The following is a 49,008-nucleotide window of genomic DNA, read 5'->3' as shown; positions in this document are numbered from 1 at the left end:
CAAATAAACATAAGGTTCATGTCCACTATCGTTATGGGTATAGACAATTCCCTTATGGGATCTTGAAAAAGCCAATCCACTTGCCTCGTTAATCTTTTTATTGGCCAATTGACCAATAGCTTTTGGTCCTGAAAAAACTTCATCCTGATAATGCGGGATAATGGGTAAATTTTTGGATTGCGGGATTTTTTCCGAAACCAAATAAGGAACTGTCGCCAGAACAAAAATCACCTTTATCAAATAGTATTTCATAAAATTCATATTTCACTATCCATACAATATGCTTTCCAATTTTGGGGCTTTAACGTTAAGAAAGTTTAAAATATTCATTTGGCCAATCTTCCGAGAAAAGGATGCAGAGCATCAGGATGCGATGATTCAAATCCATTCAACCCTCTTCTTTCAAGTAATATTCGCTGTTGAAACCGTTATTTGCATTATCAATTCTACCCTAGCCTGAAATCACCTAATTATCAGTTGGATGTTCCCTGTTTTTGATCTGACCCTATTGAACCATACATTACTTCCCAAATAGACTGATTTTCTTGCCTTTACAACCCCATCAACAAGCCTCAAAATGCAAGTGGGTCCGGGGAACTGGAAAAGCTGGATGTATACTTCAACCCGTTTTATGCATTACGAACTCAATTCAATAGTATATTTAACTGATGTTCAATTAGTTGTTTATTCTTTTTGACTTCATCCTATTGGTGTCAGGAATTAGTCTGATAACAGTCTGATTTTCTTGCAGTTTCGATCTCATGTGAAAACCTAATGCATATTTCGGGTTCAATCAAGATCCCAAAAGGATAAAAAAAAAGCGGTCCAAATTGGACCGCTCCTTCAATAAAATTCTAAATCTATTCTGCTTTTTCTTTCTTATTGACAGTCAGAACCAGTTCTTCACCTTCTCCAGGGTAGTCCGCGACGATTACATCCCCTTCGGACAATTCTCCTTTCAGGATTTCTTCGGCCAAGGCATCTTCCAAATATTTCTGGATTGCCCTGTTTAGAGGTCTAGCACCATATTGTTGATCATACCCTTTCTCTGCAATAAAATCCTTGGCTTTGTCTGTCAATTCGATGGAATATCCCAAATCAGTTACCCTATTGAAAAGCTTTTTCAAACTGATGTCGATAATTTGATGAATGTGCTCTTTACTTAGAGAATTAAACACCACCACATCATCCAACCTGTTTAGAAACTCCGGGCTGAAGGCTTTCCTGAGTGCGCTTTGGATAGTGGATTTCATCACTTCGTCCACATTATCCTGTTTTGCTTTGGAAGAGAAACCAATTCCTGCACCAAAATCCTTCAAATCTCTTACCCCAATATTGGAGGTCATGATGATAATGGTATTTCTGAAATCAACTCTTCTTCCCAATCCATCCGTCAGGATCCCATCGTCCAATACCTGTAAAAGAATATTGAATACATCAGGGTGCGCTTTTTCTATCTCATCCAGCAAAATCACTGAATAGGGCTTTCTCCGGACTTTTTCGGTCAACTGTCCGCCTTCTTCGTAACCTACATAGCCTGGAGGTGCTCCAACCAATCTGGATACACTAAACTTCTCCATGTATTCGGACATATCGATTCTAATCAAGGCGTCTTCTTTGTCGAAAAGATACATCGCCAGCATTTTGGCCAACTCTGTCTTACCGACTCCAGTGGGACCCAAGAAGATAAAAGAACCGATTGGTTTTTTAGGGTCTTTCAACCCAACTCTTGTTCTCTGAATAGCTTTTGTCAGCTTCTTGATTGCATTTTCCTGTCCTACTACCCTTCCTTTAAGCTCTTCCGCCATATTCAGCAGTTTAGCACCTTCTTTCTGGGCAATTCTTTTGGCAGGAATACCGGTCACCATTGCGATTACTTCGGCAACATTGTCTTCCTCTACGACATAGCGTTTGGATTTACTCTCCTCTTCCCATCGGGTTTTGGCATTTTCCAATTGCTCAAGAAGTTTTTTCTCTTTGTCTCGAAGCTGGGCGGCTTCTTCGTATTTCTGACTTTTCACCACCCTATTTTTCTCAACTTTAATTTGCTCCACCTCTTCTTCCAACCTCAGTATTTCGTCTGGAACATGGATATTGTTGATGTGCACCCTTGCTCCGGCCTCATCCAAAATATCGATGGCTTTATCCGGGAGGAATCTGTCGGAAATATACCTATCCGATAAAATGACGCATGCTGCGATCGCTTCAGGGGTGTAGATTACATTGTGATGATCCTCATACTTATCCTTGATATTGTGGAGAATCTGAATGGTTTCTTCTGGAGTGGTCGCGTCGACCAAGACCATCTGAAACCTTCTGGCCAAAGCACCGTCCTTCTCAATATATTGTCTGTATTCGTCAAGTGTGGTGGCACCGATACATTGGATTTCTCCTCTGGCCAAAGCCGGTTTGAACATATTGGAAGCATCCAAGGAGCCACTGGCCCCTCCGGCCCCAACGATGGTATGCAATTCGTCAATGAAAAGAATCACGTTCGGAGATTTCTCAAGTTCATTCATGACCGCTTTCATCCTTTCCTCAAATTGCCCACGGTATTTTGTACCTGCGACAAGAGAGGCGAGATCCAAAGTGACCACACGTTTGTTGAACAAGACTCTTGAAACTTTTTTCTGGATGATTCTCAAGGCCAAACCTTCCGCGATTGCGGTTTTACCCACACCGGGTTCACCGATCAAAATCGGATTGTTTTTCTTTCTTCTGGAAAGGATTTGTGCAACCCGCTCGATTTCTTTTTCCCGACCAATGATGGGGTCCAATTTATCGTCTTCGGCCATTTTGGTCAAATCCCTACCGAAATTATCCAAAACCGGAGTCCTGGATTTTTCAGCTCCTGATTTTGAGGATCCCGAAGAACCACTGGAAGAGGAACCAAATAATTTTGATCCGTCCTCGTCCGGATCGTCCGCTTCTGCTTTTGATCTTGGTCCCGTATCTGTTTGAAATTCTAACATTTCTTTGACCGAATCGTAGGTCGTGTCGAATTTGTGTAAAATTTGGGTGGCAATGTTGTCTTCATCCCTCAATATGGAGAGCAAGAGATGCTCAGTTCCTATCAATTGACTTTTGAATATTTTTGCCTCCAAATAGGTGATTTTCAATACTTTCTCTGACTGTCTTGTCAAAGGTATATTGGCAAGGTTTTTTACATTGTGATTGGCTGTGCCTTTAACGGCACGTTCTACCGAATTTCGCAGTTCATCCAATGGGACTCCCAACTTTTTCAATATGGAAACCGCCACACCTTCTCCCTCACGAATCATTCCCAGCAAAAGATGCTCTGTTCCAATGTAATCGTGACCCAATCGTAAAGCTTCTTCACGACTGAGAGAGATCACCTCTTTGACTCTGTTTGAAAATTTTGCTTCCATTTATATCCTCTCTAGATGATTTGAAATCTATATTAATGTTACCGAATTTGTTTTAAAAACACAATCCTTTCGCTCTTTGTTCAATCATTTTTTTGAGACTTGGTTAGAATCTCCTTGGATTCCGGTCCCGCGCAAAACAATAGATCGATTATGCTAAGGTTTGGAACAAATTCTGATCCAAATAATTGGGAATACTGCGTGGGCATAAGAATATTTCTTGCCTCAAAACCCTCCTTGGGATGGATTATTCCACGCATATCGGTGACATTCGGCTGCTCACCGATTATTTCCATGTATTTTACCGAAACTTCCAATTTCAATAATTTTAGACAAACTGTCAGCAACTCAAGATTTAACTCAGACAATTTTGTCAGGTTTTTTGCGAACACATCTTCAATATACGGAAAATAAAACTCATAAAACGGCGCTTTTCCATAAGCGCTTTGAATTCCGCGAAGATGTATGTTCTTCCATTTCTGATTGTAGTCGATCTCTACCTCTGCGAAATTAACTTTTTTATTCCCTCCTATCACTGGCAAACTTATATTTTCAACCTTATTGGCCAACCTGATCTGGGTCCGATTTCTAAAAGTCTGCTTTTGGTATCTTTCCTTAGAATCCAACCAAATCTCTTGGTGGCCTTGGATCGCTACAAAATATTCAATTGGCGGTAGGTACAATAAATCGGTGATGATAGGCATGGGACGTGGTTACAAGAACTAAGGAACTATATTTCAAACTTGGTTTAAAAAAAACAATATCAATTGGAATAATTTGAGTTGGCTATTTGTCTTCATCAAGTTTAATGTCGCAGATTTTAGTAACCATTTAAACCGAGGATTAACAAGTTGGTTTTGAAAGAATTCCCTTAATCTCAACAGAATGGAGATTAAAGGATATCCTCCACATTCCCCAAACCCTGTCTGACGATTTGCATTTCATCTCCTGTACAGTCCAAGATGGTAGAGGCAACATTGTTTCCATACCCTCCATCTATCACGATATCGACCAAGTCGCGGTATTTTTCATAGATCAATTCCGGATCGGTACTGTATTCAATGACATCATCCTCATCCCGGATGGAGGTAGTCAAAATGGGATGTCCCAACTCCTTCACGAGAAGTCTTGGGATGGAATGATCCGGGATTCTAATACCTATGGTTTTCTTTTTACTATCAAGGATTTTGGGAACCTGGTTATTCCCTTCCAGAATAAAGGTGAAGGGGCCTGGCAAGGCCTTTTTCATCATTTTAAACACCGCCGTATTCAATGCTCTGGTATATTCCGAGATATTGCTGAGGTCATAACAAATAAAGGAAAAATTGTGTTTTTTGGGATTGATGCCCTTTATTTGGCAAATACGCTCCACTGCTTTTTGGTTATGGATATCACAGCCCATGCCATAAACCGTGTCTGTGGGATAGATGATGACACCACCATTCCTCAGAACCTCCACAATTTTTTGGATTCTTTTGGGATCTGGGTTTTCAGGATAAATTTTAAGGAATTCTGCAGCCATGATTCAAAAATTTAAAGGTGAAGAAGCTTGGCGCTTCATGGAATGAAATGAATGTTTTGGAGGGAAAACCATTCGATAAAGTTTTTTACAATAGGAATATCTGCGGCGGACCAATCCAACTCCGAAAGCCTTTCTACATCAAGCCAAAGGACTTGATGATGTTCTTTTAAGATCAATTCCCCTCCGGAATAATTGCATAGAAAAGGAATCAACTCAATTTCCTTCTCTTTGGAAAAGCGATGTATATTGACTGGAAAAGCATGAATGACTTGAATTGTAATGTTAAGTTCTTCCAAGATTTCACGCATCAGACAACCTTCGGCAGATTCTCCGCTTTCGATTTTACCCCCTGGGAATTCCCATTTCAAGGGCAATGCCATTTTTTCGCTTCTTTGTGCAACGAGCACCTTTCCCTCTTTCAATATGATGGCACAAGATACAGGTATAATTCGACTCATCACTTTCATCATTTAGTAAGCCTATCAACAAAAATCCCTATTTTTGTGTTGATTCAAATGGATTTCGTCAAAAATTATGCTTGAGGATAAAAAAACAAAAATTTACATCGTCCTTATTATCACCGCTTCGGTATTAATGACCTCCCTTTCCTTCTATTTCTACCAAGCATTTTTCAGTCCCAACACGCTATTAGAGAAAGAGGAACCATATCTGCTGCATATCGCCAGCAATTCAACATTTAAGATGGTCTCGGATAGTCTTTATGAAAAAGAAATCATTCATGATGTCATTACCTTTAGCTTTGCCGCCAAAGTGATGGGCTACCAAGATGATGTCAAGCCTGGTCAATACACCATCACTCCAAGAATGAGCAATATGAATCTGGTCAAGTTGCTGGGTTCAGGCAAACAAACCCCAGTTCGACTTACTTTTAACAATGTCCGAACCAAGGAAGACTTGGCCGAAAAAATCACCAAAAACCTTGAAATGACCCAAGCTGACTTTTTGGCCCTCCTCAAGGATTCCCTCAATATCCGAAAATTCGGTTTTGAAGAAGAAACCATCATGGCCATGTTCATCCCCAATACCTATGAAGTTTGGTGGAACACAAGTCCCGAAAACCTGTTTGACAGAATGTATAAGGAATATGGGGTGTTTTGGACAGAAGAGAGAAAACAACAGGCTTCAGCCATCGGTCTTTCACCCAATCAAGTCTCAACATTGGCTTCCATTGTACAGGCAGAAACCCAGAAATCAGATGAAAGGCCAAAAGTGGCTGGCGTCTACCTGAATCGGCTCCGGATCAACATGGCCTTGCAGGCAGATCCTACACTTGTGTTTGCCGCCGGGGATTTCGAAATCAAACGGGTACTCAATGTCCACAAAGAAATAGACAGCCCTTACAATACCTACAAATACACGGGATTGCCTCCTGGCCCCATCAATCTCCCTGAGATTTCGGCATTGGATGCGGTGCTCAAACCCGAATCGCATGAATATCTTTATTTCTGTGCAAAAGAAGATTTTTCGGGGTACCATTCCTTCGCCACCAATCTGAACGACCACCTCAACAATGCCAGGAGATATCAAAGCGCACTGAACCAAGCAAAAATTTATTGATATGTTCCAAGCCGAAACCACCCTACGGGTAAGATATGCCGAAACGGACCAAATGGGCTATGTGTATTACGGCAATTATGCCATGTATTTTGAAGTAGGCCGGGTCGAGGCACTGAGACAGGCCGGATTTTCATATAAGCAAATGGAAGAGAATGGTGTCATCATGCCGGTTCTGGAAAACCAAACCAAATACCTAAGACCTGGAAAATATGATGAACTGCTCACGATCAAAACCACCATTCCGGAAATGCCCGGAATTCGAATCAAATTCACCTATGAAGTTTATAATGAAGCGGCGGAATTGATTACAGAAGGCAGTACAATCCTTACTTTTTTGAAAAAAGATACCCACAAACCCAGTAGACCTCCACAATTTTTATTAGATTTAATAAGACCTTATTTTGAATAAACCTTTTTCAGTGAAAAAACGGCTCCGGTTATTCTCTATCAAATTCACCCGAAAAGCCAAAACTTTAAGGCATATTCATTTTGGGAACCCGGATCAAAACCTTTACGATGTGGGCTTGATTTTTATGACCCAATTGCGAAAGGATGAAATCTTGGAGCGAGCAGAATCGGTGGCCTTCAGTTTTACCGTGGCCATGTTTCCTCTCCTTCTTTTTTTGCTGAACATCATTCCTTATATAGGATTGTTTTTCCCCAGTGTCACGACCCAAAATATCCTTTTGTTTATCGCGGAGATTCTGCCACAAAGCATCTATCAAGAGGCGGAATCCACCATCATGGATATTGTTTCGCGACCGAGGCAGACCTTGTTGTCATTGGGATTTTTTTTGGCGCTGTTTCTCTCCACCAATGGCGTAATGTCCATGATGAACGCATTCAACTCCGTTTACCGAACCAAAGAAAACCGTACTTTCTGGCAAACCAGGATTATCGCCGTGAGTATTATCCTGGTATTGGTGTTGACCATTTGCGGGGCAGTGTTGATCATGATTTTGGGAGGAAGTTTTCTTTATCGGGTTTCCAATTGGGAATTTGTCTCCAACAACATCTATTTTTACCTTTTGGCATTCTTTCGGTTTTTTGTATTGCTGTCTGTATTTATGGTGGCGACTGCCTATATCTTCCGGTTTGCCCCTGCAGTGCATGAGAAATGGCACTTTTTTTCTCCAGGCTCAGTAACTGCCGGACTTCTGATCACCTTCAGTTTTTATCTCTTTTCCTATTACCTGAACAATTTCGCCACCTACAACAAACTTTATGGTTCCATCGGAGCGATGATCGCCGTGATGTTTTGGCTCTACATCACTTCACTGATCATCCTGATCTGTTTTGAAATCAACGTGAGTCTGGACAAAGCTGCCGCTAAGAAACTGGTAAGTGCTGGCAAAGTGGTATTGAACTAAAGCCCAGCTCAAAAATTTTGAATGACAGTAAGCATATTGTCAAAAAAAAGAGCACAGAAAATCAAGGGATTAGGGACATCGTACAAAAAATAGAAAATCGGAGTTTGCAATTTCAAACTTTCAACCTACATTTGCAATCCGATAAGCAAGCAATTGCGATCGGGAAATAGAAAAGACCAATAGAGGAGTGGCAGAGTGGTCGATCGCGGCGGTCTTGAAAACCGTTGTACCGTGAGGTACCGGGGGTTCGAATCCCTCCTCCTCTGCTGACCGCAACCCTAACTACCTGACAAACAGCGAGTTAGGGTTTTTTCTTTTTAAAGGGGGGCCATTTGGGGGGCTATTTCTCGAAGTTTTTTTCCAAAACATCAAGTTTTTTGATTTATCCCTCATTCAGCATTGCCCAGGATCGCAATAAACAAAATTCACCCTTTTTATTCGCGATCATTACCGCATTAAAGGGACCGGGTTTGGAAACGCAGTGTGAAATCATTGAAAAAATTAACGACCTGTTGAATTTTATTCCACTTTGGCTGATTGCCGAACCTTATCCTAATTCCTAGATAAAACTATAACCCTATTCTGGAAGGGTGATTTCTCGTATCCACCCGTCCAAGTACATATTTTCTGACTCAATCCAATGTGGTAGGTTTGTAAAAAACTTATACCTATGAAACGATATACTGCCCAAGAGATGGAATGTCTGTTAGAGCTGTTTGCGCAAAGCGGGATGAGCCAGCGTGGTTTTTGTGACCAACAAGGCATCAAGTTGCCTACCTTTTCCTATTGGTACAGAAAGCTTGGGAAGTCTACGCCCCCTTCCTGTCCAGGCTTTGTTGAATTGGCCGGTCCTGCACCTTCCTGTTCCGGTCTGGAAGTGGTCTTTCCCAACGGTGTTGTTGTCCGTGGGATCCGGGAATTGTCCCTGGTCAGGCAACTGGTCACTCTTTAGCCGTGTTTTCCCTTAGCTCCTCCCACCGGTATTTTCTTTATGGCCAGGCCGTGGACATGCGAAAAGGCTTCGACGGGCTCAGCGGCCTGGTGCGCAACCAGCTGGCCAGAGATCCCCTTTCCGGAGAAGTATATATCTTCCTGAACCGTCAGCGAAACCTGATCAAGCTGCTCCACTGGGAGAACGGAGGGCTGGTACAGTATTACAAGCGGCTGGAAAAGGGAACCTTCCAGCCCCCGACCGCTTTGAGCCAGGGCGGAACCCTTGCCTGGCCGGATCTTTTACTCATGGTCGAAGGCATCCGGATCGAGCGCTCAAGGCAGTCCCCACGCTACCACCACAAGGCTGTACCGTAATAATTTTTTTGACCCCTGTTCAGCAAACCGACTGCCGATGTGCCCCCCGATGCCGGAATCAGGCTCCACTTTTCGAAACCATAAAAATCGAGATCCAAAGGGTGCTTTTCCACAGGGGATGTGGGAAAATAATGCTTTGAAGCTTCCCCGGGAGGGCTTATTTTCGTCACATGAACAATCCCTTGGAACACCTGAGCAAAGCCGAACTCATCGCCCTGTTGGGTGATAGGGACCAGGAGCTTGTATCAAAGGACCAGGAGCTTGTATCAAGGGACCGGAAGATCGAAAAGCTGGAAGGCCTGCTTGCCAAGTTCCAAAAGATGCTCTTCGGCCAGAAGCGGGAACGTTTCGAGTCTCCGGGCCAACTGTCCCTTCCCTTTGAACCCACTGCCGAACAGGAAGCGCAGCAAAGCGAGGCGCTGGTTGAAAAAGTGGAATACATTCGCCAAAAGGCCAGCAAACCCCATCCTGGCAGAGCCCCGCTGCCAGACCATCTTCCGGTAGAGGAAATCGAGTTGCATCCCGATGGGGACCTGAGGGGGATGACCTGCATCGGCAAGGAAATCACCGAGGAACTGGACTACGTGCCGGGCAAGTATATCATCCGTCGCTATATCCGCTTTAAATATGCCTTCAAAAAACAGGAAGACGGATCCGGAGTCGCCATTGCGGCACTTCCCTTGCGCCTGATCGACAAAGGAATCGCCGAAACCGGACTGCTGGCATCGATCCTGACGGACAAATACGTCGACCACCTGCCGCTGCACAGGCAGCTGCAAAGATTCAAACGGGAAAAGATCCCCATTGCCGCTTCTACCCTGGACGGTTGGGTCAGCAAGAGCCTGGATATGCTGGAAATCCTCTATGACTGGCTGGTCCGGGACACCTCCGGCAAGGGATACCTGCAGGTGGACGAAACCACGATCAAGGTCCTGGACAGCAAGAAAAAGAAGCAGACCCATCTGGGCTACTATTGGGTATACCATAACCCGATGGACCGTACCGTTATGTTCGATTACCAGCAGGGCCGGGGAAAAACCGCTCCGGGAAAGATATTGGACAGATTCAGGGGCTACCTGCAGACTGACGGTTATGCGGTTTATGAGCAGTATGGCAGGAAGGCGGATGTAGCCCATCTGTGCTGTTGGGCACATGCAAGACGGGAGTTTTTCGAGGCAAAGGCCAACGATGAAAACCGGGCCGGCCTGGCACTGGTCTTTATCCAGAAACTGTATGCCGTAGAGGCACACTGCAGGGAAAACGGCTTGGATGCGGCACAGCGAAAGGAGTACCGGCTTGACAATGCCTTCCCGCTGCTGGAAGCCTTTTCCAAATGGCTGTGGGAAAACTATGCAAGGGTGCTGCCAAAAAGCGCCATCGGAAAAGCCATGGCCTACACCATGAACCGATGGGAACAACTCTCCAACTACCTGATGGACGGCATGCTGGAAATCGACAACAACGCCATAGAAAACATGATGCGTCCGGTCGCTCTCGGAAGGAAGAACTACCTGTTTGCGGGATCACACGAAGCCGCCCAGCGGGCAGCCATGATCTATTCCTTCTTTGCGATGTGTAAAAAAGAAGAGGTAAATCCACAGGATTGGCTCAAACATGTCTTTGACCACATCATGGACACCAACCTTACAGAGATCGGAAACCTCCTGCCGGCAAACTACAAGAAAAGTCTCCTAAAGGAACAATCTTAACATACAAGACTGTACTTGGACGGGTGGATACACCAAATTGAGTATTACATATTCCATTCTAGCATAAAAACACTTCATAATCAGTCTTTGTTTTCTGTTTTTGACTTCAGCATATCGGCACTTTGCCTTTTTCTCCAAATAGCCTGATTTTAATGCAGTTTCAAACCCATTGGGAATTCTAATGTATACTTCCATCAAACTTGTATCAAGTCAGCTGCTTTACATTATTTTTCCTTTGTTTTAGAATTCGGGTTTAAGGCCCAAAGCCAGGACTTTGATGATTTGTCTAAATTAAACGTCTACCATGGGATAAATTTCACATTGATAGGTAGACCTTTCTAAAAACACAAAAACATCTTTCTCCCACCCCTTTTTTTATTGCATATTTTTTGGAACCCTACTTTTTTATCGGTCTTTGGGATTTTCCAAAAACCGTTCACCTGAACGACCAACTCAATGACTATCCATCTGCTCCACTCCTCCCCTTTTAAAATCCCATCCCGTTCAAACGCTCAGGCTTATCGATATTAATACTCTAAATGCAACCCAATCCAATGAATTAATTTCAGAGTCGTACCTGTGCCGTTCCCGGTTATAATTATGATCTATGCAAAGATGGGTGGTTCAGTCCACAAGCCAAGGATACGCTTTGCCCTGATAAAAAAATAGGGTTTTCCTAAAGGAAGCCTTCCACGATTTTTCTTTCATGCCCTTGTCTCAAGTGGAGCATTTCACCCCCAAGTGCTCCTGCATAATCAAATTTTAAACCTCTAAACAATACAGTCATGTCACAATTTGAAAAAACCTACATCGGAAAAGGAAGCAAAGTAAAGGGCCTTGACATCATCAGGGTATCCATCGCAAGAGAAACCCTGGAAGGGATCCTGAAAAGCCAATTGGTGGATTTTGAAGGAAACGAATACTTCGTCTTCGAAGTGGCCGCCCTCAAAGAAGCCGACACCTACGGAAAGACCCACACGGCCTACATCAGCAAAAAAGTCCCTGCCCCAAAAAAGAAAATGGCCAGGAAATAGGACGCTGAAAAAAAGAAAAGGCCCTTCGGGGCTTTTTTGTTGGTTTTTTTTAAAATGTGTATTCCTATATCCGTATATTTATATATGTGTATATCCATGTATTCCTTTATATAGATACCTTGCCTGGAATGCTTTGCTCCCATACAAAACCAACTTGATCTATGCTCGGGCAACAGGGACTACAAGGAAATGGAATTGAATTTGACAGAGGCTATTAGAATCGATTTTGTGAGTAAATGGCTGGTATTTCAGGAATTTCATATGCCGGAAAGGAATAGATATTTTCAAATTCTACAATCTAACCTTCATGTGCTATCACGTATCCGAACAACTTAAACTGGAACTCATCCAGGAAAGATTCAGCCGGCAGGCGATCAATCGGGAGCTTTTTGAGCAGGCATTTCACCTGACTGGATTTTCAAAACCCTACTTGCCTGTTATCAGTACCCATGACCCCAAAGTGATCGACATGTATCGATGGAAGCTTATTCCCCATTGGGTGAAAGAGGAGTCGGATTGGAAGGCCAATACCCTAAATGCAAAAGGGGAAGAACTTTTTGAAAAGGGATCCTACAAAAACTATTGGAAGAACAGGTGCTTGCTGATCTGCACCGGCTTTTTTGAACCGCATCATCCCGAGGGTCAGAAGAAATCCCAATCCTATTACATCAAATCCAAAACCTCAGAATTCATCACACTTGGCGGGATTTATTCGGTTTGGAACAATATACCGACATTTTCCATCATTACCGTCCCAGCCTCACCACTGCTCGCTGAAATCCATAATGAAAGAGAACGAATGCCGTTGATTCTTGATGGTGATTCGGCAGAGGGCTGGCTGATGACCGATCTTAAGCAAGAAGAAATGACAGAACTGATGGTCCCCTATCCTCATGACGAAAAGCTGGAAAGTTACCGGGTGATGGATGGGGTCACCAATACAAGGGTAAATACGAATGTTGAGGAGATTTTGAAACTTCTATGATTTTCCCTCCGTTTGCGATAAAGTTTTCCCAATCCCGAAATGGAAATTCCTTTTTGGGAAATCCCAGAAATCTATCGAAACATCATTTGATCAATTTCAGAAGCTTTCATTCCCAGTTTGGCATTGAAAAAAACCTCCTTTACGTTTTTGAGCTGGTCTATCCTTTTGGCAGAAAGTTTATCTCCGATCCGTATTTCTTTTACGCCCTTGGTAATGTCCTTTTTGATATTGTCAGAGGAGGCTGTAAGGATCTCACCCAAGACCCTATAGATACCCTCTTTGGTCAAAGAGTTTTTGGGATCATGGCACAGTTTGTTGATCAGCTCATTGAAGGTGCCGGGTTCACCCAACAAAATATCGATTGCCAGTAATTTCTCTGTTTTATCAAGCCTGTTCTGAAAGGATTCAATAGGTACATAGTCACGTTTTGCCCTCATGTTTTCATAAAAACTTTCGGCACCTTCCTGATCCCAATATCCGAGATTTTCAAATTCCCTAAAATTGTTGATTTTATGGGTTGGGTCTACATAAGTCAGAAAAATTTTGGTTTCACGGATGTTTTTAAGGGTATTCCCTATCAGCATATAAATTATTGTGCCCGTCAATCCAGAAAAAAGAAACGCCAAGGGCAAAATCATCCAAACTTCTAGTTTTAAAAAAGACAGCGCAAACAACAGACTGAACAAGGCAATCATGATCGGATAAACAAGGGAAAGGTAAATGAACCATTTTCTCCTGATGAGAAACCTTGAAAAATCCTCGAAATGGAGTTTATTTTTGGAATAGATGAACCAGCCATATCGGTAGGCAAGAACCCTGTCCTCTTCCGATTTGCCATCAAACAATAACAGGTATTCCCACAATTGGTAAAGCCATAAAGGTCTTTTTGGATTGAATTTTTTCATGATGACATTATTTAAAGCCCGAATCACTTTTGCACCGAATTTTCACAGGATTATCACATTCCGTTTTAAATTCTTTCCCTCGAAACCTTTACATATCTCTGGAAACCTTAAGAAAAAATGAAAATAATTTTAATGTACAGCTTTATTAACCTAATTATAAAGTCAAATAAATATTTGATTAAATTTAAAAAAATTAATAGAATATTGACAATTATGAGTCAAATTTAATTATACGCTATACCTTATATACATATATCTATATATACGGTTAAAAATATTAATTGATAATATTTAAAATATAAGCCCATCTATATGTAAGAAAAACAGCCTCATAAATATTAATTATCCTTAAATTCTTTTGCCCTACCTAAAGGAGCGATGCACTCCTGAGCCAATTAAATGTTTTAATCGGCTCAAAAAATATCTATATTTGAGCCGATTAGCAAAAACAATCGGCTCATGACCTACAACTGGAAACTCAAAGACTGGCCAAATTTCAAATATGATTTGGAAACACTCCAACCCTTGTTCATGGAGTTTGCACTGGATTGGGCTGAATTGAAAGGTATGGAAAAGGGACTCTCCAAGGATTTGGAGGAGGAAACCTTATTGAATATCATGGTGTCAGAAGCTATAAAATCCTCAGCCATTGAAGGTGAGTATTACAGCAGAGAAGATGTGATGTCCTCCATAAAGAACAAACTTGGACTCAGTAAAACGTCCTTAATGGTAAAAGATCGATATGCGGCCGGTATATCTGAATTAATGGTGATTGTCAGAAAAAGCTTTCAAGATCCCCTGAGTTTGGATATGCTCAAAACCTGGCATACAACCTTGTTTGCCTATTCGAAGAACTTGATCGTTGGAGATTGGAGAAGTGGAAACGAACCCATGCAGATAGTTTCCGGACCGTTGGGAAGAGAGCAGGTACACTTTGAAGCGCCTCCCTCAGATCGGGTTCCCAATGAGATGGAAAGATTTGTTGAATGGTACAACCAAGGTAACTTACTGACAAACGATAGCCAAGCTTCAGCCCTATTGAAATCCGCCATTGCGCATTTATATTTTGAATCCATTCACCCATTCGAGGATGGAAATGGAAGGATTGGAAGGGCCATTGCAGAGAAAGCATTGTCCCAGGGTTTAAACAAGCCTATTTTATTAAGCATTTCAAAATTCATCGAGACTGATAAAAACTCCTATTATCAAGCTTTAAAAGATGCTCAAGGCACCTTGGAAATTACCAACTGGATCAAATACTTTATGAAGGTCATCATAGCAGCTCAACTTGATTCCAAAGTATTGGTGGGGTTTCTATTGAAGAAAGCCAAATTCTTTGATCAATATAGAGAATTACTTGAAGCCCGTCACACCAAAGTTTTGGGTAAAATGTTTGATGCCGGCCCTGAAGGTTTCAAAGGCGGTATGAGTGCCAAGAAATATATGTCAATCACTAAACTATCCAAATCCACCGCCACAAGGGATTTACAATACCTTCATCAGCATGGTATCCTCATCCAAAAAGGTGCGGGAAGATCTGTGTGGTATGAATTGAATTTGGAGGGTTAAACCCGAAAATGAAGCTTGTTTTAAAATCTAAGAACGAACCATTTCGAAAACCAGAATCCTTACCTCATCCAACTTTCCCTCAATTAATAATGGCCATCTCCATGATGATCACTGCTAGACGGTTGATTTTTGAAAATAAATTCTAGTGCAACCATTTTTTACATCCAGCTTGACTTTTACATCGGTTTTCCCCAAGCTTTTTGCATTTCTTTTCTTTTTTTTTCCTCGGTTACCGTCACGTATCTCTGGAAACTTTTATAATCAGTATGCCAGGTAATTTTCATGACGGTTTCAGCAGGAATGCCTTTTTCCAAGGATAATGTGGCAAAAGTTTTTCTTCCTGTGTGGGCACTGATGATTTCGTGCTTCGGATATATCTTGGAGTTTTTTACCGCGCCTTTATACCCGATTATTTCAACAGGCTCGTTGATTTCCGATCTTTTGCACAACTCCTTTAAATATAAATTGAACTTTTGGTTGGAAATTATGGGAAGCGGAAAAGCCATTTCTTTGTATTTTTCCAAAATATCGACTACAAATACATTTAGGGGGACTATTAAAACCTCCTTTGTTTTTTTAACTGTCAATTTGATTTCATCCTTTTTTATATGTTCTCTCCTGAGCTGGACAAGGTCCGAATACCGGTAACCCGTGACACAGCTAAAAATGAAGACATCCCTGACCTGATCAAGCCTTTTTTCAGTGGTAAGGTCAATATTTACCAGTAGATCAAATTCATTTTGGGTCAAGGCAATCACTTCCAGTTTATCTTTTTGGATGGCAAAGTCCTTATATCCACCATTTACCTTGATCCCTTGCCTTTTGGCATAACCCAAGAATGTTATTAAAGTACTGAGCTGTTTGTATAGGCCCCTTAAATAATCGGACGTAATTATAGGTAAAATCTGTAAATTTAACGTCGATGAAAAAGAGAGCTTTACTACTCAATTTTTTTTACCAAAACATATCGGGTAATGTGAATCTATGAGATGTTTCCTGTTCAAATTTGAACCCACTCGATGAGGGTAAAAATTTGCAAATTGAAGAAGTAATTGGGCTCAAACCAACAGATTAGGCTAACACTCCAAATTATGCGACATCGGTTCAAAGATCACCTTCGGTCGTTTCCTGCTGAATCAAGGATAAGTGACTGCGAACCCGTTAAACAATAGCAAGAATTAAATTGTCCAATAAATAAGAGCCTAGAACACTATACCATTGGTATCATTGCTGATATGCATATCTCAATATTTATTTTTATCTAGAAATGTCTAGACAAATTACCGAGCTAAAAAACATAAACAACTATTAATTCAACTATTTCATTAAATTTTTAATCTTACCTCTTAGACACCTATTTTTTAATAACATTTCATTATAAATCTCAATTTATAATGAAAGAAAAATCAAGACTAAACTAATACACATCATGAATAAGACTTTTAAGCAACAATTCGGGATTTCCAAGTAAAGTCATAAAAGAAATCTGTTTACTGCTAGACAAGTATTTTTTACTAACTTTATGAAATGAATTCAATCACAACGAAAAATAAAATATTGCCACAACCATACTTTTTATGGAATTAAAATTGGGTTTAAAAAAATTGGATTGAAAAGCACCCTAAAATCTAGCAAGAGAGGGACAAGCAAATCAAGTTATAATCCCGAACTTTGGATACCTACTCCAATCCTTCAATGAATCGTGTTAATTAATAAAAGCTATTAAAATTAAAGGTCAAATTTTACGCAAAATGAAAAGAATTTTTATTGTAGAAGATGAGCCGGATTTGGCAGAAAACCTTGGGGATATTCTTAAAAATTCAGGTCACGAGATCGTAGGAAATGAAGAGGAAGGCGAAAAAGCATACCAACTTATCCTTGAATCCAAACCTGACTTAATATTAATGGATGTAATGTTAAAGGGAGAGATTGATGGAATACAATTGGCCAAAAGCGTGAGTGAGAAATTAGAGGTACCTATCATTTTTATAACCGCACATTCGGATCAAAAATATTTAGAAAGAATTTCAGGTCTCAAATACGATTCTTTTCTTCTAAAACCTTTTACCAAAGAAGTATTGATCACGACCGTGAATCTTACTTTCCTTAAATATCTCAATAAGAAAGTAACAAAAAACATCTTAAACATAAGGGATAAAGGCTTCCTTGTACCAATTGATGAGGACAACATAATCATGTTGAAGGCAGATGGACTTTATACGAGAATTTACACTATAGCAAGACAATATGTTATAAGGGATATTTTAAAAGACGTGATAGGAAAACTATCAGAAAAAAAGTTTATCCGTATTCATAAATCCTACTTAATAAACTTGGATTACGTCACTGGTTTTAATGCAAAAGAAGTAACTATTGCAAGCTTTACAGCACCTATAAGAAGAGGATTCTTCAAGGAGTTGGGGGTATTGTTGGTTGAACGTTTAAACAATTAACTTTCGTTTTGGTCAATATGAATAAATTAATCAAGTCGATGAAGGCAATTTTTCGGTATTAATCTGATTTTACTACACCTTAAGAGTTATATAAATTTATTATTTTGAATTTGAAAACTACTTTATTGAATTTTTCTGCACATTTAACTTGGTGGAAGAAAATGATTTAAATCCAATGTCAATCTGACATCTAAAAACATTATAGCCTACAATTTCTTTTAAATCTTCACCAAAATGAAGAATCAAATTAAAATCAGGAGCCAAAAACCATCCTAAATGTGGATTAAAATTTCGATATACAAAATAAGATGGAGAAGGGATAATATTGAACCAAAGTTTTAAAAATATAAATAACGATCTTTTAAGATGAAAGGGCTTTGTGACCAAAAATATTGGGTTTTTGTAAAGAGCAAAATTCATTTTATAAAAAATTACCTCTTTTTCAGTATTATAAGGCTAAGAAATAATTTTTATAAATACCTTTTTTACCCCAATAGTAATCGTAACTTCAGCTTGAATTTCAGCTTGTGAAGGATGTCCTAGTTTAAGGGATTGACCACTCATTATTAACAAAGAATCGGGATAGGGATTCGCTAACCGTACACCTTTAAGTAATCGGCGCAAAGCAGTATTGCTTAATTATTGTTCAAATAATATCTCAGTATTGGGCGTATGGCCACCACCCAGAACCAAAATATGACATACTCCATCTGCTATTTTATTTTGAACCGCATGAAATTTAAATGCTAGATTTTTGATTAGTTAGTAAGACATAAAGTTGAAAAAAAACAAATACAAACATAAAGAAAGTACAAAAAATCCAGAAAAATCGGATATCAAAAAAAAGAAATCAAGATCCAATAAATCCATATCGCTAGACTCAATAGGATATTGGTAGTAAGGCTGCGAAGGGTTATCATATTATTAGTTTGAATTGTCTAAAATTGTAAATCGGGAATAATTACTTACAAATTCCGGGATTATTTGTTTTATTTTCCTTATAAGTTTATCTTCACTGGAATCATTCAATAAACCAAGATGAAGCTCCTCAATAACGGTACTAACAATTAAAAAATCAGGAGGAAAAGATTGCACAATATGGATCTTCGGATGATGGGTAAGCTTGAATTTCTCACTTACACCCACCAATTCTTCAAATAATTTTTCTCCCGACCGAAGACCTGTAACCTCAATATGTATATCTTTATTCGGGATTTTACCTGTTAGACTTATCATTTTTTCTGCCAAATCATAAATTTTAACAGAATCTCCCATATCAAAGACGTAAATTTCCCCACCGTTCCCCATAGAACCTGCTTCCATAACAAGCTTGCATGCCTCCGGAATAGTCATAAAATAGCGTTCAATATCTTTGTGCGTAACCGTCACTGGCCCACCTGATTCAATTTGCTTCATAAACAAGGGAATCACAGAACCATTGGACCCAAGCACATTTCCAAAACGGGTGGTAATAAATTGAGTTGGAGAAGGTGTAAAAGGAGAATAAAACCTGGATTGGATATACAATTCGGCCATCCTCTTGCTGGCCCCCATTACATTGGTAGGGTTCACTGCTTTGTCTGTACTAATAAGGATAAACTTCTCTATTCCATTGGCTACTGCGGCATCAGCAACATTCCTGGTTCCTATTATATTGGTTTCAATTGCCAATTTGGGAAAGGATTCCATCAAAGGTACGTGTTTATAGGCCGCTGCATGAAAAACAAGATTCGGTTTGTATTTAGAAAATATGTGATTTATTGACTTGCTATTTCTGATATCTACCAGGACAGGCTCCACAAAAAAAGACAGGTTCTTTCTAACCAATTCTTGGGTGATATCATAAAGTGCAGATTCTGCTATATCCAACATTACAAGCTTGGCAATTGGATAATTGGAGATCTGCCTACATAGCTCACTCCCTATAGACCCACCCGCTCCTGTTACCAACACCACTTTCCCTTCAAAACATTCAGAAAGATGATGTTGATCCAATTCAATAATATCCCTCCCCAGAAGCTCCTCCAATTTAATGTTTCGTAAATCCCTCAACTCAAGCTTATTACTTTCATAAGTCTCCAAAGTAGGTAGAAAACGCACCTTCACATGAAACGTATAACACAGGTCAAACAATTCTTTTTTCCTTCGATTGGATATTTCCTTAGCGGCGACTATCAACTCTGAAATATTCTTTTCTATAAATATTTTCTGAAGAAGGTCATCCCCAGAAAGGATCGGAATCCCATAAAGTAGTTTATTGGTTTTCCCTTTGTCATCATCAAAAAAACCACAAACATGAAATTCGGAATTCAATTCTCGATTTAACATTTGATAAACAAGCATTCCTCCTTGTCCACCCCCAAAAATCACGATATTACTCGATTGGTTTTTAACCCGCTGAATCCTGAAAAAAAACTCTTTTATGACCAATCGATACAAAACAAGAAAAACAAAAGACCCTACATGTGACAAAAAAATGAAAGATTTTGGGAGATTAAAACCAAAATCCAAAATAAAATCCAATAAATATAGAACAAGGAATAAAAGCAAAGAGACCGAGAAAATAAAACCAAAATTAATGAACTCATAGATGTCAGAAAACCTAACGATGCCTCTGTGGGTCCTTTTCCAAACCATCGCTAAGCTTAAAAAACCCAACATGATGACAGACCATAAGATGCCTTCATCATAACTCATATAAGGAGGTGCCACACTTTCCAAAAGCAAATAAATAAAAACCATGCAACTGAGCATCAATAAAAAATCAATGAAAAACACCAAGTAGACAGGTAGGAAAGGAATCTTAACAATCCATTTTGAGAGCAATATTTTAATTTTTAGGTTGATCATAATTTTTTTTGATATTGAAAAAAAACCCATTGCCAAACCGCCCAAGCTTACCGAACAATGAATTTCCCATAATAAAACTACCTTCTTCTAAGCCTCCATTCACAAAGGAATATTCCCTAATAAATGCTTCAAGGGTTTTGGATTCAAATGAATTATCTCTTGATCCCTTCCCAAGAAATAATGCAAGCTTAATGTAAAACCCAGAATTATTCACAGCTTCAAAAAAAGTTGAGAAAATCCCGTTTCAATAATGATATATTGTTTATTCACCTCAATGCTCATTCCCTCAACAGATTCCAAATACTGTCCCATTTGGAAATATGTGGTGATTCTCTAATCGGTCAATATAAAAGGAACCTGTAGGAAAATAAGAAAACCTGGCATGCCAATACCGTACGCACGAAGTCCAATTCTTTTTCGAATGAAAATATTCAGGTTGTTTTTCTATCCCATACCGATTGTTGAAAAATAAAACAGCGAAACCTTGCATAAAAAACTTAAAATAAAGGGGGACTAATGACATTGATTTTTTCATGGTGTAGAATTTTATTAAAATAAAGGTCCCGTTACAGTAACTTTAGACTACTGCTCTTTGATGATGACAATTAATGACCGCTAGTTTACTTGCCTTCTTCCGTTCTTTTATTTTATGCTTTGAGTTTATAATTTTAGTTAGTTCATGAAAATTCGCTACAACATTGATCAAGCCATTATTTTCATATCTTCCTATCTCGACACATTCGAAATAAGACTTCCTCCATGCAGACACATGCTCTATTGGCTCAATGCTAAAGCTCCCTTTATGTACTTTATTTCCTCTTTTCACCACCAAAGAGTGGTCAAATTTAAAAGTTAATTTTTTAGCGATAAATGCATATTGGGAATCCAATATATTCTGATAAGTATTCACACCGTTCTTTCAATTAAATGATACAAAAACATTGTTCCAAACAGCTGAATCACTGATTCATCCTCTTTCTTTATGCTATTCTTCGAATAATCAACCTCATCCCATTCTTTGGAAAGACCCACTGGAGTCAGAGCGATCTGCAAATCATTGTCCTTAACCTTTTCCTCAGACATGTGTGAAAAATAAAGCCTTCCTCCTGGTTTCAATCCACCAGTTTCAGAAAATTTCAACTGAGAAAAATAATTTTGAAATTCAATTTTTTTAGGAAATTCTTCTGCTCTTTTCATCAGGATTCCAGAAGGCATAATTGTTCCATTGAGCTCTCCCGAACTCCATTCCATTTTGATTGATTGAATGATTTCCTCATTGGAAATTTTAAAAGCCAATTGAGTAAAGACCCTTAACAAGTAGAAATTTTTCCAAATATTATTCTTATCAATTACTGCTTCATCTCCGTTCAAAACCAACTGCTTGGCTACCTTTAAGAAAATAATTTCACTATAGATTTCTTTAAATTCAGCTGGGCTTTTCCACGTTATTTGAGTAAAGGGATCCAATTCTTCCAATCCTGGAAATCCATTCAGTGGATTTTCAATATTAATATTGCCCAAGGCTGCAGATTCGGATGAACCTAGCGCTATAAAAAACGTGCATGATAGCAGAATTTTATTTAATTTCATAGACAGGAGATTAAACTGATTTGTTAAATCAAATTTGGAAATTAAAAACCAATAATGAACAGAGAAAACTTTTATTGGAGAATGAAAGGAATTAAACTGTATACCAAGTGTTATTTTTTACATTAAAGTATCCTCCAAATAATCGATATGGAAGGCACTGAGGATTATAATTATCGAAATCTGACCATGTTAATTTTTTCAGATAGCCACGTATACTCCTTGGCGGAAAGATCAAAATAACCTTTTAAATAAGATTTTCGGATAGGAGTTCGCACCACAAAACCAAGCTGCAAAAAAAACATATTTAACCCGAAATAGGCATTGGGTTTCCTCATAAAGTTTGAACCTGCAAGAAAATCAGACAATTTAGAGAATATGGTGGAGGATCGATATGGTGAAGTAAAAAAAGTTAAAAAACGCCTAATTGTGAAGCATTATTATACCAGAGTTGAAGTGTGTAGTGCATAAAATATTTTCAAGAAGATTCGTCGAGTCATTAAAATAAATTCGATCAAATTAGCCCAATCACCATGAATATCAGTATCCATATTGCCCTCAAATTGTTTTGACAAAAATTGAGCATATTTATTCTCTTGTTTTTTTCCAGACATTTCATTTACATAAATAAACATTTCAGAAGTTTTGATTAGGAAAGGCAGTCAAAATTTTAAATAATTTGCGAAATCATATAAAATCTATGAATTTTCGTATCATTCCATCCATTTCATTATTGTTGCTTTTTTTAAGTTTAAACGCATGCATCTCCAACAGTTCATTGGTGTATCTTCAAAATATAAAGAATGATAAAAGTTTGATCGATGACGAATTGATCAGTTACGAAATATCAGAATACAGACTACAATACAACGATATTATCAGTATTGACATCAAAACCACGGTACCCTTTATCAACGAGGCGTTTAAGTTTCAAGATGGCAATGCCATGAGGGCTGGTGGTCAAGGAATGGCCGATGTATATTATATGACGGGATATACGGTCGACAAGGAGGGGGAGATTGACCTTCCGCTCATCGGGAAAATAAATGTTGATGGAGCAACTTTAGATGAAGCCAAAACGAAGCTCCAAAATGCACTTCTTGAAATAGTAAGCGAAGAGATTTTTGTTCGGGTGAAATTGGGCGGTATTCGATATTCCATATTTGGCGAAGTCAACCGACCAGGAAAGTTTACGCTTCTCCAGGACAGGCTTACCATATATGAAGCGTTGTCCAATGCGGGTGATTTCACAAGTTTTGCAAAGAGAAACGAAGTGGTGATCCTACGTCAATACCCGAATGGCACCAAGATCCATCGGGTAGATTTGTTGGACAGGAGCATCATCAAAACCCCATATTATTTCATTCAGACAAACGATCAGATCTATGCTGAACCGCTCAAGCAAAGGGAGTTTGCCAGAACTGAAAATGCGAGTCAGAATATCCTTCTTTTTTCCAGCCTTGTGACAACCTTTCTTTTATTGCTCAATTTTTTCAATTAATCCTAAAGTCCCCATGCAAGAGAATCCACCAAAGTTAAGCACGTCAGAAATAGATGTATTAAATCCAAAAAGGATCTTAGAAAAAATACTGTCGAATTGGTACATTTTCCTTGGAAGTATTTTTCTTTCCACAATTTTAGCATTTTATATCACCAAGGAAACCACACCCATCTATGAATCAGAAGGATTACTGCTGATCAGTGAAGATAAAAATAATCTCAGCCTCGACATATTTTCCTCTGCGGGTGGCCCTTCCGAAAACACCTCCCTTCAAAATGAGATCGTCAATCTGCAAACCTATTCATTGGCTTATGAAACGGTCAAGCAGCTGGATTTAAATGTGTCTTATTTTAAAGAAAATCTTTTCAGATTAAAACCCATTTACAACAAGTATCCTATAAAAGTACAGGCCAATTGGGAAAAACCACAGTTGATCAATGCTCTTTTCAAAATCATCCCCGGAAAAGAAAACGAATTTACCGTTGAAATAGAAGTGTCGGCAAATACACAGATTTACACCAAACAATTCGGTGGAAAAGCGGATGTCTATTCCCCATTTAAGGGGGGAGATCTAGGTCCATTCCAAGGTGAATATGGCCAAATCATCAGCAATCCATACTTCGAATTCTCTATTTTCAACGGTCAAAATGAAAATCTTGAAAGTGTCTATTTCAAAATTCAAGGCGACGGTAGTCTGGCAAAAAAATATAAAAGCCTGGTCAATATCGGACCGGAGGGAAAAGGAAATACTGCTTTGCGCTTGAAAATAGCCCATCCTGACAAAGAGATCGGAGAACTCTACATCAACACCTTAATGAACACCTTTCTGGCGAGTGATCTCAAAATAAAGAGCCTTATCTCCCAGCAAAGCCTTGAATTTATACAAAACCAAATCACGACCGTAGCGGATAGCTTAAACCAATACGAGAATGAATTGCAGAGCTACCGGACAATAAACCGGATCACCAATCTCTCTGAAAAAGGATCCAATATCTTGAATGAAACTGTAAAGCTGGACGATGAATTAAACAAGCAGAACCTAAGATTGGAATATTACAAAAACCTGCAAAAATATCTGACAGATCCAGACGGGCAAAATCTCTTAGTCCCCTCTGTAATCGGGATTGAAGATCCTATCTTCAACAACACGGTCACCAATCTTCTGAACCTTCAAAATGAAAAATCCGGATTAAAAGGGGTTTTGGCGGGTGATTCCTTTTCCTACATCCGAGAACTAAACAACAAAATCGAGAACTTAAAAAACAACCTAAAAGAAAGCAATACCAATGCCATCCTGAATATCAGTACCCACATCGATCGGCTAGAAGACATGATCAGTGTAGTAGAAAAGGATTTTAACCTACTCCCGGAAGTAGAAAGAAATCTCACTTCTATTCAAAGAAGATTTAAAATCAACGAATCCATTTATACCTTCCTTTTGCAAAGAAAAGCAGAAACGGAAATCCAAAAAGCCTCCACCATTACCAAACATCGGGTTTTGGATGCAGCGATGCTCAATTCTTCCCCTATTACCCCAAAACTTTCCCGAAACTTGGCAATTGGAGCTTCCTTGGGCGTTTCTATTCCCCTGCTTTTCTTGATTGTTTGGTCCATTTTTTACCATAAAGTCGTAGACCCAAAAGAAGTTGAAAATTTACTGCACATTCCCGTTTTGGGATTTGTGCCTCGGGAAAAAGAGAAAAACAATATTTTGGTTCACAATCCAAAATCAATTGTAACAGAATCATTCCGAACGATTCGATCCAATTTGGCCATCAGATTTGATTTCAAAAACAAAGGTACGATAATGGTTACTTCGACCCGACCGGGAGAAGGCAAGACATATATCAGCATAAAAATTGCCAGCGCTTATGCCGCATTGGGTAAAAAGACAATCTTGGTTGGCATGGACTTGAGAAAACCTGCCATCGGTAAAGAGCTTAACTCAATCCACAACAAGTTCGGTGTGACTACATTTCTAACACAGGAAGGTGAGGATTGGGAAAACTTGATTCAAGCTACCGATCAGGAAGATCTCGAGGTCTTGAATGCAGGCCCCTACCTCGAAAGGAGTACGGAACTTATCAACACCAAGAAATTCGAAGGACTGATGGCTTCTCTTAAGGAGCATTACGATTTTGTAATCATTGACACCTCTCCTATCGGACTTGTATCAGAAACATTGGACTTAACCAAATATACAGACATCAATCTTTTTGTTTTAAGACAGAACTATTCTTTTATCAACCAAGTCCAGATCGCCAATGACCTCAAGGAAAAAATGGGCTTCAATAACTTCTATGTCGTTGTGAACGACATGCATAAATTTGGACTCGATGGACATAACTACGGATACGGGTATGGCTACAGTTACTATTCCAACTATAATTCTTACTCTGAGGACGAACCCAAAGGTGGCTGGTTTCGCAAAATATTTCGATAAATTTAGAAGAACTTTCTACCGCGGTAAAAAGGATAAGCAAATAGAATGATTTTCGCACAGACTCAATCCCATTCGGTTTCCCAACGCCCATTTTGCATTGAAATGTGCAGTACGAAGACCATTTGATATTGGGAAAATCAGAAGCAAATGGCAAAAGCCAATTTCAAATAAGGCAACACTTAGTTTTATGCCAAGTACAATTTTTGTTGAAAAAATTCACCCTTTGTCAACAAAATTAATTCCAGATAAATCACTATAATTGTGCTAGTTCTCTCCAAGTTTAAAAAGACAAAACTTCGTAGGAATCGATGATATTATCAATAACCATTAAGGACTCTGATGAAGAACCTGTTTTTGACCAAAATCATCTCCCACTTCATGGATGTATTCTCGGATGATTCAATTCATTTCAAGTGTTTCAAGATTCCCAAATAAATTATCTGAAACACAAGAGACTACTGTTCTAAATATTACAAGCTTGAGCAGTCTATAATTTGCGATGACAATGGTGGACGAAACCGTCTGGACAGAATTTGGGAATGTCGTTATTTCAGGGGAATGGGAAGTCGACAGCAGGACAAAAGTCTTTAAAATAGGACAATAAATTTCTGGGCTCTTGTGTTAAAAATGTGCCATTGATAAATCTTCCACACTGCTTTAGGAGAAGCGAGCAATGACGCGAAATTCTGACAATAATTTTGCAAAATCCCCAACAAAGGCCAATTAGTCAAAAGATTATTTGGTGAAATAATCCATACTTCCATTGATCCAAATAGGCATCATTGTTCGTATTTAGATCGAATATTTCTTTTGTTGATTGGCAAGAATACCCTATTTGATAATTTTATTTACAATTTAATATGCAGACAAAACCCATTGACAAATACCTGATAAATAAAAGACTTTCAAATCCGAACCATAACCTTTGTTCTGCAATACCAATTCCAATCCATCCTGAAATTGCGTCATAATCATTCTTTGATTAAAACATTTGACTTCACCATATCGGTGTACCTGACCTTATTCTCTTATTGATCTGATTGTGTTTCAGTTTCGACCTTTACCCAGAAACCTAATACTAATTTAGACTTAATATACCCAAAACATTTATTTACCAAAATCTTTAAGTCGCGTCAAAGTCTTATTCGGGAAATATTTAATACCGATAGGAGCATGGATGCTTCCCAATTTGATTTTCAATTCTTAGAAAATGCTTGACAAGACCCACTTAAGTGAAAAAATCCTTTCCGGAATTGGGGAATCTTATTCCCTATTGGAAGGGTCTAAGAAACTTAAAAAAGCCATCGTCCAGATCTTGCCAAAATTAGGCGAGGCAACATCAGTTGATAGGATTTACGTTTTTCGAAACAATTTCAATACGAAGGGCGAATTTTGTCTGACCTATCTGGACGAGTGGTGTCGAGAAGGAATAAGTGCCCAGATGGACAATGAAAATTTATTTGAAGTTCCTTGGACTGTTTTTCCAGAATTGGAAGTCCAACTTCGAAACAACAAGGTTCTGAATAAATCAGTAAGAGAATCCACCGATGCTACGTTCGTAGAGATCATGACCCAACAAGAAATCGTTTCTTACCTTTTTATACCCATTTTGGTAAATAATGATTTTTGGGGCTTTATGGGTTTTGACAATTGTACCCGCGAGGAACTTTTTACACCAGAACAGGTAAGTGCTTTGCATGCATTTGCAGCTACACTGGGTAATTTTATTTTTGCGAAAAAAAGTTTTAAGAAGGCGGTCAAAAATCAAAGAAAATACAAGCAAATCATTTCCAACATTGAAGAAATTGTCTTCAAGTTGGATGCGGAATATAACATTACCTACCTCAACGGAACATGGTTGAAAATAACCGGCAGAAGTCTCCATGACTGTATAGGTATCCCTTTGACCCAATTTTTTACCGAATCCGAATCTGGCAAACTTAATCAAGAGGTCAAAAATCTTGATCTCAACGGAGAGCGGCGTGTTTCCTTCCTCACGAGAATAAAAGAAATAAGCGGAGAAGAACGCCACATCCGGGTCAATTTGAAAAAGATCACAAAAGGAGGAAGGATTGAATTCTTTGGGACCATCAACGATATCCACCAAAGCCAGACCAATTTTGAACTGTTGAAAGAGAGTGAATCAAAGTTCAAGGCCTTGTTTGATACTGTGGAAGATGTTTTGTATTCCCTTGACTTCGCTACTTTGCAGGTATTGATTGTCTCAGACAAAATTGAACGCTTCGGTTTTAAACGGGAGGAATTTCTTACCATTCCCAAATTCTGGTGGCTCCAAATTGTTCCCGAAGACCGTATTGAAATCCAACGGGCTTTTGATGTCTTTTTAAAAAACAAGCCTCCATTCTTGGAATTGGAATATCGAATCACAAAGTCAGATGGCTCCATCGCCTGGATATATGATAAGTCTGGGATTGAATACAATCAAGACAACGTCGCCATTCACATCCATGGCAGAATTTCCGATATCACGGACGAAAAGAACAAAGAAAAACAGCTTGAACAGACTGAAGATAGGTTTAGAACAATCACAGAAAATCTTCCTTTCCCCTTTGCCTTGAGTCAGGAAAAGGATTTAAAACTCCTCTACTGTAATTTTTCCTTTGACACAAATTTCCACTGCAATCGAAAAAGGGAGGGAATTGTTGAAAACCATCGTTTGGACGAAATTGTCCAGGTAGAATCAAAAGCTGCTTTTGTCGCATTTCTTCAGTCAAATCCCAATTTCTCAAACTACGAGATCCTTCTCGAAACCAAGGAAGGCCAACAGTGGTATAGTCTAAGCAGTGAATTGATCCCTTACAAATCAGGTAAAGCCCGGGCGATCGTTTTTTACAATATCAACAAAAGAAAACTGAGCGAACTGGAAATGACTCGGATGAATGATGTGATTCAGGCCATAAATCAGACCCAAATGGATTTTTCAATGGACAATGAGATCCAAGATACGTTCCAAATGCTGCTGAAAAGCCTAATCGGATTTACGGACAGTTCGTTTGGCTTTTTGGGAGAGGTTTTGTACGATGAAAAAGGACAGCCTTTCTTAAGAACCAATGCCATCAGCAATGTTGCCTGGAATGCTGAAATAGAGGACTATTATCAAGAAAATTTTAAGTCTGGCATGGAGTTCAGAAACCTCGATTCTCTTTTCGGGTGGGTAATGGTGAACGAAAAGCTGATCATTTCAAATGAAGTTTCAGAAGATCCGAGAAGGAGCCCCCAAGCAACGCCTCAGGGACATCCAGAATTAAAACGATTTCTGGGTATTCCAATATTTAAAGGAGACCGTTTTGTGGGAATGGCAGGGCTTGCGAATAAGGAGAAACCTTATTCCCAGGAAGACGTGGACTTTCTGAAGCCTTTTCTTTCCAGCTATGCCAATTTAATTGCCTCTCTTAATTTGACACGGCAAAAAAGAAAGGCAGAATTAAGGCTTAAGGAATCAGAAAGAATGTATCGACTTCTTTCCGAAAACATCGATGATATCGTTTCGCTACAAGATTTGGATTTTAAAACTGTCTATGCGTCCCCTTCCCTTGAAAAGGTTACAGGTTTTGACCCGGAATACTTTATAGGCAGGGATTTTTTCAGCTTCTTTAATTTTAAGCCAAATGTGAATTCGGACTTCACCAAGTATCCCCGATTTATCATACCCCTCAAACATAGGATTACGGCAAAGGAAATAAAGCTGGAAATGCTTTGGAAACCCATTTATACGGAACAAGGAGAACTAAGCTCCTATCTGGTTGCTTCCAGAGACGTAACAGAAAGAGAATTGGTATTGGAAGAACTCAAAAAAAGCTTGGAAATGGAGATTGAACTCAATCAGTTGAAATCCAAATTTATTTCCATGACTTCCCATGAACTCCGTACGCCACTGTCCACCATTCTCAGCTCAGCAGATTTGATGGAAATAATTTCCGAAGGAGTAAAAGAAAAGAAAATTCAGGAAGACTTGACGAAGCATATTAGAAAAATTCATGTTCAGCTGGGTCGTCTTACCCAAATCATTTCTGAGGTGATCCTTTTTGAAAAGAACAATGAAGGAAAAATTGTTTACAATCAAATGGACGTGGATATCAAAAGTCTGCTGATCCAGTTAATATTCAATCAATTTGGAGTGACTGAAAATGAGCCAAAAATCCAACTTGATTTGGGAACTGAGCCCATATTTTTAAAATCAGATCCCACCCTTTTGTTCCATGTATTCAGAAACCTCATTGAAAATGCCCTAAAATACACCCAAGAAGGATCTCCTAAACCGATTATAAAATTGAGCCAGAAAGAAAAATCCAGTGTGGTAGAAATCGTGGATTTTGGAATCGGAATCCCCAAAGAAGAGGCTAGATTTATTTTTGATACTTTTTTCAGGGCTTCTAATGTAAAGAATATAAAAGGGACTGGATTGGGCCTAAGTATCGTAAATGAACTGGTCAATAAATTGGGGGGGGAAATGACCTTTTCCAGCATAGAAAACAAAGGTTCTACCTTCACTATTTGCATTCCAAATGAAAGAAGGAATATTGCTGATTGAGGTTGACCTATTAAACGAGCGAAACCCCCTTAAAAATTCTAGCATCGACTGGTCGCTCCACCCTCAGCACCACCAACGGAATAATGGCTCCTTTTTAAATTTAGGATCAAATAGTGGACTTGGTTTCTTACTTGATCCTGCAACCATAGAAGCCTGGATTTCTATTTTTACAGATTCTACAACCTTTGGAGAGAAATCCACAGCGTCTCATTTTTTTTAGGATAAAATCATGGTAGAAAAAGATTGGAGAAAGGCTCTGGATGCCCTTTCTCCAATCTTTTTTTAACCTGAATTCTAAGACAGCGGAAAAGTAAGGTTATGCATCTAACTTGAGCCCGAAATATGCAATAGGTTTCCAATTGGGATTGAAACTGAAAGAAAATCAGACTAATGGGGGAATAATTCCTGACTCAAATAGGGTGAAGTCAAAAATAGTCAACGCCTAGTTGATTATCAGTAAATTACAACATTGAATTGAGTTCGTAATGCATAAAACGGGTTGAAGCAATTTAGATGGAATTATGCTTCGGATTTCTCAAAAGGACTTGAAAATGTATAGAAATCAAACGATTTGGAGAAGAACGCAAATTACCGACCTGTTGAAATCAAAAACACAAAAAATTGACTGATAATGAAGCAATTTCAGGCTGTTTTTGAAATCGCAATGCATAACCCCTTTTTAAGAAAAAAAAGCAGTGAACACCTAATCCCAATAATTTAATTGATTGATTTCGTTTACAAATTAAATATGGGGTATATTATACCGAATTAATAAACGAAATATTTATTAATTCATTTTACTTTTACGTTTAATATTGTGAGTGGAAAAAATCCGATTTGATTTTCAACAGATGACACACCCTTTTCAACTCCAAACTTTAGTTCTAAAAAACGGATCCTTTCTCTATGTCTAATAAAAACCACCTTCGCAAAAAAGCAGAGTCGATCTTCAAGGAAAGAGCTTCAAATATCAATTCAAACCTAACCGAATTGGATCTCTTAAGCCTCATCCATGAATTAGAAATCCATCAGATCGAATTGGAAATTCAAAACAAAGAATTGAAACTTGCCGGTAATCATTCTGAAAATTTATATCGGCTTTTCTCGGAAAATATGGAGGATCTCATTACACTCCACGATCTGAATTTGAAAACAATTTTTGCCTCCCCTTCCTTGGAAAAAATCACAGGGTTAAAGATGGATGAATTTATAGTGACAAACTTTTTGGAATTCCTTCCTTCCAATCCAAAAGAAAAAACGGGCTTCACGAAGCAACATCTATTTATCGTCCCCCTCAAGCATGGGATTACAGGAAAAGAAATCAAGCTGGAAATACTTTGGAAACCTCTTGCTCATAAAAAAGGAGAACCTCAGGTTTTCTTATTGACTTCAAGGGATGTTACAGAAAGAGAGTTGGTATTGGAAGAACTCAATAGGAGACTGGAAAAGGAGATTGAACTCAATGATTTGAAAACCAAATTCATTTCCATGACTTCCCACGAACTCCGTACTCCACTGGCAACCATTCAAAGTTCAGCGGATTTGATGGAAATAATTTCCGATGGGATGATCGAAGAAAAAACATCGGAAAGGCTATTGAAGCAGATCAGAAAAATCCATATCCAGCTAAGTCGGCTGACAACAACCCTTTCTGATGTAATGATTTTTGAAAAAAGCAATGAAGATAAAGTTGGGAACCATCAAATCGAGGTCGATATCAGAAGCCTATTTATCCAGCTGGCCTTCAACCATTTTGGAATGACGGGCAATGAGTCGAAAATACAGCTTGACTTGGGGATGGAGCCCGTGCTTCTAAAATCAGACCCTACACTTTTATTCCATGTATTCAGAAACCTGATTGAAAATGCCCTGAAATACACGCCGGAAGGATCTCCAAAGCCGATTTTAAAACTGACCCGGAAAGAGCAATCCATTGAGGTACAGGTAATTGATTTCGGGATTGGGATACCCCAAAAAGAGGTCAGATTTATTTTTGACACCTTTTTCAGGGCTTCCAATGTAAGAAATATAAAAGGTTCTGGTTTGGGACTGAGTATCGTCAATGATCTGGTCAAAAAACTGGGAGGCAAAATAACCATTTCTAGTACAGAAAATAAAGGAAGTGCTTTTCTGATTTTGATTCCTTATGAAAGAAACAATATTATATTTTAGGGATACCCGCTACTTTGCCAATAAACAAATGGGTCAGTTGCAAAAAAAGATAAACTAAGAATATTGGATTTCAACTGTATTCAGCCCATTTCCCAGAAAATAAATACAATTTTCACAATAGTGGATAGGTATAAATCTTCCGAATTTAAAACAAAGCGTTTAGGCTGTCAAACCCATAATATAAATAGGCTACTTAAGGGTATTTAATCAGACCATTGGAAAAACAACTCCTAACACTGATATGGCGAAGTCAATAATAGTCAACACCTATTGATTGCCAAATAAATCAAGTAGGGAACCGCATTCGCAATGCACAAAACGGGTTAAAAATAAAACTTTTCCACTTTAATCTTTCACACCAAGCCTTTAACTTATAAACACCTAAAACAAATATTTATTAATGATTCGAGCCATTCATCTCTAAAATCAAAATATTATACCTTAATATAGGATTAGAAAAAATATTTATCTATTATTATAGAAAAATTTTTTATGGATTATTTAAATCATAGTCAGCTTTATGAAAGAGCAGAAGAAATTTTGCAGAAAAAAACCCCGAAAATCAATTCCCTTCCAACAGAAGCGGATGCTATAAGATTGATCCATGAACTGGAAGTCTACCAGATTGAGCTGGAACTTCAAAACGAAGAATTGAAGCTTGCTAAACTTCAATCCGAAGGTATTGCCCAAAAATACACATCACTCTATGATTTTGCTCCTATTGGTTATTTCACTCTTTCCAATAAAGGTATAATCCTGGAAATGAATCTAAGTGGGGCCAAAATGCTGGGGAAAACAAGATCTGCCCTTAAGAACACCCCTTTTTATCGATATATACCAAATGAAGAAAACCTTGTATTCAATCTGTTTCTAGAAAAAGCATTTGAAAGCAAGACTAAGGGAGGTATCGAAATCGGGTTATTGGGAAGTGGTGATTCTCCGATTTATACCCAACTGACGATAGTAGTGGATAAGGGGAATGAAGACCAATGCCTCCTCACAGTCACGGACATTACGGACAAGCAGCTAAATTTGGAGGAACTCAAAATAAACCTTGAAAAAGAGATTGAACTCAATCAGCTGAAATCAAAATTCATTTCGATGACTTCCCATGAACTCCGTACTCCGCTCGCAATCATTTTAAGCTCAGCGGATTTAATGAAAATGTTTTCCGAAGGGGTAAAAGAGGAAAAGGTAAAGGAAGGGCTGATCAGACAAATAAAGAAAATCGATATCCAAATCGGTCGTCTCAACCAGATCATCTCTGATGTGGTGCTCCTTGAAAAGAACAATGAAGGGAAACTTACTTTTCGTCAAATGGATGTGGATATCAAGAGCCTACTTCTCCATTTGGCCTTAAATCAATTTGGATTGGATGAAAATGATTCCAAAATCCAACTTGATTTAGGAATTGAGCCCGTTTTTGTAAAATCAGACCTAACGTCCCTATCTCATGTATTTCGAAACCTGATTGGCAATGCCCTAAAATATACTCCGGTAGGATCTCCAAAACCGATATTGAAAATGATCCCGAAAGAGAAATGGGTCGAAATCCAAATCGAAGATTTTGGGATCGGAATACCCCAAGATGAGAAAAAGTTTATTTTTGATGCTTTTTTTAGAGCATCCAATGTGAGCAATATCAAAGGGACTGGCTTGGGGCTTAGTATAGTCAAGGATTTGGTCAAGAATCTGGGCGGAAAAATAAACTTTTCCAGCACAGAAAAAAGGGGCTCTGTTTTTGCCATTAACCTTCCATATGAAAGAGAAAATATTGCTGATTGAAGATGAAATTGAGCTTCAACAGAACCTCAAAGAAATTCTGGAGTATCATGGGTTTTCTGTGCTCACCGCAGAAAACGGAATAGAGGCTCTTTTTAAAATAAAGAATCAGGATGTAGACTTGATCCTTTGCGATATCATGATGCCGGAGATGGATGGATTTCAGTTTATAGAAATTTTCCGTGCTGAAAAAAAAAATCAACATACCCCATTTATTTTCCTGAGTGCAAAAGTCAGCGCAGAGGACAAAGCAATAGGCCTACAAGAAGGGGCTGACGATTACCTCACCAAACCCATTTCTGCCCGTCTTCTCTTGAATGCCATTTTTGCGGCATTGGATAAAAAAAATGAAAGAATTTTATGGTCTTCTTTGATGAATGAAAAAGAAGAGGGGATTGAACACTCTCACTCCCTTTCCAAAACAACAAGTCCTATATCTCTTTTACTCAACGTTCTTGGAAAGCTCAAAACCGCGACCGTTCCGATGGAGGTCAATGAAGTGTCCCAACTTGTTAATTTGGCCTTTACATCTGCAAAATGGATCCATTCCAGTTTTACAAAAACCCCACTGTTTACCAATCTCGGTAAATTACAGCCCAAACCCAGCTCGATCAATTTGGGTGATTTGGTTCTTGACACCCTCAATGAATTTGGGAAGGAGAGCTTTTTGGCTCATACCGCTATGACCCAGAACATTGTTTTTGACCCGGAACAGATTCAGTTCATCATCCGAGAACTGCTGGAAAATTCTCTGAAATTCAAATCGGATTCCAATAAGGTTCAGGTAGAATGGTTTGGAAACGAATTATCCGTCAAAAACCAGCAAACGATTCTGATACAAACCGAGGAGATCCCGATAACCGCATTTGCCCAACCATCCGGAGGAGTACATGAGCGAAGGGGATTGGGTCTGGGCTTGTTTTTATGCAAAGAATATTGCAGGATCAACAAAGCAAAATTGTCCTGTTCGGTTAATGCCGAAGGAAATTTTATAGCCAAAATCATCTTTCCAAATGCCGGGAATGCCATGGAAGATTAATTTTCAAATTGCACTAATCCACTGATTGCTTTTGCCCCTTTAGGTGCATCAACAATTCTGATCCAGCCAGAAATGGCTGAATATTCAAATCCAATTATTTTCATTTTTTGAATCCCCATAAAGGCAATACTTCCTATCCCCCCAATAGACCGACTTTTTTGAAGTTTTAAACCCAATTGAATTCCTACGGCATCATGCATGTTTAAGGAAATCAAACCCTATTTAAACCCGAATTCTAAGACAACGGAAAAGTAACCTAAAGGATCTAACATGAGGTAAGTTAGATGGAATATGCAAGAGGTTTCCAAATGGGATTGAGACTGAAAGAAAATCAAACTATTGGGAGAAAATTCCTGATACCAAAAGGGTGAAGTCAGAAACAATCAACAGCCAATTGAGCATCAGTGAATTATACTGTTGAATTGAGTTCGTAATGCATAAAACGGGTTAAAGGCCAGTATTCTTCCCGCAGCTCCCCATATATCCCTAGAGGAAAATTCAATTGAGACTAATCCAAGGGATATGGTCCCATTGAAAATTTATTGGATTCTCCTTTTCAAGCCCGGAGTATTCGACAGGAAAACTTGTCTTGACGGATTTGATCACCGAACCCTCACCGAGGTAATTGCCGACCCCAAGGGAAATCCCCTTACCAACCAAAGCATTTTCCGCCAGCAGACAAAACATCCCAATGGATGCGTATTTGCGAATAAGATTCCTTGATTTGAGAACAGAGAAACTTCCAAGATGACAATGGTCTGCCACAAAGCAGTAAGGGCCCACAAATACCCCCTCTCCCTTGGTCACGGAATTGCCCAAAACTGCTGTAGGGTGGATATAACTTAAAAAGTTTCCACCTGCCCCGGAAATAAATTCAACAAGTTTGATCCGCAAAGCAACACTGTCGACAGCGATGATATACTTGTCCTTAGGCTGCACGATCAAATCTTTTACTTTCCCCAGATACATCATATTGACATCCTGGTACAGCGGCGCCGGACCCTGATCATCGACATATCCTGAAAACACATACTCAAAACAGGAATGTGAATTTTCAATCAATTGCAAGATGTCCAGCCCCAACCGAGAAGAGCCTACAATAATCACGTTTATCAAAACTTTTTTAAATAAAATGGAACATCCAATTCTTGGGCACTGCCAATTCCCTAAATGGAAAAAGGCGTAATGAGCCATAGGATCCAAGCAAGGCCCCCACAAACCAAAACTTTGGTTCCATGGACCAAAGACTCATTTTTTTCAAAAAGAGAGAACATAACCTAAGCAATCTGAAAACAACAGCACATGCTAGGCAAACCATCTCTTCATTGGTTTGCCTCAACGTGAAGCTTCCCTGAAACCAACACTTCTGAAACGGGGAAAATCCCCAACATTACACGAATTTCAACCCACAACAAACCTATCCCTTCATGCAAGAGCGCATTCCATTTCACCAGCGCACGCAGGGACGGAAACCAGTTCAGGCGATTGCCACCGGGATGGATTTTTATTTGAAAATCTGCTGGAGCAGCAATTACTTCCAGACCTACACGCTCAAAGATCCGGGAGGCTCGGGATAAATGCAGGGCTGACGTTACCAATACTATTTTTCTAACTTCAGGAAACTCCCCGATAAAATCCAAGGCCTCTGTTTCCGTCGTCACTCCCTTTTCGATCAGTTGAATCTGTAAGGGATCCACACCCTGCTCCATCGCCACTGCAGCATACATGGAAGCCTGCGAGACAAAACCCTCCCTGCCCCTGGAAGAAAAGACCAAAAGTTTTTCCGGATGGAGCTTCCAAAGCCTGATCCCCTCAAGTGTCCTTTGCAGGACAGCATGATCCAGCCGCTGATAGACCGAAAGTCCTTCCTCAGGCACGCCCCCCGCTCCCAAAACCAAGATAACGGGAAAATCCTCTGGCACTTCCTGCAGCGAAACAAATTTCCTTTCCTGCCAATGCACCAACTTAGCGCTCAATGGAGACATGAGGATCAAAAAAAACAGCAAGCCTAGTAAACTGACAGCAGGGCTTTTTTCCTTCTTAAAAAAAAAGAAAAGCAGCAGCAGAAGCAAAACAAATTCTACCGAGAAAAAGAAACCTGAAAGTACTGATGTCAAAACCAACATACACATGTTATTCAAAAGGAGAATGATATTGACCTAGCTTCAACCCTCAATAAGCAGTAAGAATTTCATTACCATCTGAAATAGCTTAGAAATCAATAGCTTACAAACTGTTTCCAACTTCACCTCACTGTAAAATGCGTGTTATTCCAAATAGGCGGATTTTCTTGCAGTTTCAATCTCCTTTTGGAGACATAATGCATATTTTGGGTTCAATTGACAAATGCCAAATCACCTTTGATTTTTGATAAATAAATACCGATGCTGCCGCGTAATATCAGAAAGCATAGGACCAGATCTGACCCGGGTTCCTATATTGCCCTCATTATTGAAGAAATAGGACCACTTAAAGGATTCTGTCATTCTGAGTTCAGCCTTTTTGGACCTTAATATTTTTCTGGGAACCAGAGGGAGATGCAGCATAAATCCAGCATTAAAACCATTGGTGGTGCTTACCCCATACAAGCCAACATCCACTCTCCCGTATTGCCGGATCAGGTCAAGCCTCGCCCCCCGGTCAAAATACATAAATTGCCCCCCTTGCAGTTTCAAAGTCAGCATCTCCTTGGGGAAATAATACTCGAAATCGAAGAGGACCATTTCGTCATTTAAACCCTCCATATACAAACCGGAAGAGGGCAAAATATAAAAACCTGAAACTGCCAGTTCCCATCCAAAACTCCATCTTTTGTCCGCATCAAAAAAACGGTACTGAAGATTTACGCCAAATCGATCATTGTAAAAAAGACCTGTATGGCTCAGAAGATAGTGATTGGGCAAGAAATTGGAAAAAGTGCTTAAATAGGTGGGCGCCAATCTGATGTTTTTTTCCTGACTATCCAGTTCATTGACTATGGGAACCAATATCCCGGTGTGCAATCCGAACCCCCTACCCAAATTAACGGTAGTAGCCGTAATCCAATTGATCTTGGTTTGTAAGGGCCGTTCGTAATATCCAAACCTACTTTGGACTTCAGGCAACATGTAAAAATTAAACCTATACTTGTCTGCCTTATACGCATAAGAAAATTCTCTTTTTCTGTTTTCTGACAGTGTCTTTCCAACAAAACCATTCCCATCAAACTCATAGCTCCCTAAAGGCACCCCCATGTGGAGCGGCACATAAACTTTCACGATCACCCCGATTTCCTCTGACAATCTTCTGGCCAGTTTCATCGCATCCAAAGGATTGCGGTATGCCCTATGTTCAAAATAAAGGATGAAATCCTGATCAGTGCTGAGAAGCGTTAATACAACTTGCTCAAACCCATTTTTGCTGAGCTGCTCTTCCAGCGAAATTAAATCGGCCTGAGCATAGGATTTGAAGCTTGACATAAAGCCAAAAACAAGCAACATGTAAGTCAGTACTGAAACTCTCATAGGATATTGCCTTAATCTTTCAATAGAAATCTATACCCAAAACCATATGAGAAAGCTTCCAAACCGAGTAATCTTGTTTGAAAATGCAAACTTTTGAAAAGCAAAACACTTGCACTTGCATTGTAAAATCGACCATCATATTCAGCGGTAATCCAAAGGCTATTCCATGCACTTAATTGGACACCTCCAAAAAAATCATTGAGATAATGGTTGCCAAGGAGTGCCTTATCAACCCATTGAAACTTGGTTTCGTCCAAGCCAAGACCCCTAAAAGGTTTCATAAATACCACAGGTAAACCGTATCCCCCAGAAAATTCCAATCTAAAATCTTTTGACAGGTCAAAATACCTGGAGAGCAAGATTGCATTGTGATTCAGGGAAGCAGAACCATTGAATTCCGGGGTAATGACCACACCCACGTTGGGGAGCCATCCACGCTGATAAATCAAGTCCACTTGCACATCCAGATGCCTGTCCCCTATCCCTATGCGGTCTATATTTCTGGGCCTGGTCAGCACGGCATTAATCCTGACACGTGAGGCAAAATCAAGATTTCCAACAAAATAGTCCTCTTCATCAATCCTCCTCACAAAATTATTGAGGGCAAATTTTTTAGGAACATAGGAGGTTCCCAAATAGAAATACTCCTTTTCATCAGAAATACCTGGCTTGGGCGTCATCACCAGACCAGGTTTCCCCAAGAAATTGAATTGGGCTTGGACATGCTTGGAGTTAAAAAAAAACAACAAACAAACAAAAATCATTGAGGTCCAAAAACCTGATTGCGTCATTGGTTATGATTGAATTTGTACACCAGACGTATTCCAAATTCAGCGCCTTTCGCACTGATTTTTTTTCTTATCGACCCTCCGTTTAATTCATCGGGATAAACCTTGTGGTGGTAAAACCCGGTATTGTAGCGAAGATCTGCCATCAAGTCAAATCGATCACTTAGGGGTTTCCGAACTCCCACATGCAAATAAGCGCCATAGTTATTGCCTACAAACGAGATATCATTAAAACCTCCCGGGCCAAAGTTCACTTCTCTGGAAATGCTGTGCTGGATAAAATACCTGTTCAGGCCTGCACCGACAAAGAGAGAAATCTTCTTGGAGGATTCATCCTCACTGTCTAGGGAGTCAGAAAAAAATATATTGTAGTTTATGCCAATACTCGTGGGAATTATCCTTTGGCTGATAGTTTCCTTTCTGATCAAATCACCTACCACAAAAGCAGTTTCATACTTACCGGTTCCATAACCCACCCTTGACAGCAGGGAGAATTTTTCACTTAAAGCAAGCTCTGCGGCCAGGGAGGTGATGTGGGTGGGATTAAGCGAACCTTCCTCAGTAGGGGGATTGACCAAGGCGGATCTCTCATCAGGGGTGTTGTAAGACCTCAACCAGAGCGAAGAGCCTATGGAGACATTTTCCAGCTTGACCTGTGCGCTTACCTCCATCGGGATATAAAAAAACAGAAACAGTGTGCAGACCAAGAAACTATACTTTAACCTTGAATTATTTATTCCTATCATGATCCCCCTCCTTGATTGTGGCAATTGTTAAGTGCTCCGATTTTAGTACTATTCAAATCCTTGATGACTTCATCAAAAACAGCAATGAGTTTTTCGATGAAATTGTTGTAAGCCTGATCCGTTCTGCCAATATCTATTTGGTAAATAGTGTCAATAGCCGCTGTAATGGTGTCCTCCATCATAATCAAGTTTTGCCTTGACTTCACCAGAAATGCAACCAAAAACACCTTGACTCCATAATAAATCTCCTCTGTTATTTTTCCTTCTGCCAACAATTCATTGGAGGCAATATTCACAGCAATACCAAGCCTCCTCAGTTCATCTACACTTCCCTGAAGGGTATCCGTCAGGAAAGCAAAGCGTTCAGATTTGATATTCAAAATATCCTCCCGAATGCCCTCATAAAACTCTTGGCTTTGGAGAATCTGCTGTTCGGATTGGCTTACAAGAAGATTCAGCGTTTCCTGATAGACCACTTCTATGGCATCGCTGCAAGGCGTGACAAGTGTGGGATTTGCGCTGTAAACAGAATTAAATTTAAATTCTTTCAAATGATCTGAAGTTCCCAGACTTAATCTGGCATCTGGCCGAGGAGGGATGTCATAAAAATTAAAAATAATCCCATCAATCTTTGGAGGCACATAAGTAGGCAAATAAGCCGCTAAAGCACTATTTTCTTCGACGAGAAAAAATAAATCTGTAAACAATTTCTCCAAGGGGATCGTGGTGTCAAGAATATTGTCAACATCTCGGACATTGATTTCTCTTAACCTTGCATCCATCAGGGCAGGATTCCGCAAATCGGTGAAATTTTTTAATACCCTCTCATTTTCGACCTTCAGATTATCCCTTAGAACTGCCGTAAGAATGTCTTCTACCAATTCCATCGTACCAGCGGACAGTGTAATGCCACCAGGTTCAAAAATACTGCGCTCAGGTACCTCTTTTTCTACCTCTGGCAGATCACCTTTGTCATTAAAGTCATTGATCACGTATTTGTAAGGAGCGATATTGTCCAGGTCCATTGGAGCACAGGCAAACAGACAAAACATGCCCGCAAATACAGCCGGAAGCAAACGCCTCGATAATCTGGAAAGATGGGTACTTATAGGATGTTGAAAAAACATATAATTTAAAGGTAAAATTGGAACATAAATATATTTTGACTTGAAGCCCTATCCAAATTACACTGACTTCAAAGCAACAGGCTGATGATTTATGTAAATAAAAGGTGTCTCAAAAATTACTTTTTTTTACTGCACATTTAATTTGTGTATCTAACTGCATTGTGGATTATCAATTCTATCATTCAATTCAAAAATTGTTTATGCCTTTTATCGGGTTAAAAACCCCTGTTATGCCAATCCTTTTTCCCCAAAAAACCTGATTTACTTTCAACCCGTTTTATGCAATATCAATTCTATTCCTGTCTGAAATTGCTTAATAATCAGTAGGTTGTTTTCTGTAATTTGACCTCACCCTATTGGACGATACATATTCCCCAATAGTCTGATTATTTTACAGTTACAACACTAATAGGAATTCTAATGCATATTTTGGGTTCAATTTCAACCTCATTTGGAAGCCTGATGCATATTTCAACTGCCTTAAACAAGTTAGATGCATTCCGTTACTTTTTCGATGTCTTAGAATTCGGGTTCAAAAGCTTTATTTTTCTTGATCTAGGCTTGATGGCCGAAACATGAACTAATAAAAAGGGAACAAAAGTTAAAAAGGTTACCCGAACCATCAGGTAACCTTTTGAATAGTATAGAAAACAAATGAAATTTAAACTATCAAACCTGCACTGCATCAAATAAGATGAAACCTATGGCCTCTTCCCCTTATTTCGGTTCGTTTTCTCAGCAGCTTTGGTATCATACCAGTTCCCCGGGCCAGAAACAGCCCCGGTGGTCGCCCACTGAACCAAATCAGGATAGGCAAGATTGATCTGCACCCGATCCTTTGGCAGTTCAATTTGTGCAGGCGTTTGGATCGCCCAAGGGAGCCCCTGACCAAATCCCATGGTATTAATCGCTTTCGTAGAGTAGGATGTCCCAACACCGGTATCATCACTTCCTTGGCCAAAATACCTCGAGTCAGCCAAAGTAGAAGGAGATGTTCCTATCAGATTGATTTCTCTGCCCCTATTCCCATTCACATAGATAAAAGGACTGAAGGAGAAATCAGCCAAAACAGCAGTTCTGTCATACACCACGGAGAATTTAACATTATAATCATCATCAAATGCCTCAGCACAAACACCATTTTTAGTACGATCCGGTGTATTTAAACAATCATTGTTGATTATGGTGTTTACATCTTTAAAGACAATAAAACTTCCGGGTATACTTTCCGCTATTGGCAAAGCAATATCTGCAGGCGATCTATTGGTCATCTTAAGGCTATGATGCGCAGGCATACCGATTAGTCTAACCCCGAAGGAATTATTATAGGCAGCAGATACACCTATTAATCTGAAATCCATTTCCACTTCCCCGATCAATGAACGGGTACCAGTTTTTACCACATAGTTATAATCCACTACCATATCGTTGAAGTCCGCATCTCCAAGACTCGGCCAGTTGTCTTCAAACATTACCCTGGTGTAGGCATTTTCTGCCGGGTGGTAAGTATAATTAAACAATTCAATCCCTAAAAAATTATTATAATAAGGCATGGAAGGTAATGGAGTTCCGGGGTTTTTTTCCGCTAAAGAGGAAAATTCAGATGGGTTTAAAGAAGGAAATGTCAACATCAATTTCACGTCGCCATAGTCCGTATTAAGAACGAAATCACCTGTTGCAGAAAATCCGGCTGGATAATCAGCTCTGTAATTTTGTTCAAAACCAACGATTATAGAATTTGTTAAGGAAATGGGATGATCGACAGAAACCCCACCTGAGAAAGAGGGATATTTTAGTGCAACAAATCTTCTGGTAATATTTTGATTGTCTCCTTTTTGGTCAGTTTCTGCATCCTGACTAATCTTTAATTTACTTGTGTCCAAACTCCCATTGCTTGAATCAAATGCTCTTTCCAAAATAAATAGTCCTATTTCAGTGCCTATAGGGAAAATTGTAGAGCCATTTGATACATCTTTCAAACTTATGGAATGGCCGGTAAGAAGTACAGGTTGTGATTCGCCATTGTTTCCGGTATTTGGAAAAGTAATAACCTCAGTGAAATTTACATCACCTGGCTTTTTATATTTGTATCCAACCGAATGATTATACCGTCTGTCGGAGTCCAGAAACGTTAACTCGACGGAGGTGGCTTTCGGTAAAACAAAATTTTGTTCAAGTACAACGTTTTGTCCAAAAGTTGCAAAAAACTCATATATAGTAGTAAATGTTGTCGAATTAAAGCCCACTGCTCTTTGTCTACCATTGGCATTACTTTCAAAAGTTAAATTATTAAGATTGGTCTGGGGGCCGGTTGAGACAGCAAACAAAATATCCAATCTATTTAAAAACCCGGATTGAATAAATTTATTATGAAGTCCAACCGTTGGCAAGCCACTATCATTCCAGGCATTTGTGCTCAAGGTAGAGTATCCTGGAATTGTTCTCAAAGACAAAGGATTCGTTCCCGCTGAAGATTTTGGATCTTTGGGGATTTCGTAGGAAAATTTAAAATCCTTACCACTGCGTGTCACCTCATATACCTGGTTGATCCCAGATGAGGCAGAGTATAAGTAAAGCGTATTGATGTTTTTGGCGATTTTTAAGGGAGAGGAAAAATTCCCGTCTTTGTCCAAATGAAATGTTGCATGTTTTGCAGATTTAGAAAAGTCATATCCTCCTCCAGCTTTGGTAGGTTTCCCGCTATAGGCCACAAAATTTGCCCCTTCATAAGGAATTCCACCCATCAGTTTAAACTGCACGCTCAAATTGACGGCGTCTATCGAACTAAAATCAAAATGAGGTAATATTTTCATTCCGTAAAAATCAACTGATGATGCAGTCAATTTATTGATGTCATTTGTAGTCTCTTCAAACAAGCAGGAGGACAACACAAACAAGGGGACAACCAAAAGGAACCTTAAACAATGTTTCATATTTCAAATTTTTATTTCTGCTTACAAAAAAGGCTACAAAAAACCGAACCATTTCCATGCAAATATTACTTAATATACGTAGTGCATTTATTTGTTAATTAAGTGGAGTTTCAGGAGTTACTACAAGATCAGTTTCATACTTTTTGTTGTAATTCCCAACACTTTTTCTCTAAGCCGCACTTTGACTTTCTATTATTCCTATCCTTTGCATGAAACTTTCATTCCAACGTGATTTTTTCAGGCAATGGTGCGCAGCGCTTTTTTTTACTGAAACCCGTTTTATGTATTTCCAATCCCGTTCCAAACTGAAAACACTTCAAAATCAGTCGGTTGTCGACGGTTTATGACTTCACCGTTTTGGGACAATGCCTTATTCTCCAAATGGTTTGATTTTCTTGCAGTTTCAACACCTATTGCAAAACCTACTGCAAATTTCCATCTAACTTAATCAAGTTAGCTGCTTTACGTTACTTTTTCGATGTCTTAGAATTCGGGTTAAATACCAGGATTAAATCCCAACAACCCTCTCTTGTAAAAAATATTGGGCAAGGTTGAACTTCTCATTTAATTTCGCCCAATTCACATCGTTCTGATAAGGCACATTGGTTTTAGCCAAATACAAATACTTATTTTGGGGATAGGAAGGGATAAACAGCTTATTGATATAATCCAACTGCTGCACTTTTTCCCCCTTGACCAACAGTAGGGCAAGAAGCAAAAGATCATCTGTGGTTTTGAATTCATCTATCAAATCCCTGAGTTGTGTCAAGTCAGCTGCAGAAAACATGCTTTTGGGGAACAAGACTCCCCCACCTCCCAAGGGAAGTAACTTGTGCTGAAACCTTTGTGTATCAGGTTTAGAAAAAACCCATTTTCCATAGGGAAGAAAATCACCGGATGAGGTGCATTTTATTCTTCTGGCACTGTGGCAATGTACGGCGTACGGGAGCTGCTTATGGGACGCCATCAACAAGCTGACAAATAATGGGGGATAGATATAGTCATCATCACAAATAATGATGTGTGTATTTTGGAATTCCCTCATGGCAAAAAAATATTTTTTGTGGGAGCCCAGATTTTCCACATATCGGATTTCAAATCTTTCATCCAGCAAAACGGCTAAGGTGGTTGGAAGATTTCCTACATTCCACTCCTCTTCTCCCAGCCACAATATGATTTTGGCCGTTGCCTGATGCTGATTTTTTAGGGAAAGTATCGTTTTATGTGTTTCATAAACCCTCTTTCCAAAGGAAGTCAGCGAAATGAGATAGTCTTCCTGGATCTCGCCAAAACATTTCCGGTGTCCGGGCATCAGCGCCGACACGACCAAACGGGTCATGATCCACCCAAAGACCTCTCTTACCTTGATCCTATAATAAATGGAGTTAACAGGATAACTTTTGTAAAGCCTGTGAATGAGGTAGTAGATTTTTAAAAGCAAAATTGGCGAGTTTATTGAAGCAAAAACATCTATTTTATTCCTTTTCAGATGCGATCATCCCTCCCAATTCATCACTGCTCAAAAACTCCATATCGGGATAAAGCCGGATCAATTCACCCAATAAAGTCCCTAGCAAGTGCAGGTTTTTTTTACTGTTTTCAGGAACCAAAGAACCAATATAATTTAAGCGATGCGTAGAAATGATGGCAGGCTTTCCCCAACGGAAAGCTGTGGCTACCTCAGCAAGTGCCGTATTTACCCAATTCTGCCGAGGTGCAGTCACAGGTTCAAAGCTAACATTCCTGATCATATACCTCATGCCTTCTGAAGATTTTTCTCCCGTATAATGCCTCCTTGTCCGGGGATGCTCCTGTCCTACTATGGATCTCTTCTGTACCCGTCCACCCTGGATAAATTCAACCCCCTTTGCTGCCCATACTTTCTCCACAGCATCGCCCCAAGTGTAGCAGGGAGCAATGATCGAGGCGGACTTAAACCCCCAGGTTTGTTCAAAAAGCACCATCCCCGCTGCAATACTTTCCTTGACAATGGCGATATCTGCTTTTTCATACATCGCCATGGCATCCAAGTGCCCGCTCTCCAAAGCATACATCCCTTCGTCAAAGGCATCCAGGTATAAGCGGTCAGTAGCCCTGAGCCGCGCCAGCCAACGGTTGATATGCACATGTTCCCTCCCATGAAACTGCATCCTGAAGCATCCTGACTGCATTCCTTCCCGATAAAGGTCCATCACTTCATCCTTATCCGAAAATCTCTTTAAAGTCTGATAAAAAGGCTCGTGATAATATTTCTCAAATCCAGTGGTTCTTATCCTATCGAAGTCGGGATTGCCCATGATCATGTTCATGGTAAATTTAGCCGGTGCCCCACTCCTGTCTCTGTAGACTGAAAGCAGCTCCAACAATCTGCCCACATCCCCATTGGACTCCAAGGAGTCAAAGCGGTCAAAGTGCAAACGAGAGACTCGATACCCTTTTTTTTCCAGACGGTTAAAGGATGCCTTTGAGGCCATCCGCTGCATTCCCCAATCATCGCTCTCAAAAACCACTATTTTTCTATTGGTCTTCCAGCCAGGAATATTGATCAGGTTGCTTTTTAGCTGGCGAAGTAGGCTGTCCATAGAATACGTTTTTTTCTTAAAATTTCACTGTGAGATCCCTTTGCTGCTTGTCATGCTGTTTTTTCAAGCTTATCAAAAAAGCAAACACGCAACTACCAAATTTAAGGCTTCCTCAATTCCTCCTCTTGAAAACCCTATTGTTTCACTTAGGATCGGATGCGCCAGTCACCACCAAATCTTTCAATAAAGCCTCCACCATCCAATGCTCGGGAACAAACCTGCCTTCCTGCCAATGTAGGTGTTGATCCCAATGCCCCGGACAGTGCCTGAATGCTTCCGGGGAAAATCCATAGCTGATTTCAATGATTCTTGGCGTTTGTTTTTCATCCATGACAAAATCAAAAGCAATACACTGACCTTTTAACTTTTGATTGGCTTTAAAGGCCGATTCCAAACACGATAAGGGAATCAAATCAGGGTCATGAGAAAAATGACCCGAACCTGAAGCCCTAAAATCGTCTTTTCTTACCCATCGGGTAATGGCAAAGGCCTTGTTGCCGATCACAATCACCCGGATATCAGAAGGATTATTGGGGACAAATTCCTGAAATAAAACATAGCCCCTTTCCCGCCCTTGAACAGTAGCGTACTCAGGGTAGTGGACAAACCGCAACAGCCCTTTTACAATACTCATCCAAGGCGCATGACCATTTTTGAATTGATAAATCCTTTCTTTCAGGCTGTTAAATGGGGCATAATTCGAGAATCCCTTTCCAAAAGACTTCAGGATAATCTTCTTGGCTCCATGGTAATTGCCCACCAAACGTACCTGACTGGATCCCGAACCTGTCTTTAATTTATGTACCGTAGGATATTTGGTTTGCCTTGCCCAGGACAAGGCATCCTTAGGATCATAAAAAGCGAAAGTTTTGACCATCGGTAGTTCCAGTGATTCCAAGAGGTACTTTTGAGCCAATTTATCATCAAAATGCCAATTGGTCCTGCAATCGGGAAAAACAGGGAAGCCTTGATGAGAGAGCGCCGCCAAAATCGGCTTGGCAGCAATCAAATCTTTGGGGAGCATGTGGGAATGATGCCAAAGCAAGGCCCTGACATCCTTCAATTGCCCGATAATGTCATCATCGAGACAATTGACCAATTTAAACGGAATGCCCTGCTCCTGACAGTAAGCGATCCAGGCGGGATGAAAACCGCTTTTACTGTTATGAATGGCGATCAAGTAAAAAGAATTGAATCTATGAATTTCATTTATTTTTTGATGGAACGCAGATGACGCTGATTCAGCAGATTTACACAGATTTTTATGGAACGCTGATGACGCGGATTGAGCAGATTTACACAGATTTTTATGGAACGCTGATGACGCGGATTGAGCAGATTTACACAGATTTTTATGGAACGCAGATGACGCAGATTGAGCAGATTTACACAGATTTTTATGGAACGCTGATGACGCGGATTGAGCAGATTTACACAGATTCTTTTTTAAATCGATTTTTTTGTTTTTTTTTTCAGCGACCAACCGCCAAATCTGCGTCATCAGCGTGCTATAAAGATGGAACGCTGATGACACTGATTGAGCAGATTAAAAAGGATTTTTTTAAATCGTTTTTTTGTTTTTTT

The 49,008-nt window shown here is 39.5% G+C and carries 35 protein-coding genes, 1 tRNA gene and 2 pseudogenes; 18 read left to right on the top strand and 20 right to left on the bottom strand.

What is annotated here, in order from left to right:
• The 5 genes and pseudogenes from Q7J63_RS20830 to Q7J63_RS20810 all read right to left on the bottom strand — a co-directional run.
• Nucleotides 1–252, bottom strand: a pseudogene (locus Q7J63_RS20830) (hypothetical protein); the annotation flags it as partial.
• A 608-nt stretch (nt 253–860) separates the two neighbouring features.
• The gene (locus tag Q7J63_RS20825) at nt 861–3,389 is read right to left on the bottom strand and encodes an ATP-dependent Clp protease ATP-binding subunit (RefSeq protein ID WP_019599683.1); all 2,529 of its coding nucleotides are present in this window, start codon (nt 3,387–3,389) and stop codon (nt 861–863) included.
• Nucleotides 3,390–3,469: 80 nt separating this feature from the next.
• Nucleotides 3,470–4,090, bottom strand: coding sequence for a WbqC family protein (locus Q7J63_RS20820; protein ID WP_019599684.1), 621 nt, complete (start codon nt 4,088–4,090; stop codon nt 3,470–3,472).
• A gap of 188 nt (nt 4,091–4,278) precedes the next feature.
• Nucleotides 4,279–4,908 carry an L-threonylcarbamoyladenylate synthase gene (locus tag Q7J63_RS20815; RefSeq protein ID WP_019599685.1) on the bottom strand — a complete coding sequence of 210 codons (630 nt, stop codon included), beginning with the start codon at nt 4,906–4,908 and terminating at the stop codon, nt 4,279–4,281.
• Between the two features lie 35 nt (nt 4,909–4,943).
• A complete protein-coding gene (locus tag Q7J63_RS20810; protein ID WP_139189897.1) occupies nt 4,944–5,366 on the bottom strand; it encodes a (deoxy)nucleoside triphosphate pyrophosphohydrolase in 423 nt (140 codons plus the stop codon).
• Between the two features lie 76 nt (nt 5,367–5,442).
• Between Q7J63_RS20810 and mltG the strand changes: the two genes are divergently transcribed.
• The 9 genes from mltG to Q7J63_RS20765 all read left to right on the top strand — a co-directional run bounded on the left by mltG (nt 5,443) and on the right by Q7J63_RS20765 (nt 12,892).
• Nucleotides 5,443–6,486 (top strand): endolytic transglycosylase MltG, encoded by a 1,044-nt coding sequence (gene mltG, locus Q7J63_RS20805; RefSeq protein WP_304888963.1) that lies wholly within the window; start codon nt 5,443–5,445, stop codon nt 6,484–6,486.
• A gap of 1 nt (nt 6,487) precedes the next feature.
• Complete coding sequence (locus tag Q7J63_RS20800) at nt 6,488–6,895, top strand: thioesterase family protein (RefSeq protein WP_019599688.1); 408 nt, start codon at nt 6,488–6,490, stop codon at nt 6,893–6,895.
• 10 nt (nt 6,896–6,905) lie between these two features.
• The gene (locus tag Q7J63_RS20795) at nt 6,906–7,856 is read left to right on the top strand and encodes a YihY/virulence factor BrkB family protein (RefSeq protein WP_033405490.1); all 951 of its coding nucleotides are present in this window, start codon (nt 6,906–6,908) and stop codon (nt 7,854–7,856) included.
• A gap of 181 nt (nt 7,857–8,037) precedes the next feature.
• Nucleotides 8,038–8,122: transfer RNA gene (locus Q7J63_RS20790), tRNA-Ser, on the top strand.
• A gap of 404 nt (nt 8,123–8,526) precedes the next feature.
• On the top strand, nt 8,527–8,808 hold the full coding sequence (locus tag Q7J63_RS20785; protein ID WP_304888960.1) for a hypothetical protein: 282 nt from the start codon (nt 8,527–8,529) through the stop codon (nt 8,806–8,808).
• Nucleotides 8,809–8,810: 2 nt separating this feature from the next.
• A complete protein-coding gene (tnpB, locus tag Q7J63_RS20780) occupies nt 8,811–9,164 on the top strand; it encodes an IS66 family insertion sequence element accessory protein TnpB (RefSeq protein WP_304888958.1) in 354 nt (117 codons plus the stop codon).
• Between the two features lie 170 nt (nt 9,165–9,334).
• Complete coding sequence (locus Q7J63_RS20775; protein ID WP_304888956.1) at nt 9,335–10,873, top strand: IS66 family transposase; 1,539 nt, start codon at nt 9,335–9,337, stop codon at nt 10,871–10,873.
• A 785-nt stretch (nt 10,874–11,658) separates the two neighbouring features.
• Nucleotides 11,659–11,907: a hypothetical protein gene (locus Q7J63_RS20770; RefSeq protein WP_304888954.1), complete on the top strand. Its 249-nt coding sequence runs from the start codon at nt 11,659–11,661 to the stop codon at nt 11,905–11,907.
• Nucleotides 11,908–12,214: 307 nt separating this feature from the next.
• Entirely contained in the window at nt 12,215–12,892 is a 678-nt protein-coding gene (locus Q7J63_RS20765) for an SOS response-associated peptidase (RefSeq protein ID WP_304888952.1), read from the top strand.
• Between the two features lie 71 nt (nt 12,893–12,963).
• On the opposite strand, the gene Q7J63_RS20760 is transcribed toward Q7J63_RS20765, so the two are convergent.
• The gene (locus Q7J63_RS20760) at nt 12,964–13,797 is read right to left on the bottom strand and encodes a hypothetical protein (RefSeq protein ID WP_304888950.1); all 834 of its coding nucleotides are present in this window, start codon (nt 13,795–13,797) and stop codon (nt 12,964–12,966) included.
• A 459-nt stretch (nt 13,798–14,256) separates the two neighbouring features.
• On the opposite strand from Q7J63_RS20760, the gene Q7J63_RS20755 reads away from it, so the two are divergent.
• Complete coding sequence (locus Q7J63_RS20755; protein ID WP_304888948.1) at nt 14,257–15,366, top strand: Fic family protein; 1,110 nt, start codon at nt 14,257–14,259, stop codon at nt 15,364–15,366.
• A 176-nt stretch (nt 15,367–15,542) separates the two neighbouring features.
• Here the strand turns inward: Q7J63_RS20755 and Q7J63_RS20750 are convergent, their stop codons facing one another.
• Entirely contained in the window at nt 15,543–16,202 is a 660-nt protein-coding gene (locus Q7J63_RS20750; protein ID WP_304888946.1) for a site-specific integrase, read from the bottom strand.
• A gap of 915 nt (nt 16,203–17,117) precedes the next feature.
• Here Q7J63_RS20750 and Q7J63_RS20745 point away from each other — a divergent pair.
• The gene (locus Q7J63_RS20745) at nt 17,118–17,819 is read left to right on the top strand and encodes a LytTR family DNA-binding domain-containing protein (protein WP_304888944.1); all 702 of its coding nucleotides are present in this window, start codon (nt 17,118–17,120) and stop codon (nt 17,817–17,819) included.
• A gap of 924 nt (nt 17,820–18,743) precedes the next feature.
• Here Q7J63_RS20745 and Q7J63_RS20740 read toward each other — a convergent pair.
• From Q7J63_RS20740 to Q7J63_RS20735, 3 genes and pseudogenes are all read right to left on the bottom strand, one after another.
• A complete protein-coding gene (locus Q7J63_RS20740; RefSeq protein WP_304888943.1) occupies nt 18,744–19,901 on the bottom strand; it encodes a UDP-N-acetylglucosamine 4,6-dehydratase family protein in 1,158 nt (385 codons plus the stop codon).
• An 18-nt stretch (nt 19,902–19,919) separates the two neighbouring features.
• Nucleotides 19,920–20,456 (bottom strand): annotated as a pseudogene (locus tag Q7J63_RS20910) (nucleoside-diphosphate sugar epimerase/dehydratase); the annotation flags it as partial.
• A gap of 1,119 nt (nt 20,457–21,575) precedes the next feature.
• Nucleotides 21,576–22,259 (bottom strand): hypothetical protein, encoded by a 684-nt coding sequence (locus tag Q7J63_RS20735; protein ID WP_304888941.1) that lies wholly within the window; start codon nt 22,257–22,259, stop codon nt 21,576–21,578.
• A gap of 697 nt (nt 22,260–22,956) precedes the next feature.
• On the opposite strand from Q7J63_RS20735, the gene Q7J63_RS20730 reads away from it, so the two are divergent.
• The 6 genes from Q7J63_RS20730 to Q7J63_RS20705 all read left to right on the top strand — a co-directional run bounded on the left by Q7J63_RS20730 (nt 22,957) and on the right by Q7J63_RS20705 (nt 35,745).
• On the top strand, nt 22,957–23,757 hold the full coding sequence (locus tag Q7J63_RS20730; protein WP_304888939.1) for a polysaccharide biosynthesis/export family protein: 801 nt from the start codon (nt 22,957–22,959) through the stop codon (nt 23,755–23,757).
• Between the two features lie 13 nt (nt 23,758–23,770).
• Nucleotides 23,771–26,200 carry a tyrosine-protein kinase gene (locus Q7J63_RS20725; RefSeq protein WP_304888937.1) on the top strand — a complete coding sequence of 810 codons (2,430 nt, stop codon included), beginning with the start codon at nt 23,771–23,773 and terminating at the stop codon, nt 26,198–26,200.
• A gap of 1,210 nt (nt 26,201–27,410) precedes the next feature.
• Nucleotides 27,411–30,752 carry a PAS domain S-box protein gene (locus Q7J63_RS20720; RefSeq protein ID WP_304888935.1) on the top strand — a complete coding sequence of 1,114 codons (3,342 nt, stop codon included), beginning with the start codon at nt 27,411–27,413 and terminating at the stop codon, nt 30,750–30,752.
• 906 nt (nt 30,753–31,658) lie between these two features.
• On the top strand, nt 31,659–32,924 hold the full coding sequence (locus Q7J63_RS20715) for a PAS domain-containing sensor histidine kinase (RefSeq protein ID WP_304888934.1): 1,266 nt from the start codon (nt 31,659–31,661) through the stop codon (nt 32,922–32,924).
• Nucleotides 32,925–33,416: 492 nt separating this feature from the next.
• Nucleotides 33,417–34,709, top strand: coding sequence for a PAS domain-containing sensor histidine kinase (locus Q7J63_RS20710; protein ID WP_304888932.1), 1,293 nt, complete (start codon nt 33,417–33,419; stop codon nt 34,707–34,709).
• Nucleotides 34,684–35,745: a response regulator gene (locus Q7J63_RS20705; protein WP_304888930.1), complete on the top strand. Its 1,062-nt coding sequence runs from the start codon at nt 34,684–34,686 to the stop codon at nt 35,743–35,745. Before Q7J63_RS20710 ends, Q7J63_RS20705 begins: the two co-directional genes overlap by 26 nt.
• Nucleotides 35,746–36,243: 498 nt before the next feature.
• Here Q7J63_RS20705 and Q7J63_RS20700 read toward each other — a convergent pair whose 3' ends face one another.
• From Q7J63_RS20700 to Q7J63_RS20655, 10 genes are all read right to left on the bottom strand, one after another.
• Complete coding sequence (locus tag Q7J63_RS20700; RefSeq protein WP_304888928.1) at nt 36,244–36,861, bottom strand: hypothetical protein; 618 nt, start codon at nt 36,859–36,861, stop codon at nt 36,244–36,246.
• Nucleotides 36,862–37,067: 206 nt separating this feature from the next.
• Nucleotides 37,068–37,871 (bottom strand): YdcF family protein, encoded by an 804-nt coding sequence (locus Q7J63_RS20695; protein WP_304888926.1) that lies wholly within the window; start codon nt 37,869–37,871, stop codon nt 37,068–37,070.
• A gap of 228 nt (nt 37,872–38,099) precedes the next feature.
• Complete coding sequence (locus Q7J63_RS20690; RefSeq protein ID WP_304888924.1) at nt 38,100–39,248, bottom strand: hypothetical protein; 1,149 nt, start codon at nt 39,246–39,248, stop codon at nt 38,100–38,102.
• 11 nt (nt 39,249–39,259) lie between these two features.
• Nucleotides 39,260–40,039, bottom strand: a complete 780-nt coding sequence (locus Q7J63_RS20685) for a YjbH domain-containing protein (RefSeq protein ID WP_304888922.1) — start codon at nt 40,037–40,039, stop codon at nt 39,260–39,262.
• A complete protein-coding gene (locus Q7J63_RS20680) occupies nt 40,036–40,782 on the bottom strand; it encodes a hypothetical protein (protein WP_304888920.1) in 747 nt (248 codons plus the stop codon). The genes Q7J63_RS20685 and Q7J63_RS20680 overlap by 4 nt, the downstream gene beginning before the upstream one ends.
• A complete protein-coding gene (locus tag Q7J63_RS20675) occupies nt 40,779–41,909 on the bottom strand; it encodes a hypothetical protein (protein WP_304888918.1) in 1,131 nt (376 codons plus the stop codon). The genes Q7J63_RS20680 and Q7J63_RS20675 overlap by 4 nt, the downstream gene beginning before the upstream one ends.
• Nucleotides 41,910–42,610: 701 nt before the next feature.
• Entirely contained in the window at nt 42,611–44,542 is a 1,932-nt protein-coding gene (locus Q7J63_RS20670) for an LruC domain-containing protein (protein ID WP_304888916.1), read from the bottom strand.
• An 808-nt stretch (nt 44,543–45,350) separates the two neighbouring features.
• Nucleotides 45,351–46,283: a hypothetical protein gene (locus Q7J63_RS20665; protein WP_304888914.1), complete on the bottom strand. Its 933-nt coding sequence runs from the start codon at nt 46,281–46,283 to the stop codon at nt 45,351–45,353.
• A 34-nt stretch (nt 46,284–46,317) separates the two neighbouring features.
• Nucleotides 46,318–47,424 carry a hypothetical protein gene (locus tag Q7J63_RS20660; protein ID WP_304888912.1) on the bottom strand — a complete coding sequence of 369 codons (1,107 nt, stop codon included), beginning with the start codon at nt 47,422–47,424 and terminating at the stop codon, nt 46,318–46,320.
• A gap of 142 nt (nt 47,425–47,566) precedes the next feature.
• Nucleotides 47,567–48,604: a RimK family alpha-L-glutamate ligase gene (locus tag Q7J63_RS20655; protein ID WP_304888911.1), complete on the bottom strand. Its 1,038-nt coding sequence runs from the start codon at nt 48,602–48,604 to the stop codon at nt 47,567–47,569.
• A gap of 50 nt (nt 48,605–48,654) precedes the next feature.
• Between Q7J63_RS20655 and Q7J63_RS20650 the strand changes: the two genes are divergently transcribed.
• Nucleotides 48,655–49,008 (top strand): hypothetical protein (locus Q7J63_RS20650; protein WP_304888910.1); only part of this gene is annotated, 354 nt, incomplete at its 3' end.

The sequence above is a fragment of the Rhodonellum sp. genome (assembly GCF_030656585.1).
Classification (GTDB): domain Bacteria; phylum Bacteroidota; class Bacteroidia; order Cytophagales; family Cyclobacteriaceae; genus Rhodonellum; species Rhodonellum psychrophilum.
This window is presented reverse-complemented; position numbering and strand designations above follow the sequence as displayed.

What these genes read in the sequence shown, in the direction of transcription:
- Q7J63_RS20785 (WP_304888960.1), top strand. Translation starts at nt 8,527, where the DNA reads ATGAAACGATATACTGCCCAAGAGATGGAATGTCTGTTAGAGCTGTTT.
- Q7J63_RS20760 (WP_304888950.1), bottom strand. Translation starts at nt 13,797, where the DNA reads ATGAAAAAATTCAATCCAAAAAGACCTTTATGGCTTTACCAATTGTGG.
- Q7J63_RS20810 (WP_139189897.1), bottom strand. Translation starts at nt 5,366, where the DNA reads ATGAGTCGAATTATACCTGTATCTTGTGCCATCATATTGAAAGAGGGA.
- Q7J63_RS20765 (WP_304888952.1), top strand. Translation starts at nt 12,215, where the DNA reads ATGTGCTATCACGTATCCGAACAACTTAAACTGGAACTCATCCAGGAA.
- Q7J63_RS20755 (WP_304888948.1), top strand. Translation starts at nt 14,257, where the DNA reads ATGACCTACAACTGGAAACTCAAAGACTGGCCAAATTTCAAATATGAT.
- Q7J63_RS20675 (WP_304888918.1), bottom strand. Translation starts at nt 41,909, where the DNA reads ATGTTTTTTCAACATCCTATAAGTACCCATCTTTCCAGATTATCGAGG.
- Q7J63_RS20820 (WP_019599684.1), bottom strand. Translation starts at nt 4,090, where the DNA reads ATGCCTATCATCACCGATTTATTGTACCTACCGCCAATTGAATATTTT.
- Q7J63_RS20695 (WP_304888926.1), bottom strand. Translation starts at nt 37,871, where the DNA reads ATGTTGGTTTTGACATCAGTACTTTCAGGTTTCTTTTTCTCGGTAGAA.
- Q7J63_RS20710 (WP_304888932.1), top strand. Translation starts at nt 33,417, where the DNA reads ATGGATTATTTAAATCATAGTCAGCTTTATGAAAGAGCAGAAGAAATT.
- Q7J63_RS20680 (WP_304888920.1), bottom strand. Translation starts at nt 40,782, where the DNA reads ATGATAGGAATAAATAATTCAAGGTTAAAGTATAGTTTCTTGGTCTGC.
- Q7J63_RS20685 (WP_304888922.1), bottom strand. Translation starts at nt 40,039, where the DNA reads ATGACGCAATCAGGTTTTTGGACCTCAATGATTTTTGTTTGTTTGTTG.
- Q7J63_RS20735 (WP_304888941.1), bottom strand. Translation starts at nt 22,259, where the DNA reads ATGAAATTAAATAAAATTCTGCTATCATGCACGTTTTTTATAGCGCTA.
- Q7J63_RS20705 (WP_304888930.1), top strand. Translation starts at nt 34,684, where the DNA reads ATGAAAGAGAAAATATTGCTGATTGAAGATGAAATTGAGCTTCAACAG.
- mltG (WP_304888963.1), top strand. Translation starts at nt 5,443, where the DNA reads ATGCTTGAGGATAAAAAAACAAAAATTTACATCGTCCTTATTATCACC.
- Q7J63_RS20715 (WP_304888934.1), top strand. Translation starts at nt 31,659, where the DNA reads ATGTCTAATAAAAACCACCTTCGCAAAAAAGCAGAGTCGATCTTCAAG.
- Q7J63_RS20770 (WP_304888954.1), top strand. Translation starts at nt 11,659, where the DNA reads ATGTCACAATTTGAAAAAACCTACATCGGAAAAGGAAGCAAAGTAAAG.
- Q7J63_RS20815 (WP_019599685.1), bottom strand. Translation starts at nt 4,908, where the DNA reads ATGGCTGCAGAATTCCTTAAAATTTATCCTGAAAACCCAGATCCCAAA.
- Q7J63_RS20775 (WP_304888956.1), top strand. Translation starts at nt 9,335, where the DNA reads ATGAACAATCCCTTGGAACACCTGAGCAAAGCCGAACTCATCGCCCTG.
- Q7J63_RS20690 (WP_304888924.1), bottom strand. Translation starts at nt 39,248, where the DNA reads ATGAGAGTTTCAGTACTGACTTACATGTTGCTTGTTTTTGGCTTTATG.
- Q7J63_RS20660 (WP_304888912.1), bottom strand. Translation starts at nt 47,424, where the DNA reads ATGGACAGCCTACTTCGCCAGCTAAAAAGCAACCTGATCAATATTCCT.
- Q7J63_RS20725 (WP_304888937.1), top strand. Translation starts at nt 23,771, where the DNA reads ATGCAAGAGAATCCACCAAAGTTAAGCACGTCAGAAATAGATGTATTA.
- Q7J63_RS20730 (WP_304888939.1), top strand. Translation starts at nt 22,957, where the DNA reads ATGAATTTTCGTATCATTCCATCCATTTCATTATTGTTGCTTTTTTTA.
- Q7J63_RS20745 (WP_304888944.1), top strand. Translation starts at nt 17,118, where the DNA reads ATGAAAAGAATTTTTATTGTAGAAGATGAGCCGGATTTGGCAGAAAAC.
- Q7J63_RS20800 (WP_019599688.1), top strand. Translation starts at nt 6,488, where the DNA reads ATGTTCCAAGCCGAAACCACCCTACGGGTAAGATATGCCGAAACGGAC.
- Q7J63_RS20825 (WP_019599683.1), bottom strand. Translation starts at nt 3,389, where the DNA reads ATGGAAGCAAAATTTTCAAACAGAGTCAAAGAGGTGATCTCTCTCAGT.
- Q7J63_RS20720 (WP_304888935.1), top strand. Translation starts at nt 27,411, where the DNA reads ATGCTTGACAAGACCCACTTAAGTGAAAAAATCCTTTCCGGAATTGGG.